We start from the raw sequence: 57,671 nt of genomic DNA, 5'->3' as shown, positions 1-57,671 counted from the left end.
AAGCACTGCTAATAAACTAGTAATGCCAAGGGAAGGCGGAGAAATCTTGATCGCGTTTCTCGAGGAAGGCATCGCGCCCTTCCTGCGCTTCGGCGCTCGCATAGGCTAAACGCGTCGCTTCACCGGCGAATAATTGCTGGCCGACCATACCATCGTCAGTCATGTTAAAACCGTATTTAAGCATACGCATAGCCGTAGGCGACTTAGAGTTAATCTCTTTGGCCCACATTAATGCCTCGGTTTCTAGCTCTGCATGGGGAACGGATTTATTGACCATACCCATGTCGAAGGCTTCATCGGCGCTGTAGTTAAAACCACAGAAGAAGATTTCGCGGGCACGTTTTTGACCTATCATTTTGGCGAGATAAGCGCTGCCATAACCTGAGTCGAAGCTCGCTACGTCGGGATCAGTCTGCTTAAATATCGCGTGCTCTTTCGAGGCTAAGGTTAAGTCGCACACTACGTGTAAGCTATGGCCGCCACCTACCGCCCAACCCGGCACAACGGCGATGACCACTTTAGGCATAAAGCGGATCAAGCGTTGCACTTCTAATATATGCAAGCGGCCCATTCTGGCTTGATCGGCTTTACCTTCTTCGGCGCCTTCATATTTATAGCCATCTTTACCGCGAATACGTTGATCGCCACCCGAACAGAACGCCCAGCCACCATCTTTTGCCGAAGGACCGTTACCCGTTAGCAGTACGCAACCTACATCAGACCATTGGCGTGCATGATCGAGTGCGATAAATAACTCATCAACGGTTTTAGGTCTGAAGGCGTTACGGCACTCAGGGCGGTTAATGGCAATGCGGACTGTGCCGTGGGCTTTAGCTCTGTGGTAGGTGATGTCGTCGAATTGAAATCCACTGACTTCATCCCATAGGGTGGGATCAAAAATGTCTGATACTTGTTGGGTCATGATTCATAGGCCTTTGTGCTGTAATGCCTCAAAGGCTAGGCGGAATCATATATAAGGTCAATCACCTAAGCCTAAAGCTTAGCGCTATATAGCAAAATCCCGTTTGCCTATGAGTCGGTGATGGTTAGAGGTGATCACAGAGATAAAGCTGATTATCTTTGCTGAACACTGGATGTTCTGGCGCCATAGTGCCGCAATAGTTAGCTTTAAAGTCGGCAATAGACTCGGGTGTCATTGGAATCTGATTAAAGGCTTCGAGTTCTAATGTCGACAAGCGCTCGACGATGTCGGTTCTTACCTTAGCCAATTTATGGTCGATTTTTATGATTTTTGTTCCCGTCATAGAGTCAACTTTATTCTCTATTTTTTTGACCATAGCCTCAGTCTTTGCAATAGGAGCATCTAATTTATCTGTTTCTGTGTATAAGTAATACAAAGCACCCGCGAGTAGCGCCAATATGAGCCAACCTTTCATCTTTTAGTCCAACATAAGTGAATAACCATTAAGAATATGGGTATAATAAGCTAGTTTTCGTCCAATATTAAAGCAGTAAAAGGCTGTAACGATGAACTCAGAATCTAACAACAAGGACTATTCGAAAACCAATCGAATTAAGATTCACCAGCCAGATGCGAGTAAAGCGGATCGCTTTAACCCTCGTAATCGGATTTATGTCCGAGCCATAGACGGTTTGTGGAGTAGCTTACGTCGCCGCATGGGCTGGATTGCCATGTTATTTTTCCTGCTTTTACCTTGGATCCCTTGGGGCGACCGTCAAGCTGTATGGTTTAACTTAGGCGAACAAAAGTTTCACGTCTTCGGTTTAACTATTTGGCCACAGGATCTCACCTTGCTCGCAGCGTTGTTTATGATAGCTGCCTTTGCGCTGTTTTTTGTGACCACCTATCTTGGCCGCGTTTGGTGTGGATACACTTGCCCCCAAACAGTATGGACCTTTATGTTCATCTGGTTCGAGGAAAAACTTGAAGGTGCGCGCAATAAACGCATTAAGTTAGATCAAATGCCATGGAGCTTTGACAAACTCTGGCGTAAAACGGCAAAACATACGGCTTGGCTATTGCTCTCACTGATGACGGCGATGACCTTTGTGTCCTATTTCGTGCCGAGCCGTGAAGTCTATGTCGACGTCTTTACGCTTAATGCTTCTGGCGGTATCTACTTCTGGGTCGTGTTCTTTACACTTGCCACATACGGCAATGCGGGTTGGATGCGTGAAATCATGTGTATCCACATGTGCCCTTATGCTCGTTTCCAAGCGGCCATGTTCGATAAGAATACCTTTATCGTAGGTTACGATACTAAACGTGGTGAGACTCGTGGTCCGCGTTCGCGTAAAGATGACCCAAAAGAGCTAGGCCTTGGCGACTGTATCGACTGTGACTTATGTGTGCAGGTATGTCCTACCGGTATCGATATTCGTAACGGTCTGCAATATGAGTGCATTAACTGCGGCGCTTGTATCGATGCCTGCGACCAAACCATGGATCGTATGGGTTACGAGAAAGGGCTTATCAGCTATACCACTGAGAACAAGTTAGAAGGTATAAAGCAAAAAGTGCTGCGACCTAAACTTGTCGGTTATGGTGTGGTATTGATGGCGATGATATTAGTCTTTATATACTCTAGTGCGACCATAGCACCTGTGCGTATGGACATTATTCGTGATCGTAACCAGCTCTATAGAGAGAATAACCAAGGTTTGATTGAAAACACCTTCACCTTGAAGATTCTTAATAAGACTGAGCAATCCCACGAATACACTATGAGTGTCGAAGGATTGGACCACTATAAATGGTACGGTCCAACTTCGGTCACTATTGCGGGTGGTGAAGTATTAACGTTACCTATAAGTGTCGGCATTGATCCGGTTGAGCTTTCTCGTTCAGTTACTGACATAGAGATCAAAGTGAAAACCCATATCGACGGTGAAGAAGTCGAAGTTGAGCAAGAAACTCGCTTCTTCAGTCCATAGATAACAGTATTAATGATGATCTAACTGAGCGTGACTCTATAGATTGTCAGACTTAATCGAGACAAAGGGGGGCTTTTTAGCCCCTTTTTTATACGTATCGTTTGATTAGTAAACGTCTAAACCATTAATCGTTATTTTCCTACAAAAAGCCCTTGCGCACTTTCTCAATCTCCCTATAATGCGCATCCACTGACACGGCAGACAGCGAAAGCAAGCTGGCGAGTTAGGTTGAATTGAATGGCTTACTCTCTGTTGAGAATGGCACTTAATTCAATCGCAGCAAGAAGTTGAAAAAACTCCTTGACGCGAAACGGGAAATGCGTAGAATACGCAGCCCTAGCCAACTGGAAGCGTTCGGCGCTCAGTGTGGTACTCACGTCCTCTTACGGATATTGAGTTGCTCTTTAACAAGATAAAACAAGAAATCTGTGTGGACACTCACAGGTGTTGAGTTAATCGAAACTGCTTAACTTTCAGGTTGGCAGTCAAAAATTTAAATCAATGTAACAATGAGTGTTCATAGCAATATGTACAGTTTGTTTCAGCCCTTCTTTTATAAGGAGTGCGAGAAACAAAAAATCAGAATTCATTGAGCCGCTGATTCCTTCGGGATGAAGCAACAAAACTTTAATTGAAGAGTTTGATCATGGCTCAGATTGAACGCTGGCGGCAGGCCTAACACATGCAAGTCGAGCGGCAGCGGGAAGATAGCTTGCTATCTTTGCCGGCGAGCGGCGGACGGGTGAGTAATGCCTAGGGATCTGCCCAGTCGAGGGGGATAACAGTTGGAAACGACTGCTAATACCGCATACGCCCTACGGGGGAAAGGAGGGGACCTTCGGGCCTTCCGCGATTGGATGAACCTAGGTGGGATTAGCTAGTTGGTGAGGTAATGGCTCACCAAGGCGACGATCCCTAGCTGTTCTGAGAGGATGATCAGCCACACTGGGACTGAGACACGGCCCAGACTCCTACGGGAGGCAGCAGTGGGGAATATTGCACAATGGGGGAAACCCTGATGCAGCCATGCCGCGTGTGTGAAGAAGGCCTTCGGGTTGTAAAGCACTTTCAGTAGGGAGGAAAGGTAGCAGCTTAATACGCTGTTGCTGTGACGTTACCTACAGAAGAAGGACCGGCTAACTCCGTGCCAGCAGCCGCGGTAATACGGAGGGTCCGAGCGTTAATCGGAATTACTGGGCGTAAAGCGTGCGCAGGCGGTTTGTTAAGCGAGATGTGAAAGCCCCGGGCTCAACCTGGGAATTGCATTTCGAACTGGCGAACTAGAGTCTTGTAGAGGGGGGTAGAATTCCAGGTGTAGCGGTGAAATGCGTAGAGATCTGGAGGAATACCGGTGGCGAAGGCGGCCCCCTGGACAAAGACTGACGCTCAGGCACGAAAGCGTGGGGAGCAAACAGGATTAGATACCCTGGTAGTCCACGCCGTAAACGATGTCTACTCGGAGTTTGGTGTCTTGAACACTGGGCTCTCAAGCTAACGCATTAAGTAGACCGCCTGGGGAGTACGGCCGCAAGGTTAAAACTCAAATGAATTGACGGGGGCCCGCACAAGCGGTGGAGCATGTGGTTTAATTCGATGCAACGCGAAGAACCTTACCTACTCTTGACATCCAGAGAATTCGCTAGAGATAGCTTAGTGCCTTCGGGAACTCTGAGACAGGTGCTGCATGGCTGTCGTCAGCTCGTGTTGTGAAATGTTGGGTTAAGTCCCGCAACGAGCGCAACCCCTATCCTTATTTGCCAGCACGTAATGGTGGGAACTCTAGGGAGACTGCCGGTGATAAACCGGAGGAAGGTGGGGACGACGTCAAGTCATCATGGCCCTTACGAGTAGGGCTACACACGTGCTACAATGGCGAGTACAGAGGGTTGCAAAGCCGCGAGGTGGAGCTAATCTCACAAAGCTCGTCGTAGTCCGGATTGGAGTCTGCAACTCGACTCCATGAAGTCGGAATCGCTAGTAATCGTGGATCAGAATGCCACGGTGAATACGTTCCCGGGCCTTGTACACACCGCCCGTCACACCATGGGAGTGGGCTGCAAAAGAAGTGGGTAGCTTAACCTTCGGGGGGGCGCTCACCACTTTGTGGTTCATGACTGGGGTGAAGTCGTAACAAGGTAGCCCTAGGGGAACCTGGGGCTGGATCACCTCCTTACCTATACGACTAACTCGATGCTTTTGAGTGTTCACACAGATTGCTTGTTTATCTTCTCTTAGGAGAAGTCAGAGCTGAATGCGCCGCTAGCCGGTACGCATTGTTCTTTAACAATTTGGAAAGCTGATAGTATGTAACGTGATGATGTCTGTCGTCATGTTACTTACAAACCGATGTAAACGTGGAAACGTTTGCATCATGAGTTCTCAAACACTTTATTAAGTGTCTTGAATATTCAAAAAGTAAATTATTCTTTATTGAATAGTTTACGTCTAAGGCGCGTCCACTTCTTTGGTCAGAAGTGAGACAAGTAAAACCAAGCTGGTCGCAATGCGACTCAGGTGAGTGAAACTCATTTGGGTTGTATGGTTAAGCGACTAAGCGTATACGGTGGATGCCTTGGCAGTCAGAGGCGATGAAGGACGTAGTAACTTGCGAAAAGCGTTGGCGAGCTAGTAACAAGCATTTGAGCTAACGATGTCCGAATGGGGGAACCCAGCAGCATAAGCTGTTATCGCAACATGAATACATAGTGTTGCGAGGCGAACCCGGGGAACTGAAACATCTAAGTACCCGGAGGAAAAGAAATCAACCGAGATTCCCCTAGTAGCGGCGAGCGAACGGGGATTAGCCCTTAAGTCAGTGGGGTGTTAGTGGAATGTGTTGGAAAGCACAGCGGCACAGGGTGATAGCCCCGTACATGAAAACTAACCATTGATGAAAACGAGTAAGGCGGGACACGTGACATCCTGTTTGAATATGGGGGGACCATCCTCCAAGGCTAAATACTCCTGACTGACCGATAGTGAACCAGTACCGTGAGGGAAAGGCGAAAAGAACCCCTGTGAGGGGAGTGAAATAGAACCTGAAACCGTATACGTACAAGCAGTGGGAGCGGTTCTTGAGACCGTGACTGCGTACCTTTTGTATAATGGGTCAGCGACTTACATTTTGTAGCGAGGTTAAGCGAATAGCGGAGCCGTAGGGAAACCGAGTGTTAACTGCGCGTTTAGTTGCAAGGTGTAGACCCGAAACCCGGTGATCTAGCCATGGGCAGGTTGAAGGTTGAGTAACATCAACTGGAGGACCGAACCGACTAATGTTGAAAAATTAGCGGATGACTTGTGGCTGGGGGTGAAAGGCCAATCAAACCGGGAGATATCTGGTTCTCCTCGAAAGCTATTTAGGTAGCGCCTCGAGCGAATACCATTGGGGGTAGAGCACTGTTAAGGCTAGGGGGTCATCCCGACTTACCAACCCTTTGCAAACTCCGAATACCAATGAGTACTACTCGGGAGACAGACGGCGGGTGCTAACGTCCGTCGTCAAAAGGGAAACAACCCAGACCGTCAGCTAAGGTCCCAAAGTACTAGCTAAGTGGGAAACGATGTGGGAAGGCTTAGACAGCTAGGATGTTGGCTTAGAAGCAGCCATCATTTAAAGAAAGCGTAATAGCTCACTAGTCGAGTCGGCCTGCGCGGAAGATGTAACGGGGCTAAGCTAGTCACCGAAGCTACGGGTGCACAGTTTACTGTGCGCGGTAGAGGAGCGTTCTGTAAGCCGTTGAAGGTGAAGGGGTAACCCACGCTGGAGGTATCAGAAGTGCGAATGCTGACATGAGTAACGATAAAGGGGGTGAAAAACCCCCTCGCCGAAAGACCAAGGGTTCCTGTCCAACGTTAATCGGGGCAGGGTGAGTCGACCCCTAAGGTGAGGCCGAAAGGCGTAATCGATGGGAAACAGATTAATATTTCTGTACTTCCGCTAACTGCGATGGAGAGACGGAGAAGGCTAGGCTAGCGCGGCGTTGGTAGTCCGCGTTTAAGGTGGTAGGTTGATTTCTTAGGCAAATCCGGGGAATCGCACTTTAGTGTGCAGACTGAGAGCTGATGACGAGGTCCTAAGGGACTGAAGTAGTTGATGCCATGCTTCCAGGAAAATCTTCTAAGCTTCAGGTTAGTGGGAATCGTACCCCAAACCGACACAGGTGGTCGGGTAGAGAATACCAAGGCGCTTGAGAGAACTCGGCTGAAGGAACTAGGCAAAATGGTACCGTAACTTCGGGAGAAGGTACGCTCTTGTTGGTGATGAGACTTGCTCTCTAAGCTGACGGGAGTCGCAGATACCAGGTGGCTGCAACTGTTTATCAAAAACACAGCACTGTGCAAACTCGCAAGAGGAAGTATACGGTGTGACGCCTGCCCGGTGCCGGAAGGTTAATTGATTGGGTTATCGCAAGAGAAGCTCATGATCGAAGCCCCGGTAAACGGCGGCCGTAACTATAACGGTCCTAAGGTAGCGAAATTCCTTGTCGGGTAAGTTCCGACCTGCACGAATGGCGTAATGATGGCCACGCTGTCTCCAGCCGAGACTCAGTGAAGTTGAAATTGCGGTGAAGATGCCGTATACCCGCGGCTAGACGGAAAGACCCCGTGAACCTTTACTATAGCTTGGCACTGAACATTGAACCTACATGTGTAGGATAGGTGGGAGACTTTGAAGTTGTGACGCTAGTCATGATGGAGTCGTCCTTGAAATACCACCCTTGTAGTTTTGATGTTCTAACCTAGGTCCCTTATCGGGATTAGGGACAGTGCCTGGTGGGTAGTTTGACTGGGGCGGTCTCCTCCCAAAGAGTAACGGAGGAGCACGAAGGTTGGCTAAGTACGGTCGGACATCGTACGGTTAGTGCAATGGCATAAGCCAGCTTAACTGCGAGACATACACGTCGAGCAGGTACGAAAGTAGGTCATAGTGATCCGGTGGTTCTGAATGGAAGGGCCATCGCTCAACGGATAAAAGGTACTCCGGGGATAACAGGCTGATACCGCCCAAGAGTTCATATCGACGGCGGTGTTTGGCACCTCGATGTCGGCTCATCACATCCTGGGGCTGAAGTCGGTCCCAAGGGTATGGCTGTTCGCCATTTAAAGTGGTACGCGAGCTGGGTTCAGAACGTCGTGAGACAGTTCGGTCCCTATCTGCCGTGGGCGTTGGATGATTGAAGGGAGCTGCTCCTAGTACGAGAGGACCGGAGTGGACGAACCGCTGGTGTTCGGGTTGTCATGCCAATGGCATTGCCCGGTAGCTACGTTCGGAATCGATAACCGCTGAAAGCATCTAAGCGGGAAGCGAGCCCTAAGATGAGTCATCCCTAGGAATTTAATTCCTCTAAAGAGCCGTTCGAGACTAGGACGTTGATAGGCATGGTGTGTAAGCGTTGTGAGGCGTTGAGCTAACATGTACTAATGACTCGAGAGGCTTAACCATACAACCCAGATGGGTTTTACGAAGTAGCCTTAGACAGAATATCGACACTTGATGAAGTGCGAACTCAAACAAAGCAAATCAGCTTTCCGAATTATTATTAGCGTGAGCCAGCGATGGACACGGTAATAAACAGAATTTGCTTGGTGACAATAGCCTTGTGGAACCACCTGATCCCATCCCGAACTCAGAAGTGAAACGCAAACGCGCCGATGGTAGTGTGGGGTCTCCCCATGTGAGAGTAGGTCATCGCCAAGCGCCTAATTATCTCATTGAGATGTAACGAAGCCAGCTGAATAAGCTGGCTTTTTTGCGTCTGCAATTTGTTAAATCGGCGTTAATACAGAACATTGTTCTATTCGTTTTAGCCCTGGTCATTTTGCTAGTTCTTTACGTTTTTTCCTTCCCTAATTTCAGACTTTTATACTCTAAGTTGATTATTTACATCAAGATCTCGCTTAGTTTGATAAGTCCTTTTGCTTAGTGGTTAGTTTCCCGTTAGCATACAAAACTATTCACATTTTTGTTAAAGGCTGTCTGTTGCCTATGCTTCGTAAGCTTTCGCTCGCGGTACTGCTCCCTCTGTGTATGCTGACACTATATTTAGTGTTGGTCATAGGCGAGTACCTGTTTGAAAGCGATCAAGTGCGTGCTGAATTGGCGCAGCGACAATCGACACTGATAAAGCAGCAGTTGTTTCGGATGCAGAATGTGGTTCAATCGGCGCAGGCTTTACAGGATGTGGAGCGGATCGAGCAGGAGGTTTCCTTAGCAGCGCTGGATATGGGCACTATGGTTTATATCTTAGTTGATGCTGATAGCCGTATTCGTTTTGCAAACCATACTGTTTGGCGCGATAGCAATGCCATGCAAGTCATTGATGGTTATGATGCTACTCGTCATCGTGCAGTGGTTCAGGCTTTCCTGCCACAAATTCTCGTTAATCTCGAACGCTTAACCATTCAAGCATATTATCCCGTCTTGCCTCAGTATGGTGGTGCGGTTGATTTGATTTATCTTGAAGCCGATTTAGCGCCTTTAGTCGCCGAAGCTTCCGCTAAGTTACAACAACGTTTTATGCGGGTTTGGGGGCTGGGTGGATTATTACTGATAGGTTTTACCTTCATTCTCTATTTCCTGTTGATCCGTCCATTCCAAATATTAAGCGAGGCCGCTAAACAGGTAGGGACTTCTTCCTTTTCGACATCGATCCCATGGAGCTCATCAGAAGTCTTATCATTGCAAGCCAGTTTGCAGCAGGTACATGAACGTTTGAGTCGTGCCGTGAAACAGTTGAATGATAGCGAACTGCGCTGGCTGTTTGCAGTGGAAGGCTCGCGGAACGGTATTTGGGATTGGGATATCAGTACGGGTGGGGTTTTTCTTTCTGATCGCTGGAAAGAGATGATCGGTTATGCGCCGGATGAATTAGCGGGCGTATTCCAGACTTGGGAAACGCGGTTACATCCCGATGATAGGGATATCGTACTTGATGCGTTGCAGGAGTACGTTAGCGGTAAAAGTAAGGAATTTGAAAGTGTCCATCGCCTGCGACATAGAGAGGGGCATTATGTGTGGGTGCTGGATCGCGGCATGTTGGTTGATTGGGACCCTCAAGGACGTCCGACTCGGATGATCGGCATTCATATGGATGTGTCAGAAAGTGCCAAGAACCATGCTGCGATTAATGAACTTGTGGATCAATCGGTTACGGGGCGCAAGATGTTACCCGATGTCTTTATGGCGCGACTGTCGCAATTTTTAACCCAAGGTAATAGCTCTGGCCAATGGGGAGCATTGCTGCTCGTTGAGGTGGATAGATTAGGCTTAGTCGCGACTTTAAGCTCCCACGAATTAGAGCGCTTACTCACGCAAGTGGCTGCACGTCTATCGAGTTATTTCACTGAGAATATTACCGTTGGCCGATTGGAGTCCGGTGATTTTGTTTTGCTGGCGAAAGACTTAGCGATAGATGCTTCGGTGGCTGCGCGTCGTGCTTTAGCGCTTGCGAGTGAGTTAAGGCAAGTGATTGCTCGACCATTCCATTACGGTCATCATCACTTTGAGCTCAGCGCGAATGTGGGGATTTGTTTGCTCGATAGCATAGAGACCTTAGATCCAGCTTTAGTCATGCGTCGCGCCGAGCTAGCAACCTTGAGTGCTAAGCGACCAGGGCAAGCGGGATGCGCTTTCTATCATGCTGAGATGGATTTACGTCAGAGCCGTGATGAACAGTTACAACAGGAATTACAGACAGCATTACAGCAAGATAGCATGACGTTAATGTTCCAACCTGTGATGAATGTGCACAGTGAATTGGTCTCGGCTGAAGTGCTCACGCGTTGGTATCGTGCTGATGGCGAGTTTATCCCGCCTGCAGAGTTTGTAGCGTTAGCCGAACAGGGAGGAATGATTGCTGAACTCGACCTTTGGGTCGCTAAACGTGTGTGTCAGTTTATTCAGACATCCCATGCTCAAGGCCGGAGTTTACCGACTTTAACTCTTAATATCAGTGCATTCTCATTTGGTCAGGCAGATTTTGTTGATGCATTGATTGCGTTAGTTAAAGAGCATGGCATTGTGGCTCATCAACTGGGTATTGAGCTCAATGAGGTCGCATTGTTAATGCAACCACAGTTTGTGGCTGAGCGCGTGTCTAAGTTAGTTGATGCAGGGATAGGCATCGTCCTCGATCATTTCGGTTCTGGATCGAGTGCTTTGAGTTGTTTAGCCAACCAGCCATTAGTTGCGGTTAAATTGGATATGAGTTGTATTGATTCATTAGCCGCAATGCCACAAAGAGTGAAGGCGTTAATTGTCTCTGCGCAGCAGTTTAATTTGCACGTGGTGGCTAAAGGCGTTGAATCACCCCAACACTATCAAGCCTTTGTTGAATTTGGCTGTGATGGTTATCAGGGCTATTTATTCAGCCGAGCGTTAAACCAAGTGGACTTTATCCAGCTTGTTTGTCCTCGTCCTTTATTGCGAAGCGTTTAAAGAAGTCGAGGGCATAATTTAAGGCTTGGTTCCGATAGGCGTCTTTTTCCATAAAAATCTCATGGGCAGCCCCTGCGATCACCTTCAATTGGCAATGAGTGCTCACCGCAAGATTCTGGGCTGCATTATCAACAATCTTATCTTCACTCGCTTGCAGTATCAGGATCGGCGTGCGAATTTGGGCTGTTGCCAGTACGCAGGTGTCTGCTGCATCTAAAGACTCTGTCAACCAACGGTTAGTTGGGGAACCGAGTTGTAACTTAGGGGCCGCGTCATACAAGTCTCGATAGGCTTGGTATCTACTTTGGCAATGGGTTAGCTCATTTCCTTTGAAGGGAACCGGTTTATAGTTCTGTCCTCCAAGCACATAGTTAGGTTCGCCACCATTGAGAGTGGTATCGAGTTTACTGGCTAACCAGCGCACGAATGCTTTTGGCATAGGTAATTTGATGCCATACATGGGCGCTGAAAATGCCGCGGCGGTAAAAATATCGGGATGCTGTTTGAGATACAAAGTGCCAATCGCGCCACCCATTGAATGGCCAAGTAGCATGAGTTGTTTGTCGTTTTGTGGTAACACTTTCTTCTGCATAAACAGTGCAAAATCATCAATATAATCATTAAATCTTCGCACATGACCCATGTGCGGATTGATTGTCATACGATCCGACAATCCTTGGCCACGGTGATCGATGGCATAAACTGAGTAACCCTGTTGGTATAAGTCGAAGACCAATTCTTGATACTTTAAATAGGATTCAACTCGGCCACTACTGAGAACGATTGCGGTATGCGCTTGGGGATGTTTGACCATCATATAAGCCAGCGTGATGCCATCAGCTGTGATCAGCGTGTCTTGAACAACGCTTTGCCAGAAGGCTTGCTGCTCTGAGGTATTTAAATCGTGTTCAGTCGAAAATGTCACTTTGGCTTGGCTCATACTCAGTCGCAAATCATTTGGCTTTAATGGTTTACTAGAGTGTAACAGACAACCATGGGAGTCTGAAAATACCGACTCCCATGGTTGTGATTAACTTAGCGTGTCGCCTTTTTAGCTTCAATAAAATCATTGATTTGCTGTTCGAGGATCGACATAGGTACTGAGCCATTTTCGAGCACAGCGTCGTGGAAGGCGCGAATATCAAACTTGTCGCCGAGTTCCTGTTCTGCTTTAGCGCGTAACCGTTTGATCGTTAACTCGCCAATCTTGTAGGACAAAGCTTGTCCTGGCCACGAAATATAACGGTCAATTTCGGTCGTGACATTGTGCAGTGATAGCGCGGTATTGCTGGCCATAAAATCGATGGCTTGTTGACGACTCCATCCTTGGGCATGCATGCCTGTGTCTACGACTAAACGCGCCGCCCGCCACATTTCATAGGTTAAGCGGCCAAAGTTACTGTAGGGATCTTGGTAGAAGCCAGCCTCCAAACCTAAGTATTCGCAATACAGACCCCAGCCTTCACCGAAGGCAGAGATATAGCCATAACGACGGAAGTCAGGGAGTGACGTTAGCTCAGAGTTGAGTGAAATTTGCAGATGATGACCGGGTACGGCTTCGTGCAAAGTTAAAGCTTCTAACTCGTAGAGTGGGCGCTTATCCAATGCATAAGTGTTGACCCAGTAGTAACCGGGTTCGTCATCGCTGTTCGATCCTGAATATCGGCCTGTGGTGTATTTCGGCGCAATTTCGGCGGGCACTGGCGCTATGCCATAGGGTTTACGGGGAAGTTTGCCGAAGTATTTAGGCAGCATGGCATCGGCTTTTTTGGCAATAAATGCCGCTTCTTTGAGTAACTGATCGGCACTTGTGGTGTAGAACTGGGCATCGGTCCGCAGGAAATGTAAGAAGTCGGCAAAGCTGCCTTTAAAGCCAACGGACTTGATGATTTGCTCCATCTCTTGGCGGATACGCTTAACTTCTTTTAAGCCCAGTTCATGCACTTCTGCCGACGTCATATTCAAGGTCGTATAGTAACGCACTCGATTCTCATAAAACTCAGCACCGTTAGGTAAGCTGCTGGCCGCGATATTTTCCCGTGCATTGGGAATGTACTCTTTGGTCATAAAGTCATAGAAGTTTTGGTACAGCGGCAAGACTTTTTGCTCGACTAAAGCGCGACCTTCTTGGGTCAGCTGAGTTTTTTGTGCCTCAGTGAAATAGCTGGGGTATTGCGTAAAAGGTTTGAAATAACCGCTCTTTTCCACAGGGACGATATAAGCACTGATACTGTCTTCAAAGCCATTGAGTGTCACTTTAGGCGGCGTTATTCCCTCGGCGAGTCCTTTTTTTAGCCAGTGAGTTTGCTGGGCGAAATAGGTCGGGAGTGCATTGAGTTTGGCAATATAGTTGCGGTAATCCTCAAGGGTGTTGAATCTTCCCTGTGCGATTGAGGTGATATAAGCGTGGAAGCCGCTTTCTGCGGTAATGGGCAAGTAATAATCTTTAAAGCGATACAGGTCGACATCGTTTTGGATCTGATCTTCCAGTATTTGAGCGTTAATCTTATCTTCTTTACTCAAACTGCTGCGGTCGAGTGCTTTGAGCTGCGCTAATACTGCGATTTGGCCTTGATTGAGCTTAGCGAGTGCAGCTGGCGAGAGATCCGATAACTTTCCTGCGGCACTGGCATCGCCCATGCTGTAAGCCATTTCAGGACTCGCGCTGAGCTGTAATTGCCAGCTTTGGTCGATAATCGCCTGCAGCGCGGGAGCTATGGGCTCAACTTGCGATTGTGTTGCTGATATTGCCTGTGGCGCTGCGGTTTGGCTATTTTTTGTGGTTTGAGTGGTACTGCAGGCGCTTAATGCGCATATCAATAAACTGGGGGTTAAGAGTTTATGCATAGTCGATCTCTGATATTTTCGTTGTTATTGAAGTCATTATGCCTGATGAATACGGCAGTTCCTTGTATGGATATTAAGCAGAATTGTGACTGAATGTGAATTTAAATGCGTTTGGCGCATAAATGCCCCTGAAAATGCGTGTTAAACTTAGTGTCCGCCCGCGACCAAATAACAAAAGCATTGGCTGGGTAGTTCAAATAGGGGTTAAATATGATTGATACATCCATTCCATTGGTGGATCTGCATCGTCACCTAGACGGTAATGTGCGAGTAAACACCATTTGGGAACTAGGACACCAACACGGCATTGCGCTACCTGCCGATTCTTTAGAGACTCTCGCACCTTTTGTGCAAATTCAGGGGAAAGAAACTAGCTTAGTCGCCTTCTTAAAGAAGCTCGATTGGATGGTTGGCGTACTCGCTGACTTGGATGCGGTTAAACGCGTTGCCTATGAAAACGTTGCCGATGCGGCGTTGTCTGGCTTAGATTACGCTGAGTTACGTTTTAGTCCTTACTATATGGCGATGAACCATAAGTTACCGATTGAAGGCGTAGTTGAAGCGGTAGTCGACGGTGTTAAAGCGGGCTTAAAAGACTATAACGTAAAGATCAATTTGATTGGTATTTTGTCACGTTCATTCGGTCAAGCCGCTTGTACTCAAGAACTTGAAGGCTTACTCGCCCATAAACAACATCTCGTGGCTATGGACTTAGCTGGCGATGAAATGGGCTTCCCTGGCGAGTTATTTAACGATCACTTTAAGCGTGTTCGTGATGCTGACCTGGCGATTACGGCTCACGCCGGTGAAGCCGCGGGTTCGCAAAGTATGTGGCAAGCGATTCAAGAACTTGGCGCGACGCGAATTGGTCATGGGGTGAACGCGATTCACGATCCTAAGCTGATGGAATATCTCGCTAAGCACCGTATTGGTATCGAATCTTGCCCAACCAGTAACTTGCATACTTCTACAGTGGCTTCTTATGCTGAGCATCCTTTCAGAACCTTTATGGATGCAGGCGTATTGATCAACTTAAATACCGATGATCCCGGTGTGAGCGCTATCGACATTAATCATGAGTATCGTATTGCTAAAGCTGAACTCAAATTAACCGATGCCGAATTGGCGCAGGTGCAACGCAACGGCGTTGAAATGGCGTTTTTATCCAACAGTGATCGCAAAGCACTGTATGCCGCTAAGGTATAAGCTCTGAGTCATTAATAAAAATAGCTATAAATAAAAAATCCGACTCTAGAGTCGGATTTTTTGTGAGCGTTCGCGAGTGCAGCGATAGGCGCTTTAGATCACGCGCGAAAACTGTTGCTGACGCGCTTTTTGACGATAGTAAAGGTCGAAGCACATACAGATATTGCGGATCAATAAACGGCCAGTTGGGCTGATAGTGATCTGTCTGTCGACGATTTCAACTAGCTTGTCATCGATAAATGTCTGCATTAACTTAAGATCTTCCGCGAAATAGGTTTCGAAGTTAATCCCCAGTTTCTCATCAATTTTCGCCATATCTAATTCGAAGTGGCAAATCAGCTGTTTAATCACTACGCGGCGGATTTCATCGTCACGGTTCAGGCTGCAACCTTTCCACAAAGCATGGCCTTCCTTATCTATGGCTTCATAGTAAGGGCGGATATCTTTCTGGTTTTGCGCATAGCAGTCGCCAATCTGACTGATGGATGACACGCCAAGACCTAACAAATCACATTCTTCTTGGGTGGTATAACCTTGGAAGTTGCGGTGCAGTCTGCCTTCACGCTGTAACTTGGCTAACTCGTCATCGGGTTTAGCAAAGTGATCCATACCGATATATTGGTAACCCGCGCCAGTTAAGGTCTCGATAGTTTGGTGCAGCATTTCGAGTTTTTGTTTTGGCGAAGGTAAATGCTCGTCTTTGATCTTACGTTGAGCGGCAAAGCGCGCAGGTAAGTGAGCATAGTTAAATACCGATAGACGGTCAGGCGATAAATCTAAAACGCGCTGCATAGTGACGGCAAAGGTTTCTGGCGTTTGGTGTGGCAAACCATAGATTAAATCTATGTTGGTTGACACAAAACCCATGGCTTTCGCTTTGGCCATCAAGTCGAAGATAAATTGCTCGTCTTGTTCGCGATTAACGGCAATTTGTACTTCTTTATTGAAATCTTGTACGCCGATGGAGATCCGGTTGAAGCCCGCTTCTTTCAATGTGTCGAGCATTGACAGTTCTATCTCGCGAGGATCGACTTCAATCGAGTACTCGCCTTCTTCCGCAAAGTTAAAGTTAGCTTTAATCAATGACGTAAGTTTAAGAATCTGCTCAGGATTTAAGAACGTAGGTGTACCGCCGCCCCAATGCATTTGGGTCACACTGTAATGTTTAAACAGGGGCGCACGTTTGATAATTTCTTGGCTTAAATATTCAATGTACTGATCGGCTTTGTGTTGGTGGCGGGTGATGACTTTATTACAGCCGCAGTAATAACAAAGCTTGGCGCAGAACGGGATATGAATATACAGCGACAGTTTATCGCTTTTGCTATTTTCAATGGCCGTCAGCAGGTTTTGTTCGGTGAATGTGTCATCGAACTCCAATGCCGTTGGGTAAGAGGTATAACGGGGACCGCTGTAGTTATACTTTTCGATCATCGACTGATCCCAGCTAATCTGAGTGGGCTGCTTCAAGGCGTGTCCTCCGTGGGTAAATTAGCAACAAGCGAAGTATGCAAGGTTCTTAAGTAAATAACCTTGATCTAGGTTGTAAAAATGACGTCTGTCTTTTTAGAAGTTACGCAATATCTATCAAAAAAGTACGCTTGTCTGTCGATATATGGCGGTTTTGTGCGCAGGCTCACGGGAGGAAGCAGAGCAAGATTGGAGTGGGTTTTATCTAGATGACCTCAAAACCACAACATAAGTGGTCTTGAGGTATAACAATGAGCGGGTTTAATGCATCGCTTTGGCTTGGTAATCCGCCAGTTTTTTCGCATCATCACTAATGCCTTGCTCTAATGCCGCTTCGGACTTCATTCTGATCAAGTCTAACTTCATCCTTTCTTGCTTAGGCAAGGCTTGGCGAGCATCCATGATGGGATGATCTTTAATTAGCTCAAAGTGTTTGAATAATGAAGGGTAATCGGGAGCCACGCGCTCACTCAATGACAGGATTTCAAATAATCTCCCAATTCTGACCACGCCTTCAGAGATCTCACAGCGGTCTTCAATCATGGCTGTGGCGATATAGCGGATATCATCTAAAACTTGGGCGCGTTTTGCATTCGCCGTGACTTCACGCTCGGCTTGTTCGGCTTGCTGACGCTTTTTTTGCTGCTTGAGTTTTAGGATTAAGAAGGTGGCGTAGCTACTTAGCGCTACTATGATGATAAAACCGAGAATAATGATAGCCGTAGACACAGAGACTCCTTATATGAATGGCATAAGGAGCACAGCTAAAAAACTGAGTTCCCTATGCCTTAGCACTGAGAGGTTTAGAACTTGTCTTGATAATCTTTAAGTAAGTCAGCGCCTGATTCGAACTTATCGAACAACTCATCGTCAGACAAAGACTTAGCTGGTGATGAAGGTGCATCATCATCCATATCATCGCTAATGCCGAGTTTAACCATCAGGGCTTCAATCTTATTCAGCTGTTGATCTAACCATTTTTGGTCATCATCGCTGAGGTCGCGGCCTTCTTCCAGCATATCTAACAGCTGATTTAATCTTGGATCTTCTTCCAATTTCAGTAGTTTTTGCTCGTCAGTCAGCTTAGCTTGTTTCACTTTTGGCTGAGCGGCTTTGTCTGTTACTACTGCCGCAGGAATCGCTAAAGCAATAGGCTTTTTGCTGCCATGACGCGGGTCTTTTTTCTTAGCGGCCTGCTGTTGCGGCGCTTGCGCTAAAATTAAGCTTTCGTTATGACGACTGCCTGATTTATTACCAGAATCTTTACGTTTGCCAGTCGCTACAGCGCGATCTTGCTTCTTCACTCTTGGCTGTAACTTAGGGCTGTTCTCGCCGCCCTTGCGTGTTTTCTTGCTACGAGACATGGTCTTCTCAATTGTTTACAACGTATGGCCCCGCAGACTAAGGGTGAGCTTGTCTACAAGGTGCGAAATTAGGCCGAGTGTTATACCAGATTATGATGTTTTTTGCATCAAAACGAGGTCCTTTGCGGCAAATAATAGTTCAAAATCGCTATTGTTTGCTAGGTACTCGAAGGTTTGTCGCTGGTAAAAGCTCACATGGGTGAGGTTGTTCTTGTAATGCCACTTAGCAAAACCATCTAATTCAGTCAGTAACGGTGTGCTTATCGCTAACCAACCACCAGGATGCAGTAGTCGAGAGAGTAAGGCCCACTCTTTTATTGGGTATTGAAAATGCTCAAAAACGCGATAACAGCAGATAAAATCATATTCTTGCTTTAACACATCATGATTCGGGGCAAAAAAGGGATCGTATTGGTTTAACTTGTGGCCCGCATTTTCTATGGTCGCCAAACTCTCATTATCGAGTATGCGTCCAAAATTCAATCCTAATAAACGACCAGCTTGCTGCTGCTCTAATTGCGCTAACAGCGGCAAAATAAATTGCGATAGCTGCTTTTGCTTCAACGCTATGCGTGAACGACCGTACCTTTGTTTCTCTGCCGCGGGTGGTAAATGGCTATTGGCATCCGCAAAGGTTAACTCACATGTCTTGCAAACATAAAAACTCCGTTTTTTATCTTGATGAAGGAGTTGTGTCTGACTGTGATGACAAAGAGGGCATCTGGGCATTGAGTCTGCTGAAGTGGTTATTAAGGCTTTGATTGTACCAATTATATTGGTCGAGTGCACATTTTAGACACTGGTGGTGTATTCACACCAAAGAAAAAAGGCGGCAGTTAAACTGCCGCCTTACAAACGGTGCTTTAGCACCTTATCCTGATTCCAAGTATCCATACTTGCTATGCGACTTTCCCGGTCGGTATCCTTCTTTTTTTACTGCTTTCCCTGCATTATTTTTGTTAATGGTCTTCCAGACACTTTATTTTTTTCTGTCGCCATCCTGACCACAGTTTCCGTAGATGGTCTCGCGACACATCATTGTATAGCATCGTCATCATTGACGTTTAGTTAACCATCCATGTTACTTAAGTACCTTCCAGTGATAACAAGCATCCAGCCAGTGCATCCTAAGCTTATAGCTTCCTTTGCTACAGTTTACATCATGTAAACTGTGTCCTGATGGGGCAAGTTACCCTGAGTGTAAGGCGTTTTGCTAGAAGCAAATTGGCGTTATCGGCCATCCCTTACAAAATTGTGCTGACCTGGATTTCAAGTGGAAATCACGACTCTTGTTATTATTAGAGAGTGGTCTTAAGTATATTATTGTTATTGAGTGTCTTTATTCTTATATCTTGAATGTTAATTATACCGAAACCTGTAAGTTATTATTAATCTTTTTGTACAAACAGATGGGTTTATCTCGGTACGGGGCTTATTAAACCCAAATCTGTGATCTATGTCAAGCATGAATCTTTAGCAGTTTACGTTCACGTCAACTTGGTGGTGTAAAAAAAGGGTGATAATACACCCCTTTCTTAACTGACTAAGATTACTTCAGGCTAGAAAGATACTTAGATAGTGCGTCGATATCGCTATCGCTTAGCTTTTTAGCCACATCTTGCATCATGCCGTTCAGGTCATTATGACGACCCGCTTCACGGAATTTTGTCAGTTGGATCTTGATGTAGTTGGCGTGTTGGCCAGCCAATGTTGGGAAGCCTGCAAGTTCAGCGCCTTTACCATCTGGGCCATGACATGCCATACAAGCGGTAATACCACGTGAAACATCGCCACCTTTGTAAAGTTTAGCGCCTAACTCAGGGACATCTTTCGCTTCAGCTACTTGGATTGCTTGGCTAGAAAAATATGCAGTAATGTCGAGAATATCCTGATCGCTTAGAGGCATTGCCATGCCACTCATGATAGGATCCATACGACCGTCTTTACCGCCAGTTTGCGCTGCACTACGGAAATCATGTAGTTGCTTTTGGAGGTAAGTGGCGTGTTGGCCCGCAAGTTTAGGGTACATATCGATCATACTGTTACCGTCCATACCATGGCAGGCTGAACAGACAATGATTTTCGTTTTTCCCGCTTCAGCATTACCTTCAGCAATCGCAGGTGAAGATATGGCGGCAATTACAACAGACAGCGCAAGAGCTAGCTTTTTCATGGCGTTCCAACTTCTGGTTAAGATTATTATCCTGAGCTTACTAGGGTGACCCGCAAGCGTGGTAAAATATGATTAATGTGATCGGAGTAATATTTTACACGAAAACGTGGAAAAGTAAGTAATTCTTCATAAATTATGGTATTGCGTAGAAAAATTTCGGAGTAAATAGTGACTGAATCTCGTATAGATTTTCGTAGGGCAAAGTTTTTAATCAGTGCACCTGACATTGCACATTTGGATCAATATCTGCCCGGCGATGTTGGAGTTGAGATTGCATTTGCTGGCCGCTCTAATGCTGGAAAGTCTAGTGCACTCAATGCATTAACTGAGCAAAAAAGTTTAGCAAGAACCAGTAAAACCCCTGGCCGAACTCAATTAATTAACGTATTTGAGTTAGATGCTCAGCGTCGTTTAGTTGACTTACCTGGCTATGGTTTTGCACAAGTCCCGCTTGCGTTGAAAAATAAATGGCAGCAGGCATTAGGTGAATATTTGCAAAAACGCGCTTGTTTAAGTGGCGTGGTTGTCTTGATGGATATACGTCATCCACTAAAAGATCTCGATATGCAGATGATCGAGTGGGCGGTTGCCAGTGAAATCCCTGTGTTAGCTTTGCTGACCAAGTCAGACAAATTAGCTCAAAGCGCTAAGATGAAAACGGTAAATGAAGTGCGTCTGGCGTTGAGTGAGTTTGGCGACTGGGTACAAGTTGAGCCTTTCTCATCGCTTAAAGGAACCGGTAAGCCTAAAGTGTTGGCTATTCTAAATGAATGGTGCCATCCGCAATGGTTGACCGATGAGTTAGATGCGGCGAACAACGCCGAATAATATTGCCTGTTTTGGCATACATGGTCGAGTTTGACTGTGTATGCCGCCCCTCTGTTTTTTCCTGTAATTTTTCCTTATCTTTCCCTCTTGTTAAGCTTTTATCCCTATTCACTTTTCGTCAATTTCAGGCAAAAAAATAGCCGATGACAGTGTCATCGGCCAAAAATATTAGCTCTTTTGGGGAGAAGCTAAATTCAACAAGACTCAAGCACCACCAAATTAGCTTCAATGGTTCTCAATGAAACTAGCATACAGCCAATTTACTTTTTATTAAAGTAAATACTCTAAAATTTACCTAAAGTCTGAAAAAAGAGCAAAAAAAAGCCTCAGCAAACAAGTTGCTGAGGCGCCAGAATTTGGCTCATCACTATAAGTGAAATAAAGGTCTGAAAGATAGAACATCTTAACCTCTGTACCCTACGCAGAGAATATTACTCCATTTATCTTTAAATGGAAAACAGTTTTTTCAAAAAAGAGGTAATTATGTGCGCTTGATCTCAGGTTATGAGTGAAAAAGCATCTTAAATTGATCTTAAAATTTCATTAAAAATGCTTAATCGGCTGATTTAGCGGGGTAATCCGAAATTTATATACAAAAGAGATCAATATTTGAGATTTAATGTTTTTACTCTAAATCTAGCTTAATATTTTAGTGTACGCGTGAGAGAACAACCGTTATGACACTTTTGAGCATATATAGCTGGCTTTAACGCCGTTTCGATTCGCGTAATCACACCCTTGAGTCTCCATTTGCTGCGGCAGTGTATCGATGAGCTCTACTGCTTAATGAATCAGGTAAAGATTGTTTGGTAGTGAGTTATGCATGTTGCTGCCGATGAAGTTTTGCCTAACTTAACGATCTGATTTTTTTATTGTGAAAGGATAATTTGCGCACAGTAATAAAAGGGACTCAGTATTGGTGTGTTTAGAGGTGATTAAGACGGGAGAGAGCTAACCTGAGCTCAAAATGTTGAATTCAGGTAAGCTTTATTTACTTTAAATCATATTGATAGTGCTAGTTTTGATGTCACTAAGGTTAGTGGGCTTCATCCCAGTTATTACCAATGCCCGCTTCGGCAAGTAGTTCAACATCGAGATCGGCGGCTTGTGCCATTAAAGTGCAGATTGTCTTTTTAAGCGCTTCAGCTTTATCCGCATCGACTTCAAACACCAATTCATCGTGAACCTGCATGATCATAGTGATTTCGCCTTGGGTTTCTGTCTTGATCCACTGGGCGATATTGATCATGGCCTTTTTGATTATGTCGGCAGCCGTGCCTTGCATTGGGGCATTAATCGCAGCACGTTCAGCACCTTGGCGGCGCATCGCATTACGATCACGGATTTCAGGTAAATAGAGGCGACGGCCAAACAGAGTCGATACATAACCTAGGTCGGCTGCACCCGCACGCGTTTCTTCCATATAACGTAATACGCCTGGATAACGGGCAAAGTAGGTGTCGATATAGGTTTGTGCTTCATGGCGCGGGATATCGAGCTGACGCGCTAAGCCAAAGGCTGACATGCCGTAAATTAAGCCGAAGTTAACCGCTTTGGCCCGGCGACGCTGTTCTGTGGTTACTTCATCAAAGTCAGTGCCAAACACTTCGGCAGCCGTAGCTCTGTGAATGTCTTTGCCCTCGGCGAAAGCTTTGAGTAAGCCGGCATCTTGGGATAAATGCGCCATGATCCGTAGTTCGATTTGCGAGTAGTCGGCTGCCAAAATTTTACGACCATCAGGTGCGATAAAGGCTTGGCGAATACGGCGACCTTCTTCGGTGCGGATAGGAATATTCTGCAGGTTAGGCTCGCTCGATGATAAGCGTCCTGTTGCCGCATTAGCTTGATGATAGCTAGTGTGCACACGACCCGTTTTAGCATTGACCATTAGTGGCAGTTTATCTGTGTAAGTGCTCTTTAATTTAGATAGGCTGCGATGTTCGAGGATCACCTTTGGCAGAGGGAAATCTAACGCCAATTCGACCAACACTTCTTCCGCGGTCGATGGTGCGCCCTTGGGGGTCTTTTTGGTGATCGGATAACCTAGCTTTTCAAAAAACAATACTTGCAGTTGCTTAGGCGAGCCAAGGTTAAATTTCTCACCGGCAATGTCGTAGGCTTTCTCTTCTAAGGTATCGATTTTACGCGCTAGCTCGTCGCTTTGTTGGCCGAGTAACATGCTATCGATTAATACCCCTTGGCGTTCAATATCCGACAATACTTGGATCAGCGGCAATTCGACTTCGGTAAACATAGCGGCCAGTTCCGCTTCTTTTTCGAGTCTTGGCCACAAATGTTGGTGCAAACGCAGGGTGATGTCGGCATCTTCGGCCGCATAAGGCGCAGCCGTTTCCAGTGGAATTTGGTTGAAGGTCAGCTGTTTTGCACCTTTGCCGGCGATTTCTTCGAAGCTGATATTTTTATGGCCTAAGTACTTGAGTGCTAAGCCATCCATATCATGGCGCGAAGCTACTGAGTTGAAGACATAGGATTCGAGCATAGTGTCGAAAGCGACGCCCTGCAGTTTGATCCCCGCATTGGCTAAGATACTGATGTCGTACTTAAGATTTTGACCGACTTTCTTAAGTTTTGGATCTTCAAGCAGTGGACGCAGTTTTTCTAGCGCAACGGTTTTATCGATTTGAGTCGGTGCGCCAACATAATCATGGGTCAAAGGCAGATAAGCGGCTTTCCCTGCCTCAACGGCGAAAGATATCCCGACTAATTCTGCCACCATGTAATCTAAGCTGGTGGTTTCAGTGTCTACCGCCATCAAGTCGGCTTGCTTAAGCTTAGCAATCCAAGCGTCTAATTCGGCTTCCGTGAGAATGCAGTCGTACTGCGTTGCAATCGCTTCGACTGGAGTTGAGTCTTCTTGTGTCTCGGATGCCGCATCAATTGAGGTATTTGCAGTGATTTTGTTATCTAAGACTTCGGCTAACCAACGCTTAAACTCCATCTCGCCGTAGCATTTGATCAGTTCATCCTTGTCCGCGGGCTTGATGGTGAGTTCGTGCCAGTCTTGCTCAAGTTCGACATCGGTTTTGATGGTGGCGAGTTCGTAAGAAAGCTTGAGCATGTCGGCATTTTCAATGATCTTCGCCGCCATGGTTTTAGAACCTCTAAAGCCGAGCTCGGCGACTTTTTCGGGTTCAGCTAATAAGTTACTCACGCTGCCGGCTCCTGTGAGCATAGCGAGCGCTGTTTTCTCACCAACGCCGGGTAAGCCGGGAATGTTGTCGGCCTTGTCGCCCATCAGCGCGAGCAAATCTATGATACGGTCTGGACCAACACCAAATTTAATCGCGACTTCTTCTGGGCCCATTATGGTGTCTGTCATGGTGTTGATGAGCGTGACGTTCTCATCGACTAACTGCGCCATGTCTTTATCGCCAGTGCTGATAAGCACTGCACGGTTTTCTAAACTGGCTTGGCGAGCAATAGTGCCGATCACGTCATCGGCTTCGACGCCGGAAATCGAAATCAGTGGTAAACCCAGTGCACGAATAATGCGGTGTAAAGGTTCGATTTGCGAACGTAGGTCATCAGGCATAGGTGGGCGCTGTGCTTTGTACTCGCTGTACATGTCATTGCGGAAGGTTTTGCCCTTGGCATCGAACACGACTGCGATATGGCTCGGCTGATAGCGAGTCAGCAAGCTGCGTAACATATTCACTACGCCATAAACGGCACCGGTTGCTTCGCCCTTTGAGTTTGTCAGGTGAGGAGGCGCATAATAAGCGCGATATAAATAGGAAGATCCATCCACAAGCACAAGTGGGTTTTTAGCGACGGTTGGCATAAGTATTTTTCGTTTATCGATGACTTAGATGGCGCTAAGCATGCCACATAAGCGCTATTTCAGCCATGGCAAAATGACTCCCAGCCTGTGGATAAGTCTGTGAGTGAAAAAGTCAACTGAGAATAATGGCGATGATTACGGCTTAGTGCGATATTTTTAAGTTGTTGTTTTTTATATTTATAAAAGATTTGTGTGAGTTCAATACTGTTTCTTAAAAAATCTTCCCAATTTGTGGATTTTTTATTGACTCCGTAAAATACATCTAAGGATTGGCTTAATTTTCGGCACCCGTCAGATTCGACGAATTAAGTTAGCACGATTTTTAATCAGATCAACTAGTTTGTTTGTAGTTTGTTAAAACTTAATGACATAAGAAGGATATTTTTAATGAAAAAAGTCGCAGTGTTACTGAGTGGATGCGGTGTTTTCGATGGAACAGAGATCCATGAATCGGTTTTAACGCTTTTATGCTTATCCAAAGGGGGTGCTCACTACCAATGTTTTGCACCTGATATCAAACAGATGCATGTGGTCGATCACCTCACTGGCGAGGTCGATGCGACAGCAAGTCGTAATGTGCTGGTGGAGTCGGCGCGCATTGCCCGTGGCGAAGTTAAAGCGACCACAGAATTAGCTATCGCCGAATTTGATGCCTTGATCATTCCCGGTGGTTTTGGTGCGGCGAAAAATCTGTGTAATTTTGCGACGAACGGCAGCGAGTGTGAAGTCGATCCGCTGGTGACTGATTTTATCAATGAGTTCATTCTGGCGAAAAAGCCCGTTGGCTTTATCTGTATCGCACCTATGATGATCCCGCGATTATATCCCCATGGCGTAAAAGGCACTATTGGTAATGATAGCGATACTGTTGCGGCGTTCAATTTGATGGGGGGAGAGCATCAAGTCGCCACTGTGCATGAGATCGTCGTAGATGAATTGAATCGAATAGTCAGCACTCCCGCTTATATGTTGGCTGGAAGTATTGCTGAAGCGCATTCAGGCATCGAGAAGCTGGTTGCTAAGGTACTGGAGATGACTGACGCGCGTTAGGTTTGTAGAAGTGTAAGAGCGCGTCATTAACCAAGATAAATCCCTATGCGTTCTTCAGGATTTATCTTGGTATAACGGGATTAGATTGAGCTTGAGGACTTGCGGCTATCGAATAAACCTTGGGCTAACCCTATGAGTAAGCCACCAATGTGGGCACCGTTCGCAACGGCAACCCCTAGAATATCCGTGAATCCCAATGCCAACCAAATCATCATAAAGGCCATATATGATGGTGGAAAGTCTATTCCAGCAGCAGGTTTACGTATCCCCATGACCCAAGTGTAACCCACCACGGCATACACAACGCCGGATAGCCCGCCGAAGTTAGGTCCACCGACATAATATTGGATGACGTTTGGCAGTGTTCCCGCCACAAACAGCAGGATGAGCAATGGTGCTGTGCCGATTCGGGTTTCGATTTTACCGCCTAAATACCACCACCAGAGCAAGTTAAAGATGACGTGCATGGCTGAAAAATGCAGCAGGCTTGGGGTAAAAACACGCCAGAACTGGCTGAACTCTGAACTTGGTACCGCGCCAAAATAGGACAGTGCTGCGTAGGTTTGGTTGGCGAACCCTAAGTTCATCGCCGCAAAAATGAGTACGCAAACCGCAAAAACGATCAACGTGACTGGGCCTGCGCCGGTAATGAATTGGGTAAACAACTGTAGCGAAGGGGCGCCGTAATCTATCTTAGTTTGGGTATCGCCGTGTTCCCACGAGGCTTGCAGATATTTACTGTCGTAGGGATGAGCCATGAAATGGGCAAACTCTTTGCGCGCTTGCTCCAGATCTTTGTCATGGATGACGAGAATGGCGACACCTTGCTCCAGCGGCTCAATTTGGCAGTCAATGTGCTCACCTTTGAGGTAATCGACAAATGCCTGCGCGGCTCTACTGTTGGGGAGTCTGCCAATTTCTATCATGCATTTGCCTCATGCCAGGCGCTATAGCCGCCGTCTAGACTGTAAACGTCATCAAATCCTTGCTCGCATAAATACTGCGCCGCATTTTGGCTGCTCATACCGTGGTAACAAACCACTACCAGTGGGCTGTCCATATCGGCTTGGCTAATAAATTGCGCTAGGTTTTCGTTATTCAGGTTAGTTGCACCTGCAATATGGCCGTTGGTGAAGCTATTGCCATCGCGGATATCGACGATTTGTACTGGCTGTGCTTCGGTCATTTGCAGCAATTGATTAACGCTTAAGTGTTTAAAGGAAGACATAATAAAACCTGACAAAGCTAAGAGATGGAAATCAAGATGGGATAAGTGTGCAACAAGGGGCTGCGAGTGTACAGCCCCTATCTAAGCTAAGTAATGCTCTGCTGGATTAATCCCAGCTGAGGATCACTTTACCCGATTGGCCCGAGCCCATGGCGTCGAAACCTTGTTGGAAATCATCAATCTTGAAGTGGTGAGTGATGATAGGCGAAATATCTAAGCCAGATTGGATAAGGCTCGCCATCTTGTACCAAGTTTCGAACATTTCACGGCCGTAGATGCCTTTAATGACCAAACCTTTGAAGATCACTTTGCTCCAGTCGATAGCCATTTCGCCACCAGGAATACCCAGCATAGCGACTTTGCCGCCGTGGTTCATGGTATCTAACATGGCGTGGAAGGCTGATGGTACGCCAGACATTTCTAAACCGACGTCGAAACCTTCGGTCATGCCCAGTTCTTTCATCACGTCTTTCAGGCTTTCTTTAGACACGTTCACTGCGCGAGTAGCACCCATTTTACGGGCCAGCTCTAAGCGGTATTCGTTAACGTCGGTGATCACTACATGGCGCGCACCTACGTGACGACATACTGCCGCAGCCATAATGCCGATTGGGCCTGCGCCTGTGATCAATACGTCTTCACCGACTAAATCGAAGGATAATGCTGTGTGCACAGCGTTACCAAACGGGTCGAAGATTGAGGCTAAATCATCGCTGATGTCATCAGGGATTTTAAAGGCGTTAAAGGCGGGAATCACTAAGTATTCCGCGAATGAACCTTCACGGTTTACACCGACACCAGAGGTGTTGCGGCATAAATGGGTGCGGCCAGCGCGACAGTTACGGCAGTGGCCGCAGGTAATATGACCTTCGCCAGATACACGGTCGCCAATCTTAAAACCACGCACTTCTTGTCCGATATCAACCACTTCGCCTACATACTCATGGCCAACAACCATAGGGACGGGAATGGTTTTTTGTGACCATTCGTCCCAGTTGTAGATGTGCATGTCGGTGCCACAAATCGCCGTTTTTTTAATTTTGATTAGCAGATCGTTGTGGCCCATTACTGGCTTAGGCGCATCGACTAACCAAATACCTTTTTCGGCTTTTAACTTGCTTAGTGCTTTCATTGTCTTAAGTCCTAAATAATGCCCATTTCTTTGGCAATACGGGTAAAGGCGGTGATCGCTTTGTCGAGTTGCTCACGGGTATGTGCCGCTGACATTTGCGTACGGATACGAGCTTGTCCCTTAGGAACCACAGGGAACGAGAAGCCAATAACATAAATATGTTCTGCTAATAAGCGGTTAGCAAAGTCGCCCGCCAGTTTCGCATCGCCAATCATCACAGGGATAATCGCGTGGTCGGCGCCGCCTAAGGTAAAGCCAGCTGCTGACATTTGCTCACGGAAATAACGGCTGTTTTCCCATACGGCTTCGCGCAGGGCTTGGCCTGATTTGAGCATTTCTAACACATGGATAGACGCAGTTACGATTGATGGCGCTAATGAGTTAGAGAACAGGTAAGGACGTGAACGCTGGCGTAACCAGTCGATGACTTCTTTTTTACCCGAAGTGAAACCGCCCGATGCGCCGCCTAAGGCTTTACCTAAGGTGCCTGTGATGATGTCGACTCTGTCCATCACATTGCAATATTCGTGGGTGCCACGGCCGTTCGCGCCGATAAAGCCCACAGCGTGAGAGTCATCGACCATCACCAGTGCGCCGTATTTATCGGCTAAATCACATACGCCTTGCAGATTAGCAATCACGCCGTCCATGGAGAATACGCCGTCGGTGGCAATCAAGATGTTACGGGCGCCAGCGGCTTTCGCGGCGATCAGCTGAGTTTCTAAATCGGCCATGTCGTTGTTGGCATAACGGAAACGCTTCGCTTTACATAAACGTACACCGTCGATGATCGAAGCATGGTTTAGCGCATCGGAAATAATCGCGTCTTCTGCATCTAGCAAGGTTTCGAACAGACCGGCGTTTGCATCAAAACATGAAGAGTAAAGAATGGTGTCTTCAGTGCCGAGGAATTCGCTCAGGCTAGCTTCTAGCTTTTTGTGGATATCTTGGGTGCCGCAAATAAAGCGCACCGACGCCATACCAAAGCCGTGGCTGTCTAAGCCCTGTTGGGCGGCTTTGATTAGCTCAGGGTGATTCGCCAAGCCTAAGTAATTATTTGCGCAAAAGTTAATAACTTCTTGCTGATTAACTTGAATGGCAGTCTGTTGCGGTGAGGCAATAACACGCTCGCTTTTATATAAGCCTTCGGCTTTGATGTCTGCAAGCTGTTGATTAATCTGTGCGTAGAATGAGGTAGAGGCCACCTGATATCTCCTTAGTTAACTTTATTCTGATTTTGGGAGTGGCGGCATTCTAACTCTAAACCTAATCGGCCTACAGCCTTTTTTTCATGCAGGTTCGCAAGATAAACGAGTTTAGGGCTAAAGTGGTTTTTACATTATAAAAACTAATGTGCAACATAAGTTTGCCACTGTTTGGCTGAGTCTTCTTTTAAGGAATGTAGAGCGAAAAACGGGCTCGCACTCAGCACTATAATTGCTTTGAGTCTAGTACCGAATGCGAGTTCCCAACATAGGTGTTTGGGATGATGCTAGAGGGATTCTTGATTCGCTAACGCGTGATAATGCTGCTCTAGGCGAGTAAACGTCGCGACGGATGTCGGGGTTGCATAGGCTTTGAAAATCATCAGTACCCTCAACACACCTTCATAGAGCGTCGCTTTAGTGATGGTCGACGTGCTGGATTGCGTGAGTTGGTAACCAATCCAAAAGCTGACGATCATCTTAATGGTATCCGCCAGTGGCGTGATTTTGTCGCTCTCTAAGTGTAAAAAGCCATCTTGTTTAAGTTTATGCAGCACGTGGCTCGAACGCGTTAAAACTTGCTGCTGTGCATGTAAATAACGTTTTTTTAGCTCTTCATCGCGAGCGAGAATATCCGCAAGGTTGGCGTACATGAAGCGGAATTGCCACAGGGTATAGAACATCGCATCGAAGTAGCCGATTAACAGTTCCACATCCACTTGCTTATCTTCATAGGGTTGGAAACCCGATTCGAGATGATTCTCATATAAGCTGAAAATACAGCGGATAATGTCTTCTTTATTGCGAAAATGGTAATAAAGATTCCCGGGACTCATATTTAAGTGAGCGGCAATGTGATTGGTGGTGATGTTTCTTTCGCCATGCTCGTTGAACAGTTCAAGACTGGCATAGATTATTTTGTCGCGGGTTTTCATAAGTTATCCAAATTGCTAGTGAACGCCACATCATAGATAGAGTTAACCAACGACCGCCATACTGCTGGTAAATTATCCCTAATTTGGTGCATATGCTAACATTGCCGCCATTCATCAGGCAAAACTCATAAGCACGTTTTTAATGAATCGTTTTCTCTATTCCACGATCTTATATTTATTATCCCCTTTGCTAATCGTCTATTTAGCATTTCGTGCTATCAAAAGCCCTGATTACCGTGGTCGTTGGGGGGAGCGTTTTGGATTAACCCGACTAAAATCGACGGATTTACTGATCCATTCTGTGTCTATGGGGGAAACGCTCGCGGCAATTCCCTTGATCCGTTTGATTATGCAATCACACCCTGAGCTAAGCATTACGGTTACCACAACCAGTCCAACTGGGTCTGCCGAAGTGCGCAAAGCCTTTGGTGACTCAGTGCAACATTGTTATTTGCCCTTTGACTTACCTTGGTGTGTGCGGCGTTTCTTGCGCCAAGTCTCGCCCAAGTGGTGTGTAATTATGGAAACTGAGCTGTGGCCTAACTTAGTTACTGTTGCTGCCAAACGCGGTGTGCGCTTGATGTTAGCGAATGCTCGCCTGTCGGCCAAGTCGGCGGCGCAATATGCTAAGCATCCAACACTCAATCGACCTATGTTGCAACGACTCGATGTTATTGCGGTGCAAACTCAAGTGGAAGCGCAGCGTTTTATCGAGTTAGGTGTATCGCCGGACAGGGTGACAGTATGCGGTAGCTTGAAGTTTGATCTCAGTATTACGCCCGAGCGTTTAGCCAATGCCAAGCAGTTGCGTCAGGCTTGGGGGCGTGAAACATCGCCGATTTGGGTTGCAGGCAGTGTGCATCCTGGAGAATTTGACGCCATGCTCACCGCCCATAGGCAATTATTGGCTCAGTGGCCCGATGCCTTGATGATTATTGCACCGCGTCATCCTGAGCAGTTTTCTGCCGTTGCTGAGGTTGTTGCCAGCCAAGGTTTTGAATCTGTTCGTCGCAGCGGTAATTTTCCCGTGACGGCTACGACACAAGTGCTGGTGGGCGATACCATGGGTGAACTTCTGACCTTTTATGGCGCGGCGGATCAAGCTTTTGTCGGTGGTACGCTGATCGCTAATGGTGGTCATAATCCCTTGGAGCCAGTCGCTATGGGCATGCCTGTTATGGTGGGGCCGAACCATTGGGACTTTGCCCAAATTACGCAGATGTTGGCGGACGCTGGTGGGCTAAGGATTGTCGCTTCGGCGGATGAACTGGCGGCTAATTTGATTGCCTATTTTGCGAAACCTGAATTGCGCCAGCAGGCGGCAAACGCAGGATTGGCTGTGGTTGAGGCAAATCGCGGTGCCTTGCAACGACAATTTGCTTTAGTGCAATCTTTAATAAAGGCTTAATTCGAAAGGATAATCAGGCGCTTTGCAACGCCGCTTGGTAGCCCATCATCAGTGATGACCAGTTATCGGCGGTGAAGGCAAGACTTGGCAGTTTGCCTTGTTCTTTATTGAAAGAGCGTAACAGTCTGTCTAGATTCGATTGCTGCCATTGCGGGCTCGGTGTTTTTAACTCACCGCGGTCGAAATCGATAAGATAAAAGCGCTCTGGCGTTATGGGTGCAGTTTGCGCTGGCTGGAACAGAATATTTTTGGCATTGAGATCGGCGTGGTACACACCGCGCTGGTGGAATTGGGCGATCGTTACTCCCAACGCCTGCCATTGCTCAGTGTTCATGAGCCCTTTGCTGAGTTTAGCGACTAAATCTTCGGCGCCTTCGACCCGTTCGATAATGATATCGGCGCGGTAAAATAATCCATCGCGTACTATGTTGGCGGCAATCGGCTTAGGTACGGCAAAATCCTCGTGATACAAAATGTTTAATAAACGTAACTCGGCCATAGCGCGGGTATTTTCGAGGCCAGTATAAACGTAAGCGTCTTTGCTGAATTTCTCCATTAAGCCGCCACGCCAATAATGCCGCAATACCCAATGGCTGTGCTCAAATGCCACAAACCAAGTGGTGTAGCGGCCTTTGGATGAGCCGACGACAGCATTTTTAGCGCGCCAAAAATCCACCGCAAACCAAGCCGGAGCGATATCTTTTGGTGTATCTTGGCAAAGCGCCATGTGACCTTGGGCGGTTTTTATGATCTGTATCTGAGCATTCATGGGAGATTTGTTGACTTAAGCGTGGCACCTAGCGCCATTCTACATTAAGATCCTTAGCTTGCGCCAAATAACCTTAAGAGCTAATTAGCTTCAATCCCAATGAGTTTAAATCCCAATACCATGAATTCCCTTTGTTTGCTTCGCTTATCCGCAATCGGTGACGTCTGTCATGCCGTGGCTATGGTGCAGGCGATTCAGCGGCAATACCCCGAGCTCAAAATCACATGGGTGATCGGTAAACTCGAATATCAATTGTTGAAGCATTTACCCGGCATTGAGTTTGTTATTTTTGATAAATCTCAAGGATGGCGTAGCTATTTTAATTTACGTAAGGCATTAAAAGGCCGACGTTTTGACGTGCTGCTGCATATGCAGGTTGCGCTACGTGCCACTTTAGCTTCATTGGCCATCTCGGCAAAAATACGTATTGGTTTCGATCGTGCTCGCGCCAAAGAAGGCCAGTGGCTAGTGACGAATCGTAGGGTTGAGCCCTTGGCCAAGCCCCATGTGCTCGAAGGATTTATGGGATTCGCTAAGGCGATTGGCGTCAAGGATCTCACTCCTCAATGGCATATCCCTGTACCCATTGCGGATACTGAATTTGCCCAGACGCAGATTAAGGACAATGAAAAAGTCTTTATCATTTGCGCCGCAGCCAGTAAGGCTGAACGTAACTGGTTGCCCGAGCGTTATGCCGCCGTCGCGAGTTATGCGATTGCGAAAGGATTTAGAGTCATGCTGTGCGGTGGCCCAACTCAACTTGAGAAGGATTTAGCAGAGCAAATCTTGCAGGCTTGTCCCTCTAAAATCGATAATTTAGTGGGCAAAACCAGTCTGGCTCAACTATTAGCGCTGCTAAAACGCGCTAGTTTAGTGTTAGCGCCTGATACGGGCCCAGCGCATATGGCGGTGACCCAAGGCACGCCAGTCATTGGCTTATATGCCCATTCAAATCCTGGGCGCACGGGTCCTTATCTATCGCAGCAATATGTGGTGAATGCCTATGATGAGGCGATATCATCCCAACATAGTGGCGAAGTTAAGTGGGGCACTCGCGCCAAAGGCGAGCATTTGATGGCTTTGATCAGTGTTGAAGCCGTGATTGAGAAGTTTGAGTTAGTGGTTCAGCAGACACTCAGTTAAGGCTTGTTAGTATCGTGCATTCTTGTTCAGCACTCTTGAAATATCGCTGCATTAGCGGTGGGTATTCAGAATATCGTTTAGGAGATAAATCATGCGGATAGCCATTGCCATTGATAGTTTAGCGGGTGGCGGAGCCGAAAAGGTCATGATTACCTTAGCCAAGCAATTTATTCGCTTAGGGCATGAGCCGCATTTTTTAGTCATGGAGGATAATCGCTATTATGAAACCCCTGAGGACTTACCCGTTCATCAATGTTTTGCCCCTAAGGATAAAGATTTCGACCATTTTGGGCGATTGAATGCTTCGGTTCACAAGCTCAGCGCAAAAATCGCTGAAATTGAATCTAAAGTGGGCAAGTTCGATTTGTTTTTATCTAACTTAGATAAAACTAATTTGATGATGACCAAAACGGGCGTTTCACCGCTTTATGTCATAGTCCATTCCTCAGTGGAAGAAGAGTTGAGCCGCCAATTTAAATTGGGGCCGTTCGCGTACTTTAAAAAGCTCAGAGCCAAAAAAGCGCTCAATGGCCAGCATTTGATTACCGTCTCAAATGGCATAGCAAATGAGATCAAAGATAAAGGTCGTTTGCATCCAGCATCGATGCAGACTATCTATAATCCATTTGAGTTTAATGACATCACATCTCAATCACAGCAAGATAATCCGCAAATTCCTCAGGGTGATTATCTTATTCATGTCGGTCGCTTTGCTAAGCAAAAACGCCATGATGTGCTGTTTGAAGCCCTCAAGCTCACGCAAAATCAGCTTCCCGTGGTGCTCTTGTGCCACAACCACAAGAAAGCGATAAAAGCGGCGAAAAAGTTTGGTATTGAAAAGCGATTAATTATTCCCGGTTTCCAAAGCAATCCTTTTCCTTGGATTAAGCAGGCTAAGGCATTAGTGCTTAGCTCCGATTTTGAAGGTCTGCCGACAGTCTTGATTGAATCGTTAGCGTGTGGGACGCCTGTGGTGAGTACTGATTGTCCCCATGGTCCTAGTGAGATTTTAACTGGGAATTTAGCAACGTATCTTGTGCCGCGTCGCGATGCTGCGGCGTTGGCAAAAATCATAGATGAGGTTGTCAGCCAACCGCCATCCCTTGAACAGGTGGATATTTTGGCCAAAGTGGATGCCACCTTAATTGCTGAACAATATTTAGCGTTGGCCAAATAATTTAACAATTTATTGTAGGAGGATGCGGGTGGAAGAAGTCAAACAAGCCAAAAGACGTTACTTATTTTACATTGCGCAAAACTATTCCTATGCGATGTTAAGGCCGCTTCAACAAGTCATTTGGGCTAGAGGCGATGAGGTTTGCTGGTTTTTAGAGGGAAATGAAGTCGACGCTAAGTTTCTAAAGGCTGATGAGTCGCGTTTGTTGAGCGTTGATGCCGTTAAGGCGTGGAAACCCGATGCGGTATTTGTTCCTGGGAATGTTGTCCCTCGTTTTATTCCAGGGGTTAAAGTCGGGGTATTTCATGGCTTTAATGCAGGTAAAATGAATCATAAGGGCCGTGAAGATCACTTCGAAATCCGTGATTGTTTTGACTTGTATTGTACCCAAGGCCCAGCGACAACTTTGCCTTTCCTTAAGCTCGAGAAAAAGTTTGGTACTTTTACAGTGGCTGAGACGGGTTGGCCTGCACTCGATCCCTTATTTCTTGAAAATAAAGATAATCCCTATATCAAAGCGGATGACCTGAGGCCAGTAGTACTCTTTTGCTCAACATTTTCCCCCAGTTTGACCTGTGCACCTGTGGTATTTGAGCAGATTAAAGCCCTGGCGCAAAAGAGCCAATGGCGCTGGTTAGTGCAATTTCATCCTAAGATGAACCCTAAGATTGTTGAGCAGTACAGGGCTTTAGAAAACGAGAATTTACAGTTTGTTGAAACCGACAATGTGATCCCTTTGCTGCAGGCGGGTGATGTAATGTTGTGTGACACCTCATCGATTCTGTTGATGTTTTTAATGCAGCGAAAACCCGTGGTGACCTTTAAAAATCAGTCACCTAAAGATCATTTAATCGATATCAGTCAGGTTGAGGATATTGAATCTGCATTAACGCGAGCACTGAGTCGTCCAGATGATTTGATGGCGCATATCCATGATTATTGTAATCAAATTCACCCCACGGGGGATGGCCAATCTAGCCAGCGAGTTTTAGCCGCAACAGATGCTTTGATTGATAAAGGCACCGATTGGCTTAAGCCTAAACCATTGAACTTGCTGCGCCATTTTAAAATGCGTCGCAAGCTAGGTTATTGGAAGTTGTTTTAGCTAGCTGTCGTTACTTATGGGCCGATATTAAAATATCGACCCATTTTGTTAGCCTTGCAGTTTCGTTTCTTCCACCAGTTTAAAGATGATTTCTTGCATATTTTTCTGGAAATCTTCAATACTGTGGTTGGCTTTGATGTAGTTAACCGCCTTAATCGCGAGCTCTTGCCTTAGTGGTTCGTTTTCCATGAGATGGCGAATGCCATCGACAAATAAATCGACTTTGTCAAAACCATCCCCGAGCACTGTACCTGTAAATACGCCAAATTGGCTAGTCAGCTCGTCAGGATCACGACAACTGACGAGAAGAGTGCCATAAGATAAGGCTTCTAAGAAAGAGATAGGTAGAGCTTCATGGATTGAAGTGTTAACCAATATTTTAGCATCTTTGATTAATTGCGCTTTTTTCTCGCCTTCTACATGGCCGACAAAATGTAGGTTGGGAATATTTAGATAGTCATTCATGATGGACTGATTTTTCTTTGACTGCCTAAATGACTGACCTAGCATGAAAAATTCATATTCAGGCATCAGTTTAGCTATTTCGCAGAACAACCAACCACGTTTGACGGACTCAATTCGTCCCAGAAAGATAATGTGATTTTTCTTCGGGTGTGCTTCTACATCGAAACTATGATCGATCTCGATAGGATTGGGTAAATATTTGATTTCTGTTTTATCATCGAGATTATAGAGATCTCTGGCTTTACGATCTAAAAAGCGTGCCTGAGAAATAAATGAGACTTTCCCTGCTGCCCAAAGGTCATGAACAAACTGATAAATATTACTGTCCCAATAACTTTTTTCTGGGAAAAGTTTGACGGTATTTATTTCATCCCATTCATAATCAGGTCTTGGATCTTGAACCCAAAAGAGGAGCTTTTTATCAATATTAGGGATAGTTTTCAGAATACGATAGGAGTGGGTTGTCATTTCTATTGACAAAAATATATCGTAATTTTTCTTTTTCAAAAATCTAATATTAAGAAAATCCATAAATTTAGCCGCTAAGCGATAAACTTTAATGCCATCGATCATATAGCGACGAGGTATTAATCTTTGCTTGCTGCAGTCTTTTTTTATGAGCACTTCTACTTCAATATTCTCATTGGGTAAGTGTTTGGCGATTAAGTGACGTGCTAGAAAACCGTACCCACCGTACACTGTGCCTGTGCCACCAAAGTACTCATCAACTAATAAAGCCACTTTAAGCTTACTCATTACTACCCCAAAAAATCATTTATTGCTAATTCTACTTAGGCAGAATTATTTGATGGGAGTATTTTGATATTTTTCAAATAGACTATCAATGAAATTATTTATTCATAAATACAGAATGGATGACCTTATAAATAACTGTATTACATATGTTCTGTAATCGTGATTATATAAACCAAAGGTATTATATCTTTGTGTCTTTTACGCTAAAAATGATACAGGTGTTAAGTTTGATGAGCGCTTGCGAGTGATTTAATGGGCTTGCATATTGTATCAGAGTGTAACTTTTCAGCGAGATTAAATAGAAACTCTATTTATATTAGCCATAGAGCTCCTATTTACTACTGATAAAGATATTTATTCTGCCAAATTCAAATATTGCTGAGCAATATATTGGCTGTCTACGGCTTTAAGAATCGCAAGATCTTCAAGTGATGGGGGCGATGCTAGACATTCTAGAGCCTTCTGTGCCAGCAGTGCTGGTTGACGAACGGGGACTAAGTATTTTGCTAAGTGCCCTGTAAGGATTTCATTTGGGCCGTGAGGACAGTCTGTGCTGACAACTGGCGTGCCGCAGGCTAATGACTCTATGACCACAGTGGGCAAGCCTTCAAAGTCGGAGCTCAGCAGCATCAATTCTGCTTTAGCAATCCAAGCATAGGGATTATGTTGAAAACCAGGTGTGATAATTCGGTGTTCAACGCCGTATTTTTTGGCTAATTTACGCGCCTTATTTGGCCGATTACAGAGAAGAACTAGCTTAGGTGCTGTCGGCATATCCCTCAATGCTTTGAAGAGAATGTCATGGCGTTTTTGACGAGTCACTCTACCCACATGGATCATGTAAGGTTCATTGGGAATTTCGGCAATGACTTCTTGAGTTTTATTTTTTATTTCTTCGAGCCGAAAAGGATTGTAGATGGTTTGCACGCTCTGAGGTTTCAACCACGATGTGGCTCTTAGCTCGTCGGCAATCCCATTTGAAACTGTGATGATTTTTTTGCCGATCAGAGCTTTGGCTTTTTTCCATCTGCGCCAGAAGTGCACTGGACCGCGTTTTAACTCCATCAATAATTCTTGCTTTAAGGCACAATGACAGAAGTAGTAGCAAGGATCGAAATGACAGCCGGAAACAACAACGTCGCAGTCGGTTGAATTGCTTAAAAAGAGTGAGAATTTCCCCGTTTTTTCTGCTTCGCTCACTTTCGTTATAAGTTGCTGTCTCTGCTCCTGAAGCGAAGGTTTTTGACCTGCTTCAAACAGATAATGAATGGTTACATTTTGTGGCGGCATAAAATCGCCTTCCTTGTGAAACACAAACAAATGCACATCTTGACCTGCTTCCTGCAACACTTCTGCCTGCGATAAGGCTATTTTTACCGTGCCGTTGGAGTAAAAGTTATGGCAAAAAATCGCGATTTTCTTCATATAAGTGCTCTTCTGCGTGTCTTTAAACGTCACGGTTTCAACCTAGCTTTGGTTCAGCGTATTAGCGTTGAATGGGGAAGCGACATCGTATTTGGTCGGTTTCAATTAGGTGAAACATTATATCAGTTTGCGCCTTTATAGGGGCTTACTCACTTGGATTCTTGCCAATTTTGAGGTTTTTTGTGGCTATTTAAAGCCGATTTTGCTGCGATTATTCACTCGCTTGGCTAAAACGAGTAGACTGACGAGCAATGATTTTTGGTATCCATGTGAGTTGAGTCAGTAAAGTGCATACAAGAGCGATTTATCCAGGAACGTTTGATCCTATCACCAATGGTCATGCCGATTTAATTGAGCGTGCGGCTAAGTTATTCAAGCATGTGATCATTGGCATTGCTGCTAATCCTTCTAAGCAGCCAAGATTCACCTTAGAAGAGCGGGTTGAACTGGTAAATCGTGTCACCGCTCATTTGGATAATGTCGAGGTGGTGGGATTTTCCGGCCTGCTGGTGGATTTTGCCAAGGAGCAAAAGGCCAGCGTGCTGGTGCGTGGGTTACGTGCGGTATCTGACTTCGAATATGAATTCCAGCTAGCAAATATGAATCGTAGATTGAGCCCAGATCTGGAAAGTGTGTTTTTAACGCCTGCCGAGGAAAATTCCTTTATCTCCTCAACCTTAGTAAAGGAAGTCGCTTTGCATGGTGGCGATGTGAACCAATTTGTTCACTCAGAAGTGGCGACAGCATTAGCAGCAAAGCTTAAGCTGGCTAAACCTTAGATTTTACCTGCGTACCTGATGGTTTTTACGTAGGCGTTTTGTGTTAACTTTGAGGCATTGTGGCCTCGCGATGATACTTAAAAGGATGTTATGAAGGCTTTTTTAACCCCCAAGATCCTTGCTACTAGCATTGCCTCTGGCCTATTTTTTTCTTCAATACTTGCCGCTGCACCTTGGGTTGATGCCTCTGATATTTATCTTAGAGCGGATATTCAAGCGTTGGCCGATGCGGGAGTGATCACTGTTCCTGTGAATACTTATCCCTTGATGTGGTCAGGAATTGGCGGTGATCTAGCGAAAATTGAGCCTGAACTGCTGTCGCCTTCTTTAGTACAAGCTTATGCTCGGGTTAACTTTTATTATCAAAGTGCCGTCGATAATCGCGGTAATGCGAGGGTTAAAGTCTCGGGCGCGACCGATCCGGCTCGTTTTCAACACTATGGCTCCGACTATCGCGAGAAAGGTGAAGTGCTGGGCTCCTACGAGTATTTAGGGTCACGTGTTGCCTATAAGGCGACGGTGGCAGAAACCTATGATCCGCAAGATAATAAAAATTTTCGCCTCGATGAGTCATATTTTGCCATCATTTTAGGTAATTGGATTGCGACCTTAGGTTCGGTTGAACAGTGGTGGGGGCCTGGATTTGACTCTGCATTGCACCGTTCTAATAACGCTCGCCCTATGCAGTCGCTAACGCTGAGCCGCAATAATGCCGCAGCCTTTGAAACGCCTTGGTTATCTTGGATTGGTCCTTGGACATTTAAAACCGGATTTAGCTTAACGGAAGTTGATCGTGCTGTGCCTAAAGCGGCTGAGTGGGATATGCGCTTAAGTGCAAGACCGATTAAGCAGCTAGAAGTGGGTCTGTCGTGGTCTACATTGTTTTGCGGAGAGGGCCAAGATTGTAACTTCAACTCTTGGTGGGATTCGGTTGCCAGCAACTCAGTTTGCCTCGATGGTACAAGTGATTGCGCGCCAGAAGAGCGCCGCGATGCAGGCCATAGAACCCAAAGTATCGATATGCGCTATACCAGCTCATGGCAGGATATTCCTGTGGGATTATATCTCGAACATAGTTGTGAGAATGGCAGCGACTGTGGCTCACTTTGGGGGATTGATACCAATTTTGGCACATCGGGTAAGCAGTTTAAGCTGTTTATGGAATATTCAGACACCTATGTAAAATGTGATGGCGATAGTGCCAATTGCTTCTATGAAGATCCTGTCTATCTTAGTGGTTCTCGTTATTATGGCCGTGCTTTAGGCTCAACCTATGATAGCGATGCTCAAACGTTTGTGGTGGGATTAGTCGGCCAGTTTAGTAACAGCCGAGGTTTTACCTCTTTATTGCGTTATGCGAAGTTGAATAAAGATGGCACTAATGTGGCGAGCACTTGGGCGCCACAACCACCGAAGGAAGATTTGTTGATGCTTGAGCTTTCTTACCGTATGCCTGTATGGAAAGGCATGTGGAGCTTAGGTGGAACGGTATCGAGATCGGAATTTGATGTTCAAGAAAACGATACTAATGCCACGCTCTTTAGCAGTTTTGAGTATCGCTTCTAACATTCATGATTAAAGCAAAGGCCTGCATTCTTGCAGGCCTTTTTGTTTGTCTTTTGGGCGCTAACTTATTTGTTATAGAACTGGCGATACCAGTCCACAAATTGCATGACGCCAGTGTTGATATCCACCAGTGGCTTATAGCCAACGGCATCAAATAGGTCGTTTGTGTCGGCCCATGTCGAATGCACATCGCCCGGCTGCATCGGTAGCAGGTTCTTGTTCGCTTTAATGCCTAAGGCATCTTCTAGCGCTGTAATAAAGTCGAGTAACTGCACTGGGCTACCATTGCCAATATTAAAGACGCGATATGGCGCGCTGCTGGTGGCTGGCGTGCCAGCTTCTACTGTCCAGTCCGTATTTGGGCGAGGTGGTTTGGCTTGTACCCGAATGATTCCCTCAACAATATCATCAATATAGGTAAAGTCTCGACTGAGGTCTCCATGGTTATACACATCGATCACTTCACCTGCGAGTATGGCTTTGGTGAATTTAAATAAAGCCATATCGGGACGGCCCCAAGGGCCGTAGACGGTAAAAAAGCGCAGACCTGTCGTCGGTAATTGATATAAATGTGAGTAAGTGTGCGACATCAATTCATTGGCTTTCTTCGTGGCGGCATAGAGCGAAATGGGATGATCTATGCTGTCTTCAGTGGAGAAGGGCATTTTCTGATTTAATCCATATACAGACGAAGATGAAGCATACACGAGATGCTCAATCTTATGGCGACGGCAACCTTCTAAAATAGTGAGATGGCCAATTAAATTACTGTCGGCATAGGCTAACGGATTGTCGAGCGAGTAACGTACGCCAGCTTGAGCCGCAAGATGGATAACACGTTGGAATGCATGCCGCGCAAAAAGCGCAGCAATACCTTCTCTGTCTGCAAGATCGAGTTGAATAAAATGGAAATTATCTAAAGTTTGTAAAAGGTCTAAACGTGCCAATTTGAGATTGACGTCGTAATAGTCATTGAGGTTATCAATGCCGATAACTTCATGGCCAAGCAAGCAAAGGCGTTCACTGACTTTGGCGCCAATAAAACCCGCAGCGCCTGTGACTAAGTATTTCATTTATGACCTTTATTTAAAGTGTATTAATCATGGTGAAATAGATCTCGGGTATAGACTTTATCCGCAACATCATTGAGTTCATCAACCATACGGTTGGAGACGATCACATCACATATTGACTTAAATTCAGTTAAGTCTCTCATCACGCGAGATTTGAAAAAGTAATCTTCTTTAAGTACAGGCTCAAACACGACGACTTCAATGCCTTTCGCTTTAATGCGCTTCATCACGCCTTGCACTGCTGAGGCGCGGAAATTGTCTGAATCGGCTTTCATGATCAAACGATAAATTCCTACACATTTTGGCTGCTTACGGATAATAGCGTCGGCGATAAAGTCTTTTCGTGTGGTGTTTGAGTCGACAATGGCACTGATTAAATTGTTTGGGACATCATTGTAGTTAGCCAGTAATTGCTTAGTGTCTTTCGGAAGACAGTACCCGCCATAGCCAAAAGAAGGATTGTTGTAATAATCACCAATACGCGGATCGAGGCTAACCCCCTCAATAATCTGGCGAGTATTTAATCCTCGACTCTCTGCATAGGTATCGAGCTCGTTAAAGTAGGCGACCCGCATGGCAAGAAATGTATTAGCAAATAACTTAATCGCTTCGGCTTCGGTGCTATCGGTCAGCAAAATAGGAATATCTTTCTTGATTGCCGCCTTGGCTAAAAGGTCTGCAAAGACTTGGGCACGCGCCGAGCGTTCACCGACGACGATCCGTGAGGGATGAAGGTTGTCATACAAGGCTTTACCTTCGCGTAAAAACTCTGGAGAAAAGAGTATGTTGTCGCTCTTAAACTTGTGCCTTAATGCTGCTGTATAACCGACGGGGACAGTCGATTTGATGATAATCGTCGTATCAGGATTAACAGCGAGTACATCACGAATGACGCTTTCAACCGAATGGGTATTAAAATAATTAGTCTGAGGATCGTAGTCTGTTGGAGTCGCAATAATCACAAAGTCAGCCGATTGAAAGGCTACATTTTCCGTTGTTGCAGTTAAATTCAACGATCTGTTTTGCAGGTAGTCTTCGATTAATTCATCAACCACAGTGGATGTGCGTTCGTTAACTTGCTTGACACGTTCAGGGACTAAATCAATTGCGGTGACTCGATTTTGCTGCGCCAATAAGACGGCATTTGACAGGCCCACATAGCCCATCCCCACAATAACAATATCCATAGATTATTTTAAGGTTATGCGTTCTGCTTAATAAACTAACACTTATTTTATCGATAAATATGTCCATACTATGAAATCCACAGTTCCAAATTAAGTGCTGTTTCTTTATTGTTTGGCCAGTTTATAATTCTGAATTAGTGTTTTTTTTGCCAATCATCCCTATTTTTCCAGATTTTAATTTTGCAATAATTATGTGGTACCGTATTTGTGGTCATAAAGTTGTGGAGTGTTGAATTGATCTCTATTGTGATCCCCGCTAAAGATGAGGTGGGCAATATTGGCCCCCTGATGGAAGAGATATGCCAAGCCCTCCAAGGTTTGACTGAGTTTGAAATCCTTGTCGTAGATGATGGCAGCCAAGACGATACCTTTGGTGAAGTGATGCGTACCGCAGCTGAACAGCAATGTGATGCGAAAGCGATTCGTCATGAGCGAAGCACTGGGCAGAGTACCGCCATTTCGACTGGCGTTTTGCACGCGCGCGGCAAATATATTGTGACCTTAGATGCAGATGGCCAGAATGATCCCGCCGATATTCCTGCCATGCTAGCCCTGTTACCGCAGATCAATGCCGAGCACTTCTGTATTGCGGGCTACCGTAAAAATCGTAAAGATACGGCCTGGAAGCGATTCCAGTCTCGCTTTGCGAATAAGGTTCGCGATGCGCTTCTGCACGATGGCGTGCCTGATACGGGCTGCGGCCTTAAGTTAATTCCCCGTGAAACCTTCCTTCGCTTGCCCTATTTCGACCATATGCACAGGTATATTCCTGCTTTAGTGCGGCGTATGGGTGGTGAGATTTTTATTTCGGTGGTGAATCATAGGGATCGTCAAGTGGGTATCTCTAAGTACACAGCTTGGAATCGTGTCTGGGTTGGTATCGTCGATATTGTGGGGGTGATCTGGCTAGGTCGTAGAGCTAAAGTTGCCAAGGTTGCACGCAGTGAATCGAACTGGCGCGACTAAGATGAAGCGACTCTATAAGGCGATATTTATCGTCTGTATTTTGTTGGTGTTGATGCTTGCCGCCCAACAGGGATTATTCGAGCACGTTACCGATAGCAACTGGGTCGCGCATTTTATTGCTGATAAAGGCAGGTTTGCATTTTTAGTGTTGTTAGCTATTGGTGCCTTGTTTACCGCTGTGGGTGGTCCAAGACAAGTCATCGCCTTTGTTTTTGGTTTTGCTTTGGGTGGCATCTATGGTGGGTTGTTTTCGACCCTAGCTGCCTTACTGGGCTGTGTACTGGCCTTTTATGTGGCGAGATTAACTATCCGCAGCAGTTTACAGCGCCGCTTTGGCCGTAGGTTGCAAAAATTTGAAGCTCTTATCAGCGACAAAACCTGGTTGAAAGTGCTGATGATACGCTTACTGCCCGTCGGCAGTAATTTACTCACCAATCTATTTGCGGGTGCAACTCATGTTCCTGCGCGTGGCTTTATGCTGGGCAGCGTATTAGGCTATTTGCCGCAGATGTTGATTTTTAGCTTTGCGGGCGCGGGTATAGGTTTATCGGATCATCATCAGCTAGGGATTAGTATCGGATTATTTATCCTATCAAGCGTGATTGGCGCGTATTTGTACCGTTCAAGCCTGCGTAAACAGGTCGATGAATTGGAAATCGAAGCATAAGGATTCAGGATGGAAGCTCTTAGTCGCCGTTTCAATAGTCAGGATTACTACCAAGTACTCTGGCCTTTGCTCTTGATAAGCTTGCTGATTTTGCTGGTGGGAGTGGGATTTCGATCCCCTTGGCCTGCAGATGAGCCGCGGTTTGTGGAAGTCGCACGGGAAATGGTGTCTTCGGGACAATGGTTATTTCCTACCCGTGGCGGCGAGTACTACCCTGATAAACCCCCGGTATTCATGTGGGCTATCGCGCTATTTTACCAGCTGACGGGTTCCCTTAAGCTCGCTTTCCTCCTCCCTAACGCCTTGTGCGGCCTGCTGACTGTGTTCCTGGTTTACGATCTTGGCGCCAGATTGTGGAATGTACGTGTTGGCCGCAATGCCGCGCTGTTACTGTTAATTGTGCCGCAGTTTTTAATGCAGGCTAAAAATGCCCAGATCGATGCCATGGTGATGTGTTGGATCACTGTGGGATGCTACGGCTTGATCCGCCACTTTATGCTCGGTCCCCATTGGCGTTGGTATTTTGTTGGCTGGGCATTTATGGGGCTAGGGGTGATTACTAAGGGCGTCGGCTTTTTGCCTTTATTAATGCTGATCCCTATTGGTATTTATGCCGTTAAAGACAAAAGCCGTTTTCAAGGTCGTTTAACTTGGTTATGTCTTGCTGGGCCTTTGGCTATGCTTGCCGTGATTGCCTGCTGGTTGGTGCCCATGGTGCTGACAGTGCAAACCCATGGCACGCCCGAACTTGTTGCTTATCAAAACAACATCTTGTTTAAGCAAACCGGTGAGCGTTATGTCAACGCTTGGCATCATATTAAGCCTTGGTATTTCTTTGTCTTAAGTGTCATTCCTTGGATGTGGTTCCCTATTTCGCTGCTGATGGTTGCTTACTGGAAACAATGGGTGCAGAAGGTGAAGGCCGATCCTACTATTGCAATTCTGTTGATTTGGGTGGCACTTGTGGTGCTGTTTTTCAGTATCAGTCCGGGTAAGCGTAATGTGTATATTCTGCCGGCTTTGCCTATGTTGGCGCTGGCGGCCTCAGCGGTGTTAACGGGTGTTGCGCCTAAAGTGTGGTTTGAAAAACTCGTCAGCGGATTACTGTGGTTTTTAGGTGGAGTGGTCTTGCTGGCGGGTGTGCTTGCGCTTATTCATTATCCTGCATTGGTTAAAGCGCTTGCCGACTATACTGATGATTTAACGGGTATTGGCTACCTATTTATCCTGCTTGGTCTGCTCTGGTTCCTGCTGCTTTGGCTCGCCCGTAAACAGTTTGCTCTCGTTAAGATGGGGATTGTCTCTGCCTTAGGCTGGGTGCTGATCAGTACTTGGGGGTATTCTATGCTCGATGAAATGCGCACTCCTAGAAGCTTGATGCTGCATACGGCGGAGGTGATTGGCGAGGACGCCGAGCTAGGCCTAGTGAACTTTAAAGAGCAGTTTATTTTGTTCTCTCCCATGAGTGTGACGCACTTTAGTTATCTTGCTTCGGTTGAGGAACAAGAGCGTAATGCATGGCAATGGATGCAGGAAAATAAACAACGTTATTTATTAGTGCCGAGCGGGGCTGAGCTGAGTTGTTTCGATATTAAAGGCGGCAAGAGCATGGGAATGGCCCATCGTGATGAGTGGATTTTGTTATCGGCCACTGAGCTAAAGTCGCAGTGCGAAAAGCCCAAACGTGAATATCGTTACTTTACCGATCATCCGGGGCGCTGGTTAAAAGAGTAACCAATATAAAGAATAAAATGCCTGCAATTGCAGGCATTTTTACGGCTATTAGCGAGTGATAGTTAGCGTGTCTGGCAAATGCCACAGAATACTGTGGTGCGTTGGCCTAAACGGATCTCACTCAGTAGGTTACCGCAGCTGGTGCAGGTTTCACCGCCGCGACTATAGACATGCAGTTTTTGGGCGAAGTAGCCCGGCTTGCCATCGGCATTGGTAAAGTCTTTCAACGTAGTGCCGCCTTGCTTAATGGCGTGGGCTAAGATTTGCTTCACTTCGGCAACTAAAACGGTCAAGCGCTCGATATCGATTTTTCCTGCTTCGGCTTCTGGGTGAATGCCCGCCGCAAACAGGGCTTCATTGGCGTAAATATTACCCACTCCCACCACGATATGATTATCCATCAGGCAGAGTTTGATGGCCTTTTTCTTGCCCTCTAAAGCTGCCGCTAATTGTGTGACATTAAAAGCATGGGTCAGCGGCTCTGGCCCCAGTTTGGCGAGTAATGGATGGGCTTCTTCTGGGAGTTCACACCATAGCCAAGCACCGAATCGTCTCGGATCGTTAAAACGTAAAATGCGGCCATTGGCGAGCACTAAGTCGATATGGTCATGCTTTTCCACTGGGGTATCGTGGGGCAAAATCCGTAAACTTCCCGACATGCCTAAATGCACTATGCTCGTGCCCGCATCAGTGTCGATTAACAGATATTTAGCACGGCGTCGCACTTGGCGTATGACTTGGCCGATAATTTGTTTGGCGATGTCAGGCACTGGCCAGCGCAGCGAACCATTGCGGATCACAAGATCAACCACGGTTTGCTCGACAAGGAAGGGTGCAATACCCTGACGGGTGACTTCAACTTCTGGTAATTCCGGCATGGATTCTTTCTTATCTTAAGTAAAATGGGGCGGCATTAAGCTGCGGGTTTCGCATCGAGGATCGGTTGCAGTTTAGCTCGTAAACTCGGAGGCACTAAATACCAATTGCCTGCGGGAGACTTTAAGGCACCTTCATTGGGGAAATAGATCCACAGCTGAGCATCGCGGATATCTGCAATCTGGATGACTAATTCTTGTGGATTATCTGTGGTTTCTGGTGCAGCCGTTAAAGGAGACACCCGTATGGTTTGCCACGCTTTTGCCCATTCATCACAGTTGAGGACTGTAGTGTCGCACTCCCATTGTGATGCTTGTTTGTGCAGCCACATCCCATTGAGTTGCAGCTGTGAAAGCGGCGCATTATCGTCAAATAGCAGCTGAGCATCACTCGGAACATTATTGGTCTTGTTATCCATAAAAGTCAGCACGGCGACCATAAAGACACAGGCGACAATAATGACGTTATTCCATTGCTTACGAGTTAAGGCCATAGAAATGTGTGACGCTAAGTATGGGGTGATGCTTCGAGTTTATCACGGCAAAATTGAGATGCTAGCCCTTAAGCGATTGAGGGGGGGATGCTTAACCGCCAGTGGCGTTCATAAAACGTAGAATTTGTACCTGATTATTGCCAAAGTCGTGTTGCTTAGGCTTGAGGTTAATGCCCGCGAGAATAGCGGCTTTAAGTCTCTCAATATCTGCGGGAAATTCCCTGACTATGCTTTTGAGATCAACGGCATGCTCATTTCCTAAACACAGCAATAATTGGCCTTCAACTGTGACGCGCACGCGATTACATTCGTGGCAGAAGTTGTGACTGTGGGGTGAGATAAAGCCGATATGGATTGGGCTGTCGGCCATAGTGTAATACCGCGCTGGACCGCCAGTACGTTTGTTAGATAGCTGCAGCGGATAGCGACTTTCTATGATGGCTTTGACTTCATCGCTGCTGCAATGACGGGCGCGTTTACGCTCATCTATTTCGCCAAGTGGCATCTCTTCGATAAAGGCGATGTCTAAACGGCGGTCACGGCAGAAATCAACTAAATCAATGACTTCATTATCGTTCTGTTGTTTTAAAATCACCGCATTAATCTTGATACGTTCAAAGCCCGCCGCAATGGCGGCATCGATACCATCGATGACTCTGTCTAACTTGCCGTTACGTGTTAACTGGGTAAACAATGTGGGGTTTAAGGTATCTAGGCTGATATTGAGGCGCTTTAATCCTGCAGCAAACATGGGTTTAGCGAATTTTGTCAGCCTTGAACCATTGGTGGTCATGGACAAATCTGTCAGCCCAGGCAGTTTGCCAAGCAAACTCACTAGCTGATCGCAATCGTTGCGAACTAAGGGCTCTCCGCCAGTCAGGCGAATTTTAGTCACACCAAGCTCGGTAAAAGCTTGGGCAATCCAAGCTAACTCTTCGAGGTGGAGTACGTGGTCCTTTGGCAGAAAACAGGGATCTTCCGTCATGCAATAGACACAGCGAAAGTCGCAGCGGTCGGTGACAGAGAGCCGTAAATATTCGACCTTACGGCCAAAGGAATCCACCATTAGACTCATAAAAACTCACTGGATCTTAAAGCAGATCCGCAAAGGGTTGAATAAACACAGTTTCACCTGCATTCACGGCTTCTGCATCATCGCCTATGATGATGAGACAATTCCCTTTGACCATTGAACTTAACATGCCGGAACCTTGGTTGCCCGTGCTACTTACGTGCAGGCGTCCATCTTTACCAAGTTGATAAATCCCGCGAATAAATTCGGTGCGGCCCTGGCGGCTTCGCAGTGTTTCATCACTTATTGCGGGGAATAGCTGCGCTTGCCAGTTCACTTCACCCGCCAATTTTCGCAAAGCGGGCTGCACAAATTGCAGGAAAGTAACCATTACCGCCACTGGGTTGCCCGGCAGCCCGAAGAATAAGCTATCACCGATTTTGCCAAAGGCGAGTGGCCGACCCGGACGCATGCTAATCCGCCAAAAATCGATTTTGCCTAAGCGGGCCAGTACGGTTTTAATGTAATCTGCATCACCGACCGATACACCGCCAGAGCTAATGACGACATCGGCAAGGGTGGCGGCTTTAGCGAGCGTCGCTTCGAGTGCGGTTTCAGAATCTTCGATAATGCCTAAATCGATAACATCACAACCAAGACGTTTCGCCATCGCTTTGATGGTAAAGCGGTTTGAGTCATAGATGCAGTTGGCCTTGAGTGCTTCGCCAGGTTGGCTCACTTCATCGCCGGTGGAGAAGACGGCAACGGTTGGGCGGCGATAGACACTCAGGCGATTGAGCCCAAGTGAAGCCAGTAAACCTTGTTCGGCGGCGCTTAGGCGTGTGGCTTTGGCGAGGGCGACTTGGCCTTGAGCAATATCTTCTCCAGCGAGGCGAACGTGTTGGCCAGAAAGAATGCGGCCTTCAAAGCTAACAATGCCATCGACTTCCTTGGCAAGCTCTCGGGGCTGCACTGTATCAGCACCTGCAGGCACTGTTGCGCCCGTCATGATACGCACGGTTTCGCCGACTTTAAGCGTGCCCGAATATTGATGACCGGCAAGAACCTCTCCCACCAATTTTAAGGTGGTAGGCATTGGGTCTTGATAGACAAAGGCGTAGCCATCCATCGCCGAATTGGTTTGTTGCGGCACGTCGACGGGAGAAATACTGTCGCTTGCTAGTACGCGGTTATCTAAGGCGTCTAAGTCAATCTCTTCGACTTCTGCCACGGGGGATACATGGGATAGAATCTGAGCTAAACCTTGGCTGACGCTGAGGTTTTTGTTGTCGCCTATGGTGCAGGCATCCACGGCTGAAATCGGGTATTTGAGTGGCGCTTCCCAGTTTTGGGCATACTCAATGACAAAGTCGGCAATCTGGCTGACATTGTTGAGATCGAGTCGGCGCAGCTCATTTGGAAGTGCGTCGCTTGGCAACTGAGTATCATCGCAACAGGCGATGGCGAGGATATTTTCATCTTGGGTGTAGATAAAAGGTTTGCCGTGGGCGGCGCGGTGCAATTCAATTTTAGGTAAAGCGAGTTTTTTAAAGCCTTCGACGAGGACGATATCGACTTTGTCGGCTTCGATTTGCTTGAGCAAATGGACTAACTCTGGATCGCCATCGCGTGCATCTTCTGTCATCAGCGCCCAGCGCACATGGGAAGCGACCAGCATTTGCCGCGCACCCGCTTTACGCATTTCGTAACTGTCTTTGCCGGGAATATCCACGTCGAAATTGTGGTGCGCATGTTTGATCACGGCTAAGCGCAGGCCACGTTGATTTAATTCGGGGATCAATTGCTTGAGTAAGGTGGTTTTCCCCGTGCCACTGTAGGCACAAAATCCGAGAACGGGAATAGCGAGCGGATTGACGAAGGGGTTACTCATTTGCACCTCTAATTTGGGTTATTGGAGCCTTAGCTATTTGGTGATTTCCATGGCCAGTCGTTGTTTTTGTTCTGGCGTATTCACATTTACAAAGGCATTGGGCTGGTCGGCGAAAGACTCCACAACAAAGTGATGCTTGGCATACCAAAAGTCCACTTTACGCTCACCCGCCTCAAGAAACGCTTTCATCGAGTCACGTAAGCTGGGTTTTAACAGTAAGACGACGGGTTGCTCATATTCACCGTCACTGGCGACGGCGATCTCCGCATCTTCAGCCTTAATCGCTGCCAGCATACGCGGCACAAGGTCGTTTGGCAGCAGTGGGCAGTCGCAGGGCACCACCAATAAGTAATCTGCATCCGTTTGGCCCATTGCGGTGATCATTCCCGCCAAAGGGCCGAGGAAACCAGTATGTTCATCGCTTATCACCTTAAAACCGAACTCAGCATAACGTGTTTGGTTGCGATTTGCGTTGATCAGGATCTCCTTAACCTGAGGTTTTATTCTGTCTATTGTGTGCTTAATCATGGCTTCGCCGTTTAATTCGACGAGACCTTTATCGTCGCCGCCCATGCGACGCGCCATGCCACCGGCGAGAATAACGGCATCAATTTGCGATGACATATAAAGACTCCTGTGCTGGCAAAGATTCTGGGTGTTGATAAGAGGTCGTCACTCGTTCGCCTTCTATGTGCCATTGCTGTTCGCAGATAGAGGTTAACGCGCAATTCTGATGACTACTCAACAACATACCTGTGCCTTCGTGTTTGAGTTGTTGGATCATTTTTAATACTAGCTCTTGGGAATCCTTGTCCATATTGGAGGTCGGTTCGTCGAGCATTAACAGTTTAGGTTGTAGGATCCAAGCGCGCGCAATGGCGAGCCGTTGTCTTTCGCCGCCAGAGAGATTACTAGCTCTGGCGTGTAGCAGCGACCCTAGCTGCGCCATCTCAATCGCTTGAGTAATACGTTGTTTCGCCTTGGCTTTTGTTTCTGAACTGAAATTCAGCCCATAGGTGAGATTATATTCCACTGTGCCGTCGAACAAATAAGGATGTTGGTGCAGATAAACGGCTTTGCCTAATAAGGGATTGCGTCGCCACCAAGCATTTTTGGCAAAACCCACAGTCTCAATTTTACCCTTAGTTGGCGCCATCAAGCCCGCAAGAATTTTCATCAAGGTCGATTTACCTGTGCCGTTGTCGCCTTGCAGATAAATCACATCCCCTTGGCAGAGCGATAATGCGTCGGCCTTGAATAACAGGCGCGCGCCGAAGGACATTTCTAAGTCACGGGCGATCAGTTTGACCTTAGTCATTGCTTAATGGCTCCTTGGCATGGCTTTGCCGCGTAAACCACCGAGGGCAAAGTTGAGGATCAAGGCCAAGATTAGCAGCACTAGCCCGAGGGCGATAGCTTGGGCGAAGTCGCCTTTGCTGGTTTCGAGTGCGATAGCTGTGGGTATGTTACGGGTTACGTTTAAAATATTACCGCCGACCATCATAGAACAACCCACTTCGGTCAGAATACGACTAAATGCCGCGACAATCGCCAGCAGTAAGGGCATGCGTAGCTCGCGGCAGACTGTCCACACTGCGCGGCACCAAGAGGCACCTAAAGTGCGTGAGGTTTCCCATGCTCTACGGTCAACGCTAGTAAAGGCGGCTTGGCTCATCGCAATCAGTACTGGCGCGCAGATCAACATTTGCCCGAGGATCATGCCTTCTTGGGTGAATAACCATTTTAGATCGCCCAGTGGACCATTGCGGGTGAGCAGTAAATAGACCAGCAGACCGATAACCACAGTGGGGATAGATTGCAGAGTTTGCACTAAGTTAGTGACTATCCATTTGCCGCGAAATGGCGCAAACGCCAGCACAAAGCCGAGTACCATAGAAGGCACCAGCGTGATGAGCAGCGCCGCGAAAGATACCGAAAACGAGATCGAAATGATGGACCAAACGTCGGGGTCTAAAGAAAACAGCAGGCTTAACGCCTGCTGTAATAGTGCTAGCCAGCCGTCGCTCATTCGCTATAAGTTGCCTTGAACAATTGCTCGCCATCAACTTTGAAGTTATTGATCATGCTTTGACCTTCTTTGCTGATCAACCAGTCACTGAACGCTTTAGCGCCTTTGTGGTTTAGATCTGGGTACTTAGCAGAGTTGATCAGGATAACTTGGTATGGGTTGGCTAAGGTTTTGCCGCCATCGAAATCAACACCAAGATCTAGCTTAGTTTTGTAAGCTACAAAAGTACCACGGTCAGACAGAGTGTAACCTTGCATTTCGTTTGCCATTAGCAGGGTTTTGCCCATGCCTTGACCTACTGAAGTGTAACCTTTGAAATCGGGTGTCACACTTGCCGCTTTCCATACTTCTAACTCTTTGATGTGAGTGCCTGAATTGTCACCACGAGAGATAAAAGGTACGCCTGATTTTGCAATTTTAGCGAAAGCTTCTTCGGCATTTTTGCTGTCACGGATTTTGGCTGGGTCATTTTTAGGGCCCAGTACCACGAAATCATTTTCCATGATGCCACGGGGCTCAACACCAAAACCGTCGGCGACGAATTTAGCTTCGGCACTTGGCGCATGAGTCATAACTAAATCCACGTCACCTTGCTCACCCAGTTTCAGGGCTTTGCCTGTACCAGTGGCGATAACTTGAACCTTGTAGCCAGATTCACTTTCAAACTTAGGTAACAGTTCTTTTAATAGGCCTGAGTTTTCAGTGCTGGTGGTCGTGGCTAACTTGATAACTTCAGTCGAGTGAGCGGGTAAAACGGTGAACATACTGGCTGCAACAACCAGGCCCAGTAGTGACTTAATATGAGATTTCATGTTTAGCATGGGTACTCCTTGGCGAAAAATAGGATTCCAACTCAAATGCCTACTGAGTGGAAGGTCTCGTAAATTGTAATACGTTCGGTTGAAAGCAAATTAGATGCCAAGCTGAGAATGCGGTCATTTTCTTCACAGCTTAACCTAATTTGTGAGCTTGATCCCAAGCTTAACAAATACTCTACAGACAAATTGTCTCAGCACCTACTTCCTGTGGTTCATAGTGACCTATTCATCTATTTTCAGTGCTAGAATTGGTCGCAAATGAGTCAAAATGTCCAGAAGCAGACAATATGAGCCAGATAGATAATAACCTCAAGCCTCTTCCATCGGCAGTATCGGTACTGATTGTTGATGATGAACCCGGAATGCGCAGTTTTTTAAATAAGGCACTCTCGAAGAAATTCGCCTTAGTCGAAACAGCAGGCAGTATCGAAGATGCGGAGCAGCTACGTAGCCGTTGCCATTTCGATTTGCTGATCGTCGACATTCGCTTGCCAGGCCGCTCAGGTATCGAATGGCATGAAGCGCTAGATGAGCAGGGGCGTCGTTCGGACATCATTTTTATGACCGGCTATGCTGACATGGAAGTGGCGATTACCGCGCTGCGCGCGGGTGCGTCTGACTTCATCATGAAACCTTTCCACCTTGAGCAGATGATGACAGCGGTCGATCGTTGTATTGAACGCCGCCTGCTCAAACGCGAAAACTTGATGCTGCGCCGTGAGGTTTCAATCGGTTACTCATCGACCATTATTGGCAGCAGTGAGGCCATGAAGTCGGTGAAACACATTATCGAACGCGTGGCGCCGACCAATGCTGTGGTGTTGATCCAAGGTGAGTCGGGCACGGGTAAGGAATTAGTTGCACGCCAATTGCATTTGCTCAGTGGACGTCAGGGACCTTTTGTCCCAGTCAACTGTGGCTCTATCGCCCCTGAATTACTTGAAAGTGAACTGTTTGGTCATACCGCTGGTGCATTTACGGGTGCCAAAGGTAATCGTGAAGGTTTATTCAGTTTTGCCTCGGGCGGAACGATTTTCCTCGATGAAATTGGCGAAATGCCACTGAAAATGCAAACGGCATTGCTCAGAGTATTAGAGCAAAAAGCGATTCGCCCAGTGGGCAGCGAGAAAGAAGTGAACATTGATGTGCGAGTGATCGCGGCCACCAACCGCACTCTGATTGATGAAGTGGATGCGGGGAATTTCCGCCGTGACTTATATTATCGACTGAATGTGCTCGATATTTTAATCCCGCCATTACGTGACAGACCCGAAGATGTGGTCGAGTTAACCCATCACTTCACCCGTCAACTCGCCGCCGAATTAGGGGTTAGAGAAGTCGTGTGGAGCCATGAGGACATGGTGAAGTTGCAACAACACGAGTGGCCAGGCAATATTCGCGAGCTGCGCAATATGATTGAGCGCTGTATTTTGCTGGGCAAGCCGCCGGCGGAATATTGGAAACAACAGCTAAAGAGTGAGTCTTTATCGACATCGGGTTATCCATTGGATTGGCCATTAAAAGAAGTCGAAAAACACCATGTGACCAGCGTTGTGGACTTACATTCTGGCAATAAGTCTGCCGCGGCGAGGGATTTAGGTGTTTCGCGTAAAACTTTAGATCGTAAGTATAAAGAGTGGTTTGATTTCAGCGGCGATCAGGAGTCATAGGGTGTCATTCTTCACTCACTTTTTTGGTGTCAGTTGGCAGCAAATGCAGGCCAAGGTGCGCTATCGCATATTAATCCTGACATTACTGCCTATTCTGCTGACACTGGTGAGTTTAGTGTTTATCACTATTTACTGGAATATCAGCTACACAGGTAAGCAGCTGTTTATGAAAGTTAAAGCTGACTTATCTGTTGCCGAAAATACCTTGCAGCAAGTGCAAGTACGCCAAGAAAAGCAACTCGAACGTGTGGTAACGTCTTGGACCTTTCAAAATGATTTTAGGCCACTTTTTAGTGGTAAAGAATTAACTGGTGAAGTCATCCACAGAGCCAGTCTCGACGCATTTCTCCTCGAACAGAAAAAACAACTTAACCTCGATTATCTGCGTCTCGTCACTGTCGCCGAAGCGGCCGCTGACCCTGATTTACGGCAGATCCTCCCAAAGATAAACGGGTTATTACCTTATTCCGGCTTGATGGTGTTGCCGCCCGAACGTTTATCACGCATCGACCCAGAATTAGCGGTCACAGCGAGCATCCCGATAGTCGCGACTTTGCGGGCTCAGAGCCCGACGAAAACCGTTGAAGAACGCGGTTTATTGAGCCGTAGTCTACTGCCCGTGCCTGATATGCAAGGTAAAGTGGCTTGGTATCTGGATGGCGGCATCCTGTTTAATCGTGACATTCGGATTGTCGACCACATTCGTGATCTGGTGTACGACAAGGGCACCTTGCCCGAGCGCTCCATCGGTACTGTGACCATCTTCTTGGATAACATCCGTATTTCCACCAACGTGCCGCTGCATTTTTATCCCACGGGCAACGAGACGCAAGGTCGCGCGCTGGGCAGTTTAGTGTCGGAGGAAGTTAAGGAGAAAGTGTTAACCCAAGGCGAGCAATGGGTCGACCGCGCTTTTGTGTTTAACGATTGGTTTATATCCGCTTATGCTCCCTTGGAAGATATTCGTGGCCAGCGTGTTGGCATGATCTATACGGGGTTTTCTGAGTCACCTTTTATCCATAATTATTTATTAAATATCATAGAGCTGGGCACGATTCTAATGTTGGTTCTGCTGGTGTCGGGCTTGCTGGTTTATCGCGGCGCCTATAGCTTGTTGCAGCCGATTGAGCGTATCCACCACGTTGTTCAAGCGGTGAAGTCGGGGCGCAATATTCGTATCGGCGCTTTAGGGTTAGATAGGGATAACGAGTTATCGAACTTGGCCGAGCAGTTCGACAGTATGCTCGATCTGCTACAGCGCCGAAATGCCCAGATCCAAGCGGCGGCAGAGCAGCTTGAAATGAAGGTCGAAGAGCGTACCCGCAGCTTGCAGGACAAAACCTTAGAGCTGCAACGTAACGTGGCGTTACTGAATGAAACACGTCAACAGCTCGTCACCAACGAGAAGCTTACCGCACTTGGTGAGTTGACCGCAGGTATTGCCCACGAAATCAATAATCCGACCGCCGTTATCCTCGGCAACATGGAGTTACTGCGCTACGAACTTGGCGATAATGCGGAAGTGGTAAAAGAAGAAATTGATCTCGTGATTCAACAGGTGGGACGGATTAGCACCATTATCCGTAGCCTGTTGCAGTACAGTCGTCCGGGCGAATTTAACGCCCCGCTAGAAATGCATCCGATTACCCCCATTATTGAAGAAATGTTGGTGTTAGTGCGGCATTCGATTCAGAAACAAGAAGTGGTTTTGATCACTGAGTTAAACGCCAGTTGTCCAGTGCAGGTCAATCGACCGCAGTTGCTGCAAGTCTTGATTAATCTGGTAGTAAACGCGGCGCATGCGATGGACGGTAAAGGACGTATCTGGGTGCGAACCTATGACTGGGTGCAGCAAGATATGCCGATTGGCGTCAAAATCGAAGTGGAAGATGAAGGTTCTGGAATAGCACCAGAGCAGCTAGGGCGGATTTTCGACCCCTTTTACACCACGCGTAAGGATGGCACTGGTTTAGGGCTTTCGCTCAGTTACGGCATTATTAAGCGGATTGGTGGCACGATAGAAGTGAGTTCAACCTTAGGTAAAGGTACGTTATTTACCATAGGCTTGT

44 protein-coding genes and 3 rRNA genes (1 of these 47 only partly in view) are annotated in these 57,671 nt (G+C 46.6%); 19 read left to right on the top strand and 28 right to left on the bottom strand.

Translation table 11 applies throughout. From position 1 onward, the window contains the following. Positions 1-16: 16 nt before the first annotated feature. Positions 17-922 (bottom strand): 1,4-dihydroxy-2-naphthoyl-CoA synthase, encoded by a 906-nt coding sequence (locus tag OX890_RS01920; RefSeq protein WP_006084758.1) that lies wholly within the window; start codon positions 920-922, stop codon positions 17-19. A gap of 124 nt (positions 923-1,046) precedes the next feature. Beyond that, positions 1,047-1,397, bottom strand: a complete 351-nt coding sequence (locus OX890_RS01915) for a hypothetical protein (protein WP_006079351.1) — start codon at positions 1,395-1,397, stop codon at positions 1,047-1,049. Positions 1,398-1,488: 91 nt separating this feature from the next. Between OX890_RS01915 and ccoG the strand changes: the two genes are divergently transcribed. The 5 genes from ccoG to OX890_RS01890 all read left to right on the top strand — a co-directional run bounded on the left by ccoG (position 1,489) and on the right by OX890_RS01890 (position 11,353). Continuing rightward, complete coding sequence (gene ccoG / locus OX890_RS01910; RefSeq protein WP_006079352.1) at positions 1,489-2,916, top strand: cytochrome c oxidase accessory protein CcoG; 1,428 nt, start codon at positions 1,489-1,491, stop codon at positions 2,914-2,916. Positions 2,917-3,544: 628 nt separating this feature from the next. Beyond that, positions 3,545-5,089: ribosomal RNA gene (locus tag OX890_RS01905) — 16S ribosomal RNA — on the top strand. Positions 5,090-5,456: 367 nt separating this feature from the next. Beyond that, positions 5,457-8,359 (top strand): 23S ribosomal RNA (locus OX890_RS01900). Positions 8,360-8,498: 139 nt separating this feature from the next. Next, positions 8,499-8,614: ribosomal RNA gene (rrf, locus tag OX890_RS01895) — 5S ribosomal RNA — on the top strand. Together the 16S, 23S and 5S rRNA genes form the textbook arrangement of a ribosomal RNA operon. Positions 8,615-8,902: 288 nt before the next feature. Continuing rightward, on the top strand, positions 8,903-11,353 hold the full coding sequence (locus tag OX890_RS01890; RefSeq protein ID WP_126493366.1) for a GGDEF domain-containing phosphodiesterase: 2,451 nt from the start codon (positions 8,903-8,905) through the stop codon (positions 11,351-11,353). Here the strand turns inward: OX890_RS01890 and OX890_RS01885 are convergent. Both OX890_RS01885 and OX890_RS01880 read right to left on the bottom strand, forming a co-directional pair. Continuing rightward, a complete protein-coding gene (locus OX890_RS01885) occupies positions 11,310-12,293 on the bottom strand; it encodes an alpha/beta fold hydrolase (protein ID WP_126493364.1) in 984 nt (327 codons plus the stop codon). The genes OX890_RS01890 and OX890_RS01885 overlap by 44 nt on opposite strands. Positions 12,294-12,388: 95 nt before the next feature. Next, positions 12,389-14,200: a DUF885 domain-containing protein gene (locus tag OX890_RS01880; protein WP_126493362.1), complete on the bottom strand. Its 1,812-nt coding sequence runs from the start codon at positions 14,198-14,200 to the stop codon at positions 12,389-12,391. Positions 14,201-14,410: 210 nt separating this feature from the next. On the opposite strand from OX890_RS01880, the gene add reads away from it, so the two are divergent. After that, complete coding sequence (gene add / locus OX890_RS01875) at positions 14,411-15,406, top strand: adenosine deaminase (protein WP_126493360.1); 996 nt, start codon at positions 14,411-14,413, stop codon at positions 15,404-15,406. A gap of 93 nt (positions 15,407-15,499) precedes the next feature. On the opposite strand, the gene hemN is transcribed toward add, so the two are convergent. The 5 genes from hemN to OX890_RS01850 form a co-directional block, all read right to left on the bottom strand. Beyond that, complete coding sequence (hemN, locus tag OX890_RS01870) at positions 15,500-16,876, bottom strand: oxygen-independent coproporphyrinogen III oxidase (protein ID WP_006084752.1); 1,377 nt, start codon at positions 16,874-16,876, stop codon at positions 15,500-15,502. A 261-nt stretch (positions 16,877-17,137) separates the two neighbouring features. Next, positions 17,138-17,605: a DUF2489 domain-containing protein gene (locus OX890_RS01865; protein WP_006079358.1), complete on the bottom strand. Its 468-nt coding sequence runs from the start codon at positions 17,603-17,605 to the stop codon at positions 17,138-17,140. 74 nt (positions 17,606-17,679) lie between these two features. Next, entirely contained in the window at positions 17,680-18,240 is a 561-nt protein-coding gene (gene yihI, locus OX890_RS01860; protein WP_126493358.1) for a Der GTPase-activating protein YihI, read from the bottom strand. A 90-nt stretch (positions 18,241-18,330) separates the two neighbouring features. Next, on the bottom strand, positions 18,331-18,969 hold the full coding sequence (locus OX890_RS01855) for a class I SAM-dependent methyltransferase (RefSeq protein WP_126493356.1): 639 nt from the start codon (positions 18,967-18,969) through the stop codon (positions 18,331-18,333). Between the two features lie 820 nt (positions 18,970-19,789). Then, positions 19,790-20,413, bottom strand: coding sequence for a c-type cytochrome (locus tag OX890_RS01850; protein ID WP_006084749.1), 624 nt, complete (start codon positions 20,411-20,413; stop codon positions 19,790-19,792). A gap of 168 nt (positions 20,414-20,581) precedes the next feature. Between OX890_RS01850 and yihA the strand changes: the two genes are divergently transcribed. Continuing rightward, complete coding sequence (gene yihA, locus OX890_RS01845; RefSeq protein WP_006079362.1) at positions 20,582-21,241, top strand: ribosome biogenesis GTP-binding protein YihA/YsxC; 660 nt, start codon at positions 20,582-20,584, stop codon at positions 21,239-21,241. 1,036 nt (positions 21,242-22,277) lie between these two features. On the opposite strand, the gene polA is transcribed toward yihA, so the two are convergent. Continuing rightward, on the bottom strand, positions 22,278-25,043 hold the full coding sequence (polA, locus tag OX890_RS01840) for a DNA polymerase I (protein WP_259571789.1): 2,766 nt from the start codon (positions 25,041-25,043) through the stop codon (positions 22,278-22,280). Between the two features lie 387 nt (positions 25,044-25,430). Between polA and elbB the strand changes: the two genes are divergently transcribed. Then, positions 25,431-26,093 carry an isoprenoid biosynthesis glyoxalase ElbB gene (gene elbB, locus OX890_RS01835; protein ID WP_268650021.1) on the top strand — a complete coding sequence of 221 codons (663 nt, stop codon included), beginning with the start codon at positions 25,431-25,433 and terminating at the stop codon, positions 26,091-26,093. Positions 26,094-26,173: 80 nt separating this feature from the next. On the opposite strand, the gene glpG is transcribed toward elbB, so the two are convergent. The 5 genes from glpG to OX890_RS01810 all read right to left on the bottom strand — a co-directional run bounded on the left by glpG (position 26,174) and on the right by OX890_RS01810 (position 30,593). Then, entirely contained in the window at positions 26,174-27,019 is an 846-nt protein-coding gene (glpG, locus tag OX890_RS01830) for a rhomboid family intramembrane serine protease GlpG (RefSeq protein ID WP_268650020.1), read from the bottom strand. Beyond that, the gene (glpE, locus tag OX890_RS01825; RefSeq protein ID WP_006084745.1) at positions 27,016-27,321 is read right to left on the bottom strand and encodes a thiosulfate sulfurtransferase GlpE; all 306 of its coding nucleotides are present in this window, start codon (positions 27,319-27,321) and stop codon (positions 27,016-27,018) included. Before glpE ends, glpG begins: the two co-directional genes overlap by 4 nt. A 106-nt stretch (positions 27,322-27,427) precedes the next feature. Continuing rightward, positions 27,428-28,453: an L-threonine 3-dehydrogenase gene (tdh, locus tag OX890_RS01820; protein ID WP_006079369.1), complete on the bottom strand. Its 1,026-nt coding sequence runs from the start codon at positions 28,451-28,453 to the stop codon at positions 27,428-27,430. 11 nt (positions 28,454-28,464) lie between these two features. Beyond that, positions 28,465-29,658: a glycine C-acetyltransferase gene (locus tag OX890_RS01815; RefSeq protein ID WP_259577676.1), complete on the bottom strand. Its 1,194-nt coding sequence runs from the start codon at positions 29,656-29,658 to the stop codon at positions 28,465-28,467. A 287-nt stretch (positions 29,659-29,945) separates the two neighbouring features. Continuing rightward, positions 29,946-30,593 (bottom strand): TetR/AcrR family transcriptional regulator, encoded by a 648-nt coding sequence (locus OX890_RS01810; protein WP_011845372.1) that lies wholly within the window; start codon positions 30,591-30,593, stop codon positions 29,946-29,948. Between the two features lie 142 nt (positions 30,594-30,735). Between OX890_RS01810 and waaA the strand changes: the two genes are divergently transcribed. After that, positions 30,736-32,001: a lipid IV(A) 3-deoxy-D-manno-octulosonic acid transferase gene (waaA, locus tag OX890_RS01805; protein ID WP_268650019.1), complete on the top strand. Its 1,266-nt coding sequence runs from the start codon at positions 30,736-30,738 to the stop codon at positions 31,999-32,001. Positions 32,002-32,014: 13 nt separating this feature from the next. Here the strand turns inward: waaA and OX890_RS01800 are convergent, their stop codons facing one another. Then, positions 32,015-32,770, bottom strand: a complete 756-nt coding sequence (locus OX890_RS01800) for a 3-deoxy-D-manno-octulosonic acid kinase (protein ID WP_268650018.1) — start codon at positions 32,768-32,770, stop codon at positions 32,015-32,017. Positions 32,771-32,869: 99 nt separating this feature from the next. Between OX890_RS01800 and OX890_RS01795 the strand changes: the two genes are divergently transcribed. From OX890_RS01795 to OX890_RS01785, 3 genes are all read left to right on the top strand, one after another. After that, entirely contained in the window at positions 32,870-33,913 is a 1,044-nt protein-coding gene (locus tag OX890_RS01795; protein ID WP_268650017.1) for a glycosyltransferase family 9 protein, read from the top strand. A 91-nt stretch (positions 33,914-34,004) separates the two neighbouring features. Continuing rightward, positions 34,005-35,090 carry a glycosyltransferase gene (locus OX890_RS01790; RefSeq protein ID WP_268650016.1) on the top strand — a complete coding sequence of 362 codons (1,086 nt, stop codon included), beginning with the start codon at positions 34,005-34,007 and terminating at the stop codon, positions 35,088-35,090. Positions 35,091-35,112: 22 nt separating this feature from the next. Continuing rightward, complete coding sequence (locus OX890_RS01785; RefSeq protein ID WP_411357758.1) at positions 35,113-36,195, top strand: CDP-glycerol glycerophosphotransferase family protein; 1,083 nt, start codon at positions 35,113-35,115, stop codon at positions 36,193-36,195. A gap of 48 nt (positions 36,196-36,243) precedes the next feature. On the opposite strand, the gene OX890_RS01780 is transcribed toward OX890_RS01785, so the two are convergent. Both OX890_RS01780 and OX890_RS01775 read right to left on the bottom strand, forming a co-directional pair. After that, positions 36,244-37,416 carry a glycosyltransferase family 4 protein gene (locus tag OX890_RS01780; protein WP_268650014.1) on the bottom strand — a complete coding sequence of 391 codons (1,173 nt, stop codon included), beginning with the start codon at positions 37,414-37,416 and terminating at the stop codon, positions 36,244-36,246. Between the two features lie 354 nt (positions 37,417-37,770). Then, positions 37,771-38,841, bottom strand: a complete 1,071-nt coding sequence (locus OX890_RS01775; RefSeq protein ID WP_268650013.1) for a glycosyltransferase — start codon at positions 38,839-38,841, stop codon at positions 37,771-37,773. Between the two features lie 287 nt (positions 38,842-39,128). Between OX890_RS01775 and coaD the strand changes: the two genes are divergently transcribed. Then, positions 39,129-39,620, top strand: coding sequence for a pantetheine-phosphate adenylyltransferase (gene coaD, locus OX890_RS01770; RefSeq protein WP_012090652.1), 492 nt, complete (start codon positions 39,129-39,131; stop codon positions 39,618-39,620). A gap of 90 nt (positions 39,621-39,710) precedes the next feature. Beyond that, positions 39,711-41,186 carry a capsule assembly Wzi family protein gene (locus OX890_RS01765; protein WP_268650012.1) on the top strand — a complete coding sequence of 492 codons (1,476 nt, stop codon included), beginning with the start codon at positions 39,711-39,713 and terminating at the stop codon, positions 41,184-41,186. 65 nt (positions 41,187-41,251) lie between these two features. Here OX890_RS01765 and OX890_RS01760 read toward each other — a convergent pair whose 3' ends face one another. Next, positions 41,252-42,259 carry an NAD-dependent epimerase gene (locus OX890_RS01760; protein ID WP_268650011.1) on the bottom strand — a complete coding sequence of 336 codons (1,008 nt, stop codon included), beginning with the start codon at positions 42,257-42,259 and terminating at the stop codon, positions 41,252-41,254. A 23-nt stretch (positions 42,260-42,282) separates the two neighbouring features. Then, positions 42,283-43,446 (bottom strand): nucleotide sugar dehydrogenase, encoded by a 1,164-nt coding sequence (locus tag OX890_RS01755; protein WP_268650010.1) that lies wholly within the window; start codon positions 43,444-43,446, stop codon positions 42,283-42,285. A gap of 234 nt (positions 43,447-43,680) precedes the next feature. Here OX890_RS01755 and OX890_RS01750 point away from each other — a divergent pair, with 234 nt between their 5' ends. From OX890_RS01750 to OX890_RS01740, 3 genes are read left to right on the top strand one after another with little or no spacing between them, the layout of a single operon-like run. After that, on the top strand, positions 43,681-44,412 hold the full coding sequence (locus OX890_RS01750; protein ID WP_126493327.1) for a glycosyltransferase family 2 protein: 732 nt from the start codon (positions 43,681-43,683) through the stop codon (positions 44,410-44,412). Position 44,413: 1 nt separating this feature from the next. Continuing rightward, positions 44,414-45,079 (top strand): TVP38/TMEM64 family protein, encoded by a 666-nt coding sequence (locus tag OX890_RS01745; protein ID WP_126493561.1) that lies wholly within the window; start codon positions 44,414-44,416, stop codon positions 45,077-45,079. 9 nt (positions 45,080-45,088) lie between these two features. Next, a complete protein-coding gene (locus tag OX890_RS01740) occupies positions 45,089-46,813 on the top strand; it encodes an ArnT family glycosyltransferase (RefSeq protein WP_126493325.1) in 1,725 nt (574 codons plus the stop codon). Positions 46,814-46,875: 62 nt separating this feature from the next. Here the strand turns inward: OX890_RS01740 and mutM are convergent, their stop codons facing one another. The 8 genes from mutM to OX890_RS01700 all read right to left on the bottom strand — a co-directional run bounded on the left by mutM (position 46,876) and on the right by OX890_RS01700 (position 53,935). Beyond that, complete coding sequence (gene mutM / locus OX890_RS01735) at positions 46,876-47,691, bottom strand: bifunctional DNA-formamidopyrimidine glycosylase/DNA-(apurinic or apyrimidinic site) lyase (RefSeq protein WP_126493323.1); 816 nt, start codon at positions 47,689-47,691, stop codon at positions 46,876-46,878. Between the two features lie 35 nt (positions 47,692-47,726). Then, a complete protein-coding gene (locus OX890_RS01730) occupies positions 47,727-48,182 on the bottom strand; it encodes a hypothetical protein (RefSeq protein ID WP_006084727.1) in 456 nt (151 codons plus the stop codon). Between the two features lie 91 nt (positions 48,183-48,273). Continuing rightward, a complete protein-coding gene (gene moaA, locus OX890_RS01725) occupies positions 48,274-49,257 on the bottom strand; it encodes a GTP 3',8-cyclase MoaA (RefSeq protein ID WP_126493321.1) in 984 nt (327 codons plus the stop codon). A gap of 16 nt (positions 49,258-49,273) precedes the next feature. After that, positions 49,274-51,085 carry a bifunctional molybdopterin-guanine dinucleotide biosynthesis adaptor protein MobB/molybdopterin molybdotransferase MoeA gene (locus tag OX890_RS01720; RefSeq protein ID WP_126493319.1) on the bottom strand — a complete coding sequence of 604 codons (1,812 nt, stop codon included), beginning with the start codon at positions 51,083-51,085 and terminating at the stop codon, positions 49,274-49,276. A 33-nt stretch (positions 51,086-51,118) separates the two neighbouring features. Then, a complete protein-coding gene (gene mobA, locus OX890_RS01715) occupies positions 51,119-51,709 on the bottom strand; it encodes a molybdenum cofactor guanylyltransferase MobA (RefSeq protein WP_006079396.1) in 591 nt (196 codons plus the stop codon). Next, positions 51,693-52,403, bottom strand: a complete 711-nt coding sequence (locus OX890_RS01710) for an ABC transporter ATP-binding protein (protein WP_012588941.1) — start codon at positions 52,401-52,403, stop codon at positions 51,693-51,695. The genes mobA and OX890_RS01710 overlap by 17 nt, the downstream gene beginning before the upstream one ends. Positions 52,404-52,406: 3 nt before the next feature. Next, positions 52,407-53,114 (bottom strand): ABC transporter permease, encoded by a 708-nt coding sequence (locus tag OX890_RS01705; RefSeq protein WP_006079398.1) that lies wholly within the window; start codon positions 53,112-53,114, stop codon positions 52,407-52,409. Next, a complete protein-coding gene (locus tag OX890_RS01700) occupies positions 53,111-53,935 on the bottom strand; it encodes a substrate-binding domain-containing protein (RefSeq protein ID WP_006079399.1) in 825 nt (274 codons plus the stop codon). The genes OX890_RS01705 and OX890_RS01700 overlap by 4 nt, the downstream gene beginning before the upstream one ends. 284 nt (positions 53,936-54,219) lie before the next feature. On the opposite strand from OX890_RS01700, the gene OX890_RS01695 reads away from it, so the two are divergent. Both OX890_RS01695 and OX890_RS01690 read left to right on the top strand, forming a co-directional pair. Further along, positions 54,220-55,602, top strand: coding sequence for a sigma-54-dependent transcriptional regulator (locus OX890_RS01695; protein ID WP_006079400.1), 1,383 nt, complete (start codon positions 54,220-54,222; stop codon positions 55,600-55,602). A gap of 1 nt (position 55,603) precedes the next feature. Further along, positions 55,604-57,671: the 5' portion of a sensor histidine kinase gene (locus OX890_RS01690; RefSeq protein ID WP_126493317.1), read on the top strand. Its footprint extends 86 nt past the window's final position; the window shows 2,068 of its 2,154 coding nt (coding positions 1-2,068); it begins with the start codon at positions 55,604-55,606; the stop codon falls past the right edge of the window.

It is taken from the genome of Shewanella sp. DAU305 (assembly GCF_026802235.1).
GTDB classification, from domain to species: domain Bacteria; phylum Pseudomonadota; class Gammaproteobacteria; order Enterobacterales; family Shewanellaceae; genus Shewanella; species Shewanella baltica.
Note: the sequence above shows the minus strand (reverse complement) of the source record. Positions and strands in the feature narration are given on the sequence as shown.

Coding starts and splice junctions, on each gene's coding strand:
- ccoG (WP_006079352.1), top strand. CDS start 1,489: ATGAACTCAGAATCTAACAACAAGGACTATTCGAAAACCAATCGAATT.
- OX890_RS01775 (WP_268650013.1), bottom strand. CDS start 38,841: ATGAAGAAAATCGCGATTTTTTGCCATAACTTTTACTCCAACGGCACG.
- OX890_RS01855 (WP_126493356.1), bottom strand. CDS start 18,969: ATGCCCAGATGCCCTCTTTGTCATCACAGTCAGACACAACTCCTTCAT.
- OX890_RS01760 (WP_268650011.1), bottom strand. CDS start 42,259: ATGAAATACTTAGTCACAGGCGCTGCGGGTTTTATTGGCGCCAAAGTC.
- OX890_RS01915 (WP_006079351.1), bottom strand. CDS start 1,397: ATGAAAGGTTGGCTCATATTGGCGCTACTCGCGGGTGCTTTGTATTAC.
- OX890_RS01765 (WP_268650012.1), top strand. CDS start 39,711: ATGAAGGCTTTTTTAACCCCCAAGATCCTTGCTACTAGCATTGCCTCT.
- mutM (WP_126493323.1), bottom strand. CDS start 47,691: ATGCCGGAATTACCAGAAGTTGAAGTCACCCGTCAGGGTATTGCACCC.
- OX890_RS01710 (WP_012588941.1), bottom strand. CDS start 52,403: ATGACTAAGGTCAAACTGATCGCCCGTGACTTAGAAATGTCCTTCGGC.
- OX890_RS01785 (WP_411357758.1), top strand. CDS start 35,113: ATGCGGGTGGAAGAAGTCAAACAAGCCAAAAGACGTTACTTATTTTAC.
- elbB (WP_268650021.1), top strand. CDS start 25,431: ATGAAAAAAGTCGCAGTGTTACTGAGTGGATGCGGTGTTTTCGATGGA.
- OX890_RS01780 (WP_268650014.1), bottom strand. CDS start 37,416: ATGAGTAAGCTTAAAGTGGCTTTATTAGTTGATGAGTACTTTGGTGGC.
- waaA (WP_268650019.1), top strand. CDS start 30,736: ATGAATCGTTTTCTCTATTCCACGATCTTATATTTATTATCCCCTTTG.
- mobA (WP_006079396.1), bottom strand. CDS start 51,709: ATGTCATCGCAAATTGATGCCGTTATTCTCGCCGGTGGCATGGCGCGT.
- OX890_RS01730 (WP_006084727.1), bottom strand. CDS start 48,182: ATGGCCTTAACTCGTAAGCAATGGAATAACGTCATTATTGTCGCCTGT.
- OX890_RS01700 (WP_006079399.1), bottom strand. CDS start 53,935: ATGCTAAACATGAAATCTCATATTAAGTCACTACTGGGCCTGGTTGTT.
- OX890_RS01795 (WP_268650017.1), top strand. CDS start 32,870: ATGAGTTTAAATCCCAATACCATGAATTCCCTTTGTTTGCTTCGCTTA.
- OX890_RS01850 (WP_006084749.1), bottom strand. CDS start 20,413: ATGAAAAAGCTAGCTCTTGCGCTGTCTGTTGTAATTGCCGCCATATCT.
- moaA (WP_126493321.1), bottom strand. CDS start 49,257: ATGAGTCTAATGGTGGATTCCTTTGGCCGTAAGGTCGAATATTTACGG.
- glpE (WP_006084745.1), bottom strand. CDS start 27,321: ATGTCTTCCTTTAAACACTTAAGCGTTAATCAATTGCTGCAAATGACC.
- OX890_RS01720 (WP_126493319.1), bottom strand. CDS start 51,085: ATGAGTAACCCCTTCGTCAATCCGCTCGCTATTCCCGTTCTCGGATTT.
- OX890_RS01740 (WP_126493325.1), top strand. CDS start 45,089: ATGGAAGCTCTTAGTCGCCGTTTCAATAGTCAGGATTACTACCAAGTA.
- glpG (WP_268650020.1), bottom strand. CDS start 27,019: ATGATAGAAATTGGCAGACTCCCCAACAGTAGAGCCGCGCAGGCATTT.
- OX890_RS01920 (WP_006084758.1), bottom strand. CDS start 922: ATGACCCAACAAGTATCAGACATTTTTGATCCCACCCTATGGGATGAA.
- polA (WP_259571789.1), bottom strand. CDS start 25,043: ATGCCAACCGTCGCTAAAAACCCACTTGTGCTTGTGGATGGATCTTCC.
- OX890_RS01745 (WP_126493561.1), top strand. CDS start 44,414: ATGAAGCGACTCTATAAGGCGATATTTATCGTCTGTATTTTGTTGGTG.
- yihI (WP_126493358.1), bottom strand. CDS start 18,240: ATGTCTCGTAGCAAGAAAACACGCAAGGGCGGCGAGAACAGCCCTAAG.
- tdh (WP_006079369.1), bottom strand. CDS start 28,453: ATGAAAGCACTAAGCAAGTTAAAAGCCGAAAAAGGTATTTGGTTAGTC.
- OX890_RS01880 (WP_126493362.1), bottom strand. CDS start 14,200: ATGCATAAACTCTTAACCCCCAGTTTATTGATATGCGCATTAAGCGCC.
- OX890_RS01755 (WP_268650010.1), bottom strand. CDS start 43,446: ATGGATATTGTTATTGTGGGGATGGGCTATGTGGGCCTGTCAAATGCC.
- OX890_RS01705 (WP_006079398.1), bottom strand. CDS start 53,114: ATGAGCGACGGCTGGCTAGCACTATTACAGCAGGCGTTAAGCCTGCTG.
- OX890_RS01810 (WP_011845372.1), bottom strand. CDS start 30,593: ATGAAAACCCGCGACAAAATAATCTATGCCAGTCTTGAACTGTTCAAC.
- OX890_RS01790 (WP_268650016.1), top strand. CDS start 34,005: ATGCGGATAGCCATTGCCATTGATAGTTTAGCGGGTGGCGGAGCCGAA.
- OX890_RS01890 (WP_126493366.1), top strand. CDS start 8,903: ATGCTTCGTAAGCTTTCGCTCGCGGTACTGCTCCCTCTGTGTATGCTG.
- OX890_RS01695 (WP_006079400.1), top strand. CDS start 54,220: ATGAGCCAGATAGATAATAACCTCAAGCCTCTTCCATCGGCAGTATCG.
- OX890_RS01885 (WP_126493364.1), bottom strand. CDS start 12,293: ATGAGCCAAGCCAAAGTGACATTTTCGACTGAACACGATTTAAATACC.
- OX890_RS01800 (WP_268650018.1), bottom strand. CDS start 32,770: ATGAATGCTCAGATACAGATCATAAAAACCGCCCAAGGTCACATGGCG.
- add (WP_126493360.1), top strand. CDS start 14,411: ATGATTGATACATCCATTCCATTGGTGGATCTGCATCGTCACCTAGAC.